General features: G+C 62.1%; 35 protein-coding genes and 1 pseudogene (2 of these 36 cut by a window edge). 12 read left to right on the top strand and 24 right to left on the bottom strand.

Features of this window, described 5'->3' with window-relative positions; all coding sequences use genetic code 11:
* The 4 genes from VGD45_RS13255 to VGD45_RS13240 all read left to right on the top strand — a co-directional run.
* Positions 1 to 749 carry the 3' portion of a proline racemase family protein gene (locus tag VGD45_RS13255; protein WP_331155790.1) on the top strand. Its footprint begins 289 nt before the window's first position, so 749 of the gene's 1,038 nt are visible here — the last part of the coding sequence; its start codon lies beyond the left edge, outside the window; its stop codon occupies positions 747 to 749.
* Between the two features lie 16 nt (positions 750 to 765).
* A complete protein-coding gene (locus VGD45_RS13250; protein ID WP_331155789.1) occupies positions 766 to 1,935 on the top strand; it encodes an alpha-hydroxy-acid oxidizing protein in 1,170 nt (389 codons plus the stop codon).
* Between the two features lie 126 nt (positions 1,936 to 2,061).
* A complete protein-coding gene (locus VGD45_RS13245) occupies positions 2,062 to 3,327 on the top strand; it encodes a putative Na+/H+ antiporter (RefSeq protein WP_331155788.1) in 1,266 nt (421 codons plus the stop codon).
* Positions 3,328 to 3,591: 264 nt separating this feature from the next.
* Positions 3,592 to 4,989, top strand: a complete 1,398-nt coding sequence (locus VGD45_RS13240; RefSeq protein WP_331155787.1) for a hypothetical protein — start codon at positions 3,592 to 3,594, stop codon at positions 4,987 to 4,989.
* 78 nt (positions 4,990 to 5,067) lie between these two features.
* Here VGD45_RS13240 and VGD45_RS13235 read toward each other — a convergent pair whose 3' ends face one another.
* From VGD45_RS13235 to pcaD, 8 genes are all read right to left on the bottom strand, one after another.
* The gene (locus tag VGD45_RS13235; RefSeq protein ID WP_331155786.1) at positions 5,068 to 7,389 is read right to left on the bottom strand and encodes a PQQ-dependent sugar dehydrogenase; all 2,322 of its coding nucleotides are present in this window, start codon (positions 7,387 to 7,389) and stop codon (positions 5,068 to 5,070) included.
* A gap of 284 nt (positions 7,390 to 7,673) precedes the next feature.
* Positions 7,674 to 8,294, bottom strand: a complete 621-nt coding sequence (locus VGD45_RS13230) for a porin family protein (RefSeq protein ID WP_331155785.1) — start codon at positions 8,292 to 8,294, stop codon at positions 7,674 to 7,676.
* Between the two features lie 195 nt (positions 8,295 to 8,489).
* A complete protein-coding gene (locus VGD45_RS13225) occupies positions 8,490 to 10,325 on the bottom strand; it encodes an amidase (RefSeq protein WP_331155784.1) in 1,836 nt (611 codons plus the stop codon).
* Positions 10,326 to 10,437: 112 nt separating this feature from the next.
* Complete coding sequence (locus VGD45_RS13220) at positions 10,438 to 11,019, bottom strand: hypothetical protein (protein WP_331155783.1); 582 nt, start codon at positions 11,017 to 11,019, stop codon at positions 10,438 to 10,440.
* A gap of 117 nt (positions 11,020 to 11,136) precedes the next feature.
* Entirely contained in the window at positions 11,137 to 11,265 is a 129-nt protein-coding gene (locus VGD45_RS13215) for a hypothetical protein (protein ID WP_331155782.1), read from the bottom strand.
* Positions 11,266 to 11,311: 46 nt separating this feature from the next.
* Positions 11,312 to 12,868 (bottom strand): S10 family peptidase, encoded by a 1,557-nt coding sequence (locus VGD45_RS13210; RefSeq protein WP_331155781.1) that lies wholly within the window; start codon positions 12,866 to 12,868, stop codon positions 11,312 to 11,314.
* 88 nt (positions 12,869 to 12,956) lie between these two features.
* Positions 12,957 to 13,418, bottom strand: coding sequence for a low affinity iron permease family protein (locus tag VGD45_RS13205; protein ID WP_331155780.1), 462 nt, complete (start codon positions 13,416 to 13,418; stop codon positions 12,957 to 12,959).
* A gap of 3 nt (positions 13,419 to 13,421) precedes the next feature.
* A complete protein-coding gene (pcaD, locus tag VGD45_RS13200) occupies positions 13,422 to 14,240 on the bottom strand; it encodes a 3-oxoadipate enol-lactonase (protein ID WP_331155779.1) in 819 nt (272 codons plus the stop codon).
* A gap of 97 nt (positions 14,241 to 14,337) precedes the next feature.
* On the opposite strand from pcaD, the gene VGD45_RS13195 reads away from it, so the two are divergent.
* The gene (locus VGD45_RS13195) at positions 14,338 to 15,297 is read left to right on the top strand and encodes a LysR family transcriptional regulator (protein WP_331155778.1); all 960 of its coding nucleotides are present in this window, start codon (positions 14,338 to 14,340) and stop codon (positions 15,295 to 15,297) included.
* Positions 15,298 to 15,358: 61 nt separating this feature from the next.
* Here the strand turns inward: VGD45_RS13195 and VGD45_RS13190 are convergent, their stop codons facing one another.
* From VGD45_RS13190 to VGD45_RS13155, 8 genes are all read right to left on the bottom strand, one after another.
* A complete protein-coding gene (locus VGD45_RS13190) occupies positions 15,359 to 15,949 on the bottom strand; it encodes a porin family protein (RefSeq protein ID WP_331155777.1) in 591 nt (196 codons plus the stop codon).
* 189 nt (positions 15,950 to 16,138) lie between these two features.
* A complete protein-coding gene (locus VGD45_RS13185; protein ID WP_331155776.1) occupies positions 16,139 to 18,286 on the bottom strand; it encodes an ABC transporter ATP-binding protein in 2,148 nt (715 codons plus the stop codon).
* The gene (locus VGD45_RS13180) at positions 18,279 to 21,014 is read right to left on the bottom strand and encodes an ATP-binding cassette domain-containing protein (RefSeq protein ID WP_331155775.1); all 2,736 of its coding nucleotides are present in this window, start codon (positions 21,012 to 21,014) and stop codon (positions 18,279 to 18,281) included. The genes VGD45_RS13185 and VGD45_RS13180 overlap by 8 nt, the downstream gene beginning before the upstream one ends.
* A complete protein-coding gene (locus VGD45_RS13175) occupies positions 21,011 to 22,186 on the bottom strand; it encodes an HlyD family secretion protein (RefSeq protein ID WP_331155774.1) in 1,176 nt (391 codons plus the stop codon). Before VGD45_RS13175 ends, VGD45_RS13180 begins: the two co-directional genes overlap by 4 nt.
* Before the next feature lie 439 nt (positions 22,187 to 22,625).
* On the bottom strand, positions 22,626 to 24,494 hold the full coding sequence (locus VGD45_RS13170) for a hypothetical protein (protein ID WP_331155773.1): 1,869 nt from the start codon (positions 24,492 to 24,494) through the stop codon (positions 22,626 to 22,628).
* Positions 24,495 to 24,542: 48 nt separating this feature from the next.
* Entirely contained in the window at positions 24,543 to 26,753 is a 2,211-nt protein-coding gene (locus tag VGD45_RS13165; protein WP_331155772.1) for a cytochrome-c peroxidase, read from the bottom strand.
* 369 nt (positions 26,754 to 27,122) lie between these two features.
* Positions 27,123 to 27,446 carry a hypothetical protein gene (locus VGD45_RS13160; protein WP_331155771.1) on the bottom strand — a complete coding sequence of 108 codons (324 nt, stop codon included), beginning with the start codon at positions 27,444 to 27,446 and terminating at the stop codon, positions 27,123 to 27,125.
* A gap of 254 nt (positions 27,447 to 27,700) precedes the next feature.
* Positions 27,701 to 29,554, bottom strand: a complete 1,854-nt coding sequence (locus VGD45_RS13155; protein WP_331155770.1) for a winged helix-turn-helix domain-containing protein — start codon at positions 29,552 to 29,554, stop codon at positions 27,701 to 27,703.
* A gap of 308 nt (positions 29,555 to 29,862) precedes the next feature.
* Between VGD45_RS13155 and VGD45_RS13150 the strand changes: the two genes are divergently transcribed.
* Positions 29,863 to 30,219: a UrcA family protein gene (locus tag VGD45_RS13150; protein ID WP_331155769.1), complete on the top strand. Its 357-nt coding sequence runs from the start codon at positions 29,863 to 29,865 to the stop codon at positions 30,217 to 30,219.
* Positions 30,220 to 30,286: 67 nt separating this feature from the next.
* On the opposite strand, the gene VGD45_RS13145 is transcribed toward VGD45_RS13150, so the two are convergent.
* On the bottom strand, positions 30,287 to 31,075 hold the full coding sequence (locus tag VGD45_RS13145; RefSeq protein ID WP_331155768.1) for an alpha/beta hydrolase: 789 nt from the start codon (positions 31,073 to 31,075) through the stop codon (positions 30,287 to 30,289).
* Positions 31,076 to 31,287: 212 nt separating this feature from the next.
* On the opposite strand from VGD45_RS13145, the pseudogene VGD45_RS13140 reads away from it, so the two are divergent.
* Both VGD45_RS13140 and VGD45_RS13135 read left to right on the top strand, forming a co-directional pair.
* Positions 31,288 to 31,763: pseudogene (locus tag VGD45_RS13140) on the top strand (carboxymuconolactone decarboxylase family protein).
* A gap of 136 nt (positions 31,764 to 31,899) precedes the next feature.
* Positions 31,900 to 35,325, top strand: a complete 3,426-nt coding sequence (locus tag VGD45_RS13135) for a hypothetical protein (RefSeq protein ID WP_331155766.1) — start codon at positions 31,900 to 31,902, stop codon at positions 35,323 to 35,325.
* A gap of 22 nt (positions 35,326 to 35,347) precedes the next feature.
* On the opposite strand, the gene VGD45_RS13130 is transcribed toward VGD45_RS13135, so the two are convergent.
* Positions 35,348 to 36,259, bottom strand: coding sequence for a polysaccharide deacetylase family protein (locus VGD45_RS13130; RefSeq protein ID WP_331155765.1), 912 nt, complete (start codon positions 36,257 to 36,259; stop codon positions 35,348 to 35,350).
* A gap of 210 nt (positions 36,260 to 36,469) precedes the next feature.
* Here VGD45_RS13130 and VGD45_RS13125 point away from each other — a divergent pair, with 210 nt between their 5' ends.
* Both VGD45_RS13125 and VGD45_RS13120 read left to right on the top strand, forming a co-directional pair.
* The gene (locus VGD45_RS13125; RefSeq protein ID WP_331155764.1) at positions 36,470 to 37,780 is read left to right on the top strand and encodes a gluconate:H+ symporter; all 1,311 of its coding nucleotides are present in this window, start codon (positions 36,470 to 36,472) and stop codon (positions 37,778 to 37,780) included.
* 70 nt (positions 37,781 to 37,850) lie between these two features.
* Positions 37,851 to 38,501 carry a GntR family transcriptional regulator gene (locus VGD45_RS13120; protein WP_331155763.1) on the top strand — a complete coding sequence of 217 codons (651 nt, stop codon included), beginning with the start codon at positions 37,851 to 37,853 and terminating at the stop codon, positions 38,499 to 38,501.
* Here the strand turns inward: VGD45_RS13120 and VGD45_RS13115 are convergent, their stop codons facing one another.
* Positions 38,502 to 41,456, bottom strand: a complete 2,955-nt coding sequence (locus VGD45_RS13115) for a TonB-dependent receptor plug domain-containing protein (RefSeq protein ID WP_331155762.1) — start codon at positions 41,454 to 41,456, stop codon at positions 38,502 to 38,504.
* Between the two features lie 338 nt (positions 41,457 to 41,794).
* Between VGD45_RS13115 and VGD45_RS13110 the strand changes: the two genes are divergently transcribed.
* A complete protein-coding gene (locus VGD45_RS13110; protein ID WP_331155761.1) occupies positions 41,795 to 44,188 on the top strand; it encodes a glycoside hydrolase family 127 protein in 2,394 nt (797 codons plus the stop codon).
* A 24-nt stretch (positions 44,189 to 44,212) separates the two neighbouring features.
* Here the strand turns inward: VGD45_RS13110 and VGD45_RS13105 are convergent, their stop codons facing one another.
* The gene (locus VGD45_RS13105; RefSeq protein ID WP_331155760.1) at positions 44,213 to 46,918 is read right to left on the bottom strand and encodes a DUF5695 domain-containing protein; all 2,706 of its coding nucleotides are present in this window, start codon (positions 46,916 to 46,918) and stop codon (positions 44,213 to 44,215) included.
* 135 nt (positions 46,919 to 47,053) lie between these two features.
* Between VGD45_RS13105 and VGD45_RS13100 the strand changes: the two genes are divergently transcribed.
* Positions 47,054 to 47,764, top strand: coding sequence for an endonuclease/exonuclease/phosphatase family protein (locus VGD45_RS13100; protein ID WP_331155759.1), 711 nt, complete (start codon positions 47,054 to 47,056; stop codon positions 47,762 to 47,764).
* 50 nt (positions 47,765 to 47,814) lie between these two features.
* Here VGD45_RS13100 and VGD45_RS13095 read toward each other — a convergent pair whose 3' ends face one another.
* The 4 genes from VGD45_RS13095 to VGD45_RS13080 form a co-directional block, all read right to left on the bottom strand.
* Positions 47,815 to 49,098 (bottom strand): hypothetical protein, encoded by a 1,284-nt coding sequence (locus tag VGD45_RS13095; protein ID WP_331155758.1) that lies wholly within the window; start codon positions 49,096 to 49,098, stop codon positions 47,815 to 47,817.
* Between the two features lie 100 nt (positions 49,099 to 49,198).
* Entirely contained in the window at positions 49,199 to 50,476 is a 1,278-nt protein-coding gene (locus VGD45_RS13090; RefSeq protein WP_331155757.1) for a hypothetical protein, read from the bottom strand.
* A 426-nt stretch (positions 50,477 to 50,902) separates the two neighbouring features.
* Positions 50,903 to 55,219 carry a hypothetical protein gene (locus tag VGD45_RS13085; protein ID WP_331155756.1) on the bottom strand — a complete coding sequence of 1,439 codons (4,317 nt, stop codon included), beginning with the start codon at positions 55,217 to 55,219 and terminating at the stop codon, positions 50,903 to 50,905.
* Between the two features lie 105 nt (positions 55,220 to 55,324).
* Positions 55,325 to 57,671, bottom strand: the 3' portion of a protein-coding gene (locus VGD45_RS13080; RefSeq protein ID WP_331155755.1) for a TonB-dependent receptor domain-containing protein. It continues 830 nt past the right edge of the window; only the last 2,347 of its 3,177 coding nucleotides appear in the window; its start codon lies beyond the right edge, outside the window — the gene reads right to left on this strand; it ends in the stop codon at positions 55,325 to 55,327.

Genomic DNA, 57,671 nt, shown 5'->3' with positions numbered 1-57,671 from the left:
ACAGCACCATGTGCGGCCACGCCATGATCGCCATCACTACGCTGGCGTTCGAAACCGGCCTGATCGAGCGCACGGGTGACCGGCGTGACCTGACCATCAACGTGCCCGCTGGGCGCATCCACTGCACAGCGACGATGTCAGGCGAGCGCGTCGAACGAGTGTCGTTTCGGAACGTCCCCTCCTTTGCCTATCTGCGCGATCAGCAAATCGATATCGCCGGTCTCGGCAACGTGCGCTTCGATATCGCGTACGGCGGCGCGTTCTATGCGATCGTTGAGGCGCAGCCACTCGGCCTCGCGTTGGAGCCGCGCGAATTCAATCGTCTCATCGATTACGGCCGACGCATCAAGCACGCAATCATGGCAGCCACGTCCATCGAGCATCCGTTCGAAGCCGATCTCAGCTTCCTGTACGGCACGATTTTCACTGGGCCTGCACTGCAAGCGGGACATCACAGTCGCAACGTTTGTATTTTCGCGGACGGCGAAGTCGATCGATCTCCCACGGGTTCCGGCGTCAGCGCGCGGGCGGCCTTGCATCACGCCAGGGGCGAACTGTCGCTCGATACTCCCATCACCATCGAAAGCATTCTCGGCAGCACGATGACGGTGCGCGCAGTCGAAGCCACACAGTTCGGCCCGCACGCAGCTATCATTCCAGAGGTGAGCGGCACGGCGCATATCACCGGCCGCAACGAGCTGTATCTCGACCCGGACGATCCGTTGGGAGACGGCTTCAACTTCCGCTGACCGGAACGAGGGGGACATGGCTCACAGGGATCATTTCGGCGACTACCAGTTGGACATCTACCGCGCCGGACTGCGCGGCGTGCTGCCAGCGCTGCCAGTGGATTTCGCCACGTTGGAAGCAAGGGCGACGGCGGCGATGCCACCTCACGTGCTTTCATACGTTCAGGGCGGTTGCGGCGACGAGTTCACGCAACGTGAGAACGCCGACGCCTTCAGGCACTGGGGCATGATTCCGCGCATGATGGTGGACTGCTCGAGTCGCGATTTGTCGATCGAGCTGTTCGGAATCAGATTCCCCTCGCCCATTTTCATGAGTCCCATCGGCGTGCTCGGCATCTGCACGCAGGATGCGCACGGCGATGTCGCTGCCGCGCAAGCCTCGGTCATGACGCAAGTTCCGTTGATGGCTTCCACGTTGTCGAACGATCCTTTGGAAACCGTCGCGACAACGCTCGCGGGAACGCCAGGGTTCTTCCAACTCTACACGCCAAAGGACAAAGACCTCGCAGCGAGTCTCGTGCAACGCGCGGAAGCTGCAGGTTACAAAGGCATCGTCGTCACGCTCGACACCTGGGTCACAGGCTGGCGCCCGCGTGATCTGAACGCGGCCAACTTTCCTCAACTGCGCGGCCACGTGCTGACGAATTATTTTTCCGACCCCGTCTTCAGGAGGCTGCTCGACAAGCCACCCGAGCAGGACCTGGCCGCCGCGGTGAGCAAATGGGGCAGCCTGTTTGGCAAAGTGCTGACGTGGGCGGATCTGCCCTGGCTGCGTTCGCTCACCAAGCTGCCGCTGATATTGAAAGGCATCTGCCATCCCGACGATGCGAAGCGCGCCATCGATGGCGGCGTCGATGCGATCTTCTGCTCCAATCACGGCGGCCGGCAGGCCAACGGCGGCATCGCCGCGATCGATATGTTGCCCGACGTCGTAGCGGCGTCTGGTTCGACGCCCGTGTTATTCGATTCGGGGATCCGCTCTGGAACGGATGTTGTCAAAGCGCTGGCGCTCGGCGCGCGCGCAGTCGGAATCGGACGCCCGTATGCCTATGGCCTCGCACTCGGCGGAGCAGCCGGCGCGGCGCACGTGTTGAAATCGATCCTGGCCGAGGCCGACCTGCTCATGGCGGTCAACGGCTATCCGACCATTCGTGACGTCCGCGCTGCCGGGGCCACGCGTCGTTGAAATCGCGATCCAGTTCTTCCAAATCTGGTCGGAACGTTCTGCTACACTTGCGCGCGGGTGTCGCCGAATCCGGTCGCGCGACAGGTTGATGCGCTGGTCGGGCCGCCACGCGGCTTGGCCGTGCCCATGAACATCGAAACCGACCCGCTCCTGCAGAAGATCGCCGCGGTACTCTTTGCCCTGGCCCTGCTTCACACTTTTTCTGTCAAACACTTCGAACGCCTGGCGGCGCGCTCGCCTCGGCATGCCGGGTTGTTTCATTTGCTCGGCGAAGTGGAAGTCGTGTTCGGCTTTTGGGCCATCCTGCTGATCGCATGCATGGCACTGGCCGCGGGCAGCGACGATGCGATCGCTTACGCCGAGTCGCGTAACTACACCGAGCCGCTGTTCGTCTTCGTGGTCATGGTGATCGCGGCCTCGCGCCCCATCCTGTACGCAGTGGAGGCGACGCTGCGAGCGACGGCGCACCTATTGCCTCTGCCGACGCCTGCAATGATCACTTGGCTGAGTCTCGCGATCGTGCCGCTGTTCGGCTCGCTCATTACCGAGCCCGCCGCGATGACCATCGCAGCCTTGATGCTGGCGCCACAGGTGTTTCAACGGAACGTGCCCGAGCGCGCCAAGTACGTGGCGTTGGGCGCGTTGTTCGTGAATGTTTCCATCGGCGGCACCCTGACCTCTTATGCCGCGCCACCGGTGTTGATGGTTGCATCCACCTGGCAGTGGGACAGCACGTTCATGCTGGTCAACTTCGGCTGGAAAGCCGCTTTGGTGGTTTTGATCAACGCGACCGTCGCAACCGTCGTACTGCGTAAGCATCTGCACTCGGTCGCGGCGGACAAAGCCGCCTCGCGCCCTACGATTCCGCTGCTGGTAGTGCTCGTGCACGCTCTGTTCCTGACCGGCGTCGTCATGTTTGCGCATCATCCCATCGTCTTTCTCGGCTTGTTCCTGATGTTCCTGGGCTTCACGCAGGCCTACGAAGCGCACCAAAGCCCGCTGATCGTCAGAGAAGCGCTGCTGGTCAGCTTCTTTCTCGCAGGCCTCGTGCTGTTGGGCGGCATGCAGCGCTGGTGGCTCCAGCCAATCGTTTCCGGCCTCGAACCGCTCGCGCTGTTTGGCGGCGCGGTGGCGCTCACCGCGATCACAGACAACGCCGCGCTGACTTATCTCGGCTCCTTGATCCCAGACATCAGCGACCAGTCGAAGTACATGCTCGTCGCTGGCGCAGTTGCGGGTGGCGGACTGACGGTCATCGCCAACGCCCCCAATCCCGCGGGCGTGGCGTTGCTCAAACATGGTTTTGCGGACGAGACCATAGGCGCGGGCGGACTTTTCCTTGGCGCCCTCGGGCCAACGCTGCTGGCGGCCGCGGCGTTCGTTCTGCTGTGATAACGACCTCCGCACATTTCTGACGTCGCCTTCGAGCGACCCGCGGAGGCTGCCCCTGTCGCCGCAAGGGTGCAGGTAAAGGAACCACCGGACTGCGCGTAGACTGCCCCCTCGTTCAGGGCTTCTCCGATGGGATCGAAGCGCCCGGACTTGTAACGTCCGCCGTTGACCCCGGCCTCCGGGAACGGCCCATGCGAGTGCATCCCGCCAACGCGGGACTCACGCAGAAGTATGAGGAAACCAAATCATGACCGAGATCCGTCGATGATTAATTTCAACCGCATTTCCGCAGCCGGCGCCGCGCGTCGTTGCCTGCTCGCCGCGGTTGCCGTCGCGTCCGGCGTTGCTCCGCTGGCCGCAGGCGCTGTTTCTGTAATTCCTGGTGCGTCCACCCATGGCATCACCACGCCGGCGGGGCGCGGTGGCGCCGTCCATCGTGTGACCAATCTCAACGACTCCGGCGCCGGCTCGCTCAGAGCTTGCGTGGACGCGAGCGGTCCGCGCACGTGCGTATTCGAAACATCGGGCACTATTCGTTTGTCTGGCGACCTCGTGCTGCGCAATCCATACATCACGATCGCGGGCCAGACTGCGCCGTCGCCAGGCATCCTGCTGCGGAATGGCGGCTTGTTCGTGCGCACGTCCAACGTGCTCGTCCAACACATTCACGTGCGTCCCGGTGACGATCCCGGCGGCGAGCCGGCAGGCAACCGCGACGGCTTGAAAATTTCGGGCGCGCCCGGCACCACCATCAGCAACATCGTCATCGATCACTGCTCCTTCAGCTGGTCGATCGACGAAATCGCGAGCGCGTGGCAGAACTGGAACAACGTCAGCCTGACGAACAACATTTTCGCCGAGCCGCTGCACGACTCCATCCATCCCGAAGGCGAGCACGGCTACGGCGTGATCTTCGGGCCGGTCGACGGCAACATCACGCTCGCCGGCAATATCATGAGCGGCGCGAAGTCGCGCAATCCGCTCACCAACGCAAGGCGGACCGTGATCGTCAACAACGTCATCTACAACTGGGTGAACAAAGCTACCGAGTTGCAGAGCCAGAGCGGCGAGGCGACCAACAACTCGATCGTCGGCAACGTGTATATCAAGGGGCCCAACTATCAGCAGGATGGCCCGATCTCGATCCGCGCCGACTCGACGCGGCTGCCCTCCGGCAGCAGAGTGTTCGTTTCCGGCAACGATGCCGAAGGTGTGACCGCCGATCCATGGTCGATCGTCGGATCGGTCTACGGTACCGTGACCGTGACGAACTTCAGGTCCACGTCGCCCGTGGCCTGGCCGGCGGGCTTCACGACACTGCCGACGGCGAACGATGTGGCGCTGAACAGCGTGCTCAAGTTCGCAGGCGCGCGGCCGGCGGATCGCGATTCGGTCGACACGCGCGTCGTACAGCAAGTGCGCAGTCGCACCGGCTCCTTCATCAACTGCGTGTCGCCGAACGGCACCGCACGTTGTAACAGGAACGCCGGCGGTTGGCCGAGCTATCCGGAAAACCGGCGCGCGCTCGAACTGCCGGCCAATCCGGACACGGTGACCGCCAGCGGTTACACCAATCTGGAACTGTGGCTGCACGGCATGGCAGCCGACGTCGAAGGCCGCTCGCGCCGCTCGCCCGAAGCGCCGGTGCTCAGCAGCCGATAACTTTCTACCTCCTGGGATAGGAATCCCGCAGCGTCTGCACGCCTCGTGCTCGAGGTGCGCAGACGCTTTTTTTTGCCGTCAGTTACAGCTCGAAAGCGAGTTGATCCATTCGCGGATCAACGCGACACCCGCCGTATCGACCCGCGCGCCGAGACCATTCGGCGGCATCGCATTGGGATCGTCCCGCAGATTCATGCGTGCCGGTATCACAGAACGATCGGCCGCACCGGGCGCGATGAGCCGCGCGTTGGCGATGCCGAGGTCGCCGAGTCCGGGCAGGGCGTCGCAGGCATTGGTATTTGCAAGCGCCGTCGAGTAACGCAGATCCATGTTGGCCGTCGTCGGGCCGCCGGGCCGATGACACTGCGCGCAGTTGGTGTGCAGGTACGAGCGTGCTCGTTCGCTGAGCGTGCCGCCCGTTCCGGTCGGATCGGGATACGGCGTCTCGGCCGCGGGATTGGCGATCGGCGGCGACAGCGTATTGATCGAATTCAGCGTGAACAGCTGATGCCCCGTGCGGCCCGTCTGTGGATATGTGATGTTGGACGCGAGTTGTTTCGTCTCCAGTCCGAGTGAGCGCCCCGCGGTCTCGGTGTGACACTGCAAACATTGCGCTTCGCTGGGATAGATCCAGGTCTGAGCGCCCACCGTCACCCGCTTACCGCCACGAACCAACGTGGCATCCGTGCCCTGCGCGTTCCATTCGTAGGTATACCCTGCCCAGACGCCGTCGGGATGCCGCATGAACAGCCGCGTCTCGATCAAGCGATCGTCGAGACGGAAGTTCTTCATCAGCACCGTGCCGTTGGGGAAATCCCAATCGCCCTCGGCGCCGACGACGATGTTTTGACCGTCCGGCAATCCGATCCAGCGCTCTTTCGCAGCGCCGTCGGACCAGAATGGCGCCGTGGGCGTGTAGGGAATGAGCCCGCTCGCCGGGGCTGTGTGATCAGTCGCACTCACGCAGCCGGTGGCGGAGAGTTGCTCGGGAACGCCCGGGCCACCTCCGGTTCCTGTGGCAACGATCCTGTGGATGTCGCCTCGCATGTTCACGACATACAACTCACCGTCGGGGTCTTCAGCGAACGACGAAGGGTTCAGGCCCGAGTCGTATCCTTCGGTCACCGTCACCGTGGGCGCGGTGTCGTTGGGAAGGCTCCAGATCCGTCCGCTCACGAAATCGGCGAAGAAATAGCGACCGATCAGGCTCGGGAATGCGCTACCCCGATAGACATAGCCCCCCGTGACCGCCTGGCCGAGCTCGTGGGTGTACTGGGCGATCGGCGGCAGCATCGTACCCACCGGCGTGCCGCAGGTCCGGCCCGTGTTCTGCGTACCCTCGAAGCAACGCCAGCCATAGTTGCCGCTGCGGACCACGCGATCCACTTCCTCGATCTCTCTTTCGCCGACATCGCCCACCCACATGTCGCCGGTCTGACGATCGAAACTCCAGCGCCAGGGATTACGAAGCCCCCAGGCCCAGACCTCGGGACAGTTCTGCGGGCCCGTACCGTTGACGTTGCAGAGCGCGGTGCTGGCGGCGAACGGATTGTCAGAGGGGATGCGATAGAGCGCCGAGCCTGTCGTACCACGGATGTCGATGCGCAGGACTTTGCCCAACAACGTTCTCAGGTCCTGGGCGTTGTTCCCCGTGTTGCCGTCGCCGGTGACGAAATACAGATAACCGTCGCGGCCGAAAATGATATTGCCGCCGTGGTGATGCACCGAACCCTTATAGATCGTCATGACGATGCGCTCGGAGGCGGGATTCAGCGTGAGTCCGCCGTCGGGCGAGGTGAATTCGGAAAGATGAGTGTCCGGTCCGCCGCCATTGCGATCCAGGCTCGTGTACACCAGGTACGCGCGCGGAGTCGTAGGGAAATCGGGGTGGAACGCCATGCCGAGCAGACCGCATTCGGCGCAGGTGGAATCGACTCGTGCGCCGATATCCAGGAACATGGACGAAGTCGCGACCGCCGGATTGTTTTCGAACACTTTCACCGTGCCGTAGCGCTCCACCACGAACCAGCGGCTTCTGTCGTTGGGCGCCTGGATCATCAGCAGAGGATTTCTGCTGACACCGGCGGCGTCCCGGAATCTCAGGTTTGGAAACACTCGTTCCGTCGCGATGCTGGCGCTGCCCGTCGCGCGCGCTGGTGCGATACAAGTCGTGTTACTCGGTCGCGCGTCCAGCCCGGAGGTCGGCGCGGGTGGATTCGGATCGGGCGGATTCGGCGGATTGGGAGTCGGCGGATTCGGAGCCGGCGGATTGGGCGGCCCTGGCGAGGTCGGCGGCGGCTCCCGCGTACCCTGCCCGTCGCCATCTCCGCTGCTACCGCAACCGGCGATCAGCAAAGCCAACGACAACACGAGACCCGCTGAGTATCGAGCCTGAGCCATGGGCGCTGCCTCGTTATGCGACCTAGTTATATTGGGGTCACCCGCGTTCAGTACTGCTACGCCTGACGAATCGAGTTCGTTCCGCAGCAGCAATTCGAATGTTTCCAGACGCTGTGGCTCGAGCAGCGCAGGTTTCGCCAGGCAGGCAGATGTTTAATAAAAGTTTGTTATAAAAATTATAAGCGCCTCGAACGCCGTCTGTTGCCCGGAAGCTACGTCGAATTTCTTGTCAACTTTGTCGACAGCCGGCGCGATGAAGTGTCGCGCCGGTCGTCGCTCGCGGCTTAGAACTGGTAGCCGATGCCGAACGTCGTCTCGAACGTGTTCAAGGAATCGTCGAAGCGATCGACGACCTTGTCCAAGTAGCGATAGCGCGCATCCAGCCGCAGCGAGACGCTGTCGGTCACGAAATACTTCGCGCCTACGCCCGCGTTCACAGTGAAGCCGTTGTCGTCATCGATTCGCACCGGACCCACGCCGCTCACCGTTCCAGCGATCGGCCGATCGAGATCGGCGCTCGCATAACCGAGGCCCGCGAGCACGTAGGGCACGAACCGTCCGCCCGGATTGAAGTGATAGACCGCATCGACATCGAACGTGGTGAGATCGAGGTCGGTATCGCGGCCAGGCAGACCCGTGACCGCGGTATTGGTCTGTCCCAATGACAATTCAAGGCCCCACGCATCGGTAAAGTTATATCCGTAGCGCAAGCCATAAGTGACGTCGTCGTCGAGCTCCGGCGTGCGCCCGCCGATTCTGCGATCGGTCACGTCGTCACCGAACGCCTCGCCGACATACGCATGAACTTCCTGGCTGCCCGCAGTCACCTGCGCCATCGCCGGCACGGCGTTCAGAGCAAGCGCGCTCAGTGCAGCCACTCCAAGAAGACTTTTCTTCGTCAACATCGTTCTACTCCTAAAGATTCTTTCACCATCGCATCGCTGCGACGTGCAGTGAGAGTGCGCTCGCAAGCCACTGCGATAAATCCGTCGGCGCAGAAGAACGTGTTGCTCTGGATTCAACAATGCCTGGGGAACTTGCTACGAGCCACGCAACTGTGGTCCTAGACAAGTTCCCATGAGTTGTGATGGGTCTCGCGCTTAGAGATAGTTCAAACGGCGCAGCCTGGGCACCAGGAACTGATCCAGTTTCGATGCATGCGTCTTCAACGCGCTCGCGCCGCTCGTCAGCTGCGTTTTCTCGCGTGCGATAGCGCCACTCTCGTCTTGTTGGAACGTGCGGAGGAAACGCGGCGCGCGATGCACATCCGCAGCCGCTTCGAATCCGGACGCTACACGTATCAGCGTTGGCTCGCTCCAAGCGGACGCCATGAACGTGATGCCGACCGGCAGCCCGAACACGTAGCCTGCGGTGACGCTCACGAGCGGATAACCTGCCACGGCCGCGAAGCCCGAGCTGCCGAAGAGGAATGCATCGCCATTAATGAGATCCGTCGGCCAGGCTGGTGAGTTGGTCGGCGCAACTATCGCATCGAGATCGTGCGCGGCCAGCACGGCGTCGATGCCCCGCTCCGCTGCGAGTTGCGGACCACGCACCAGCGCCTGTTGATATTCCGACTCGCTGAAGACGTCAGACTCCGCGAGCTCCATCAACTCCTGGCCGAAGAACTTGAGCTCGCGATCCGCATGCTCGATGTTGAACTGAATTACATCGGCCAGCGTGCTCACTGGCACGCCAGAACGCGTCGAGAGGTACGCGTTGAGATCGCGCTTGAACTCGTAGATCAGCACGATGAGCTCCGACTGATCGGCGTTGAACTCGTCGAACGACGGAAACTCCACGGGATCGATGACCACTGCGCCCGTATCGCGCATGACCTGCACTGCCTGCTCGAATACTTCGTCCGTTTCAGTCGTCGCGCCGGTGAACTGGCGCGCGATGCCGATGCGGGCTCCCTCGAGTCCGTCTGATTTCACAAACTGCGTGTAGTTGCGGGAGAAATTGCCCGCGCTGGCTGCGGTCTTCGCGTCTCTCGGGTCAACGCCAGTCAGTGCGCCGAGCACTGTGGCAGCGTCAGCGACGCTGCGGCCGTGCACGCCTACTGTGTCTTGAGTATCGGAGATCGGTACAACACCCGCCCGGCTGGTGAGCCCGACCGTTGGTTTGATGCCGGCCACGCCGCACTGTCCTGAAGGACACACCACCGAGCCATCCGTCTCTGTGCCCAACGCCACGGTCGCGAGCGCCGCCGCCACGGCAGCCGCCGAACCCGAACTGGAGCCGCATGGATTGCGATCTAACACATGCGGATTGCGACACTGCCCGCGCACGCCGCTCCACCCGCTCGAGCTCTGAAAGCCGCGGAAGTTTGCCCACTCACTGAGATTGGCCTTGCCAAGAATCACCGCGCCCGCATCTCGCAGCCTCTTCGTCACCGTTGCATCCCGCAACGCCGCCGCTCCCGCAAGCGCGAGCGAGCCCGCGGTCGTCTGCATGCGATCGGCCGTATCGATGTTGTCTTTCAGAAGAATGGGAATTCCATGCAAAGGACCTCGCGGTCCCTTCCGATGCCGCTCCTGATCCAGCTGCATGGCGATTCGCCTCGCCTCCGGATTGAGCTGCACGATACTTCGCAGATCGAGCCCTTTGTCGATCGCCGCGATCCGCCGCAAGTAAATTTCGACCAGCTCGGCCGAGCTCAAACGACCCGCCGCCATTTTCGATTGCAGCTGTGAGATCGATGCGCCGGCGATATCCCGATCCCCATCGGGATCGCCCCCGCGCTCTTGGCCTTCCGTGCTCGTTCCCGCGGCGCTGCTATTGGACCATCCCGTCAACGCCGCTCCGCCCGCCAGCGCGCCTGCCTGTAAAAACGAACGCCGGCTTACCGCGCCGGTCTGATCAGCTCCCTGATCTTGCGTAGGAGATTCCGACTCGCTCGGACGCTGGTCCGCATGCACATCGCGCTTTTGCATGTCCGTCTCCTGCTGTCGTGTTAGGAGCGGCTCTTATATCTCGCGCGGCGCTGGGAAAATATCCGGAACCGATGGACACGCCGGGCATTGCTGCCGTTTTGTCACTTCCCGCTCAGTCTTCCCCGCGGCATCCCGATTCCAAGGATGCTTCTATCTTCATGAGGCAGGTCTGATAGATCCCTCTGAGTCGTTCGTCCTGCGTAGTCCCGATTAGCCGCTTGAGCCACCACCGACCGCGCAGTGCTATCGGCTCATCGTCTCGTGCGCATAACTCGATGAGGTCCGCGCAGAAGCCACTCTCCTCCGGGGCGCCGTGCTCGAGGTAGTAGAAGTACATGGCGACGCCGAGCTTGACGGCGGCACGACATCTCTCATCGATATCCTTATTCCCAGCCTGCAACTCAACCCGGTGCGTTCCACCCGCCCCTAGCTGAAACAGCAGTTCGAGAGCCCATGGCCGAGCCGATTCGGTACAGTCTGACAACACCGAGAGAACGCATGGAACGGTGTGCTCCGCGGCCTCGTAGAGCGCACCCTGGACTATGACGGTGTTATCGATTCGCCAGTACGCGCGCGTCGCCTCTTCAGAGGTTTTCGCATCTCGAAGACGCTCAATCGCCGCGGGCACTCCTTCAGCACTTCCTGCCGCGCGTAGCGACTTCCAGTCGAACCTGAGACTCTCTGTCAACGGCATGGCAGAAGCTCCCTGCGCACTCACAAACTTCTTCCAAGATGTTCTGAACTGGTGCACTCGACTCTTCGAACCGATCCGCCACTCGGATCCGATCCGAGGCGCTGTCAGCGAGGTCCGTTACGGGCTTCCCAGTTCCGGATAGACGGAATAAACGACGCGCTCGATATCATCCGCAGGGACGCCGATCGCGGCCATCCGGGCGACGGGCTCGACATCCGTGGCGGATGGATCGTAAATAACTTCCATGGCGCAGCGATCCCCGGAAGCAGCTGCCTCCGGGGATCTTTTAGTATTAGTTCGAGTTCTCGACAATGAACGCCTTGGTCGTCTCCCCGAACTTGCCCATCGAGCCCGGGTGCACGTACATCATGTGTCCGGCTTCGTAATATTCGATGTGCACGTTACGACGCAGCTCGGGCGTGATGTTGAGATGGTCGATGGCCGACTTTACCGTGCCGTACGGGCAGGCGAGATCGAAGTAGCCCTGCTGCACCAGAACCTTCATCTTCGGATTCATGGTCATCGCGTAAGAGATATCGGGCAGCACGTTCGCGTACGGAATCTTGCGGCCGTTCGAATCCGGCTGCACGTGGCCGATGTCCCAATCTTTGTAGAGGCCGGCTGAGAGCTCGTACTTCAGCTCGGACACCACACCGAGTTCGCGGCGAGCATAGTCGTTGAATGTAGCGACGATCGCCGGAGCCACGGCGCTCGCATAAGGATCGAACGCGGTGGTTTCAGCGAGGCGGCTCGGCATGCCGGCGGCGAAGCGCGAATCGATGCGGCCGATGGTCTTGCCTTGAGCGCGCATCAACTCTTGCAGGAAATGATTTTCGTCCAGGCGCAGGTTGGCCGCATCCCAGTATTCAGCGCTCACGCCGGTGTAACGAGCGAGACCTTCGAGCGCTGCACGTCGCTCCTCGGCCGTCGCGCGTGCGCCCTTGTACAGCACGGGGTGATAAACAGTATCGATCCACTGCTCCACCTCGCGCAGGAAAGGTACGAGCTCAGGCGGCTGCGGATTGAGCGCCTTGTGATACCAAGCCGTTGCGGCATACGTAGAAAAGAAATTCGCGTCGCCCGCGTCGCTGTTCAGGCCCGCCGTGCCGGTGACGAAGTCCAGATAAGGCGACACCAGGATGATGCCGTTCAAGGCCACGTTGTGCCGGGTCAACAGATCGTAGGTCACGCCGCCGGTGCGGATACCGCCGTAGCTTTCGCCGAGAATGAACTTGGGACTGCCCCAGCGCTGGAACTCGCCGAGGTATTGCACGATGAAATCGGAGACCGACTTGATGTCGTTGTCCACGCCCCAGAACTGCTTGCCCTCGGCCTTGCCGACCGGGCGCGAGAAGCCCGTGCCGACCGGATCGATCAGCACCAGGTCGGCGCGATCGAGGAAAGTGTATTCATTGTCCACCAGTTTGAAGGGGCCGCGCGTATTGCTCGCGAGATCTTCGAGCACGGCGCGACGCGGGCCGAGGATGCCCATGTGCAACCAGGCCGAGGCCGAGCCGGGGCCGCCATTGTATGCAAACACAATGGGCCGCGTGCGCGCGTCCTGGCCCTGACGGACATAAGAGGTGAAACCGAACAGCGCGATGGGCTCGCCCTTCTCATCTTTCATGAGCAGCGTGCCGGTCTTGGCTTCATAGTCGACCGCCTTGCCGGCGATTTTGATCTGGTGGCGCTTGGTCCACACCTTGGGTTCGGGGACCGGCTTCTCCTGCTTGTCTTCCTGCTGTTTTTCCTGCTCCACCGGCAGCGTGGTCTGGGCCGCGCCGGCGACCACCGGCGCCGCTAGCGAAAAGAATGCAGCGAGTGCGGCGATGAGGCGATAATTTTTCATCAGGCGTCCACCAGTCGTGATTCAGGGGGACGCAAGTATATTGCGAGTCATCTTGGGGCACATGACAGATATGTCAGGCCCGGTTCAATCATTTCTTGCGGCTCGCCTCCTCGCGACGCGCCGGGCCGACTTCTCGCACGTCGGTATCCGATTTTCCCTCCGCCAGATCGCGCCTCGCACGCCGCGCCAGCTTCCGGTAATCGTCGCGGATCCGGTCCAGGTCTTTTTCATCCAGCTCTTCCAGATCCAGCAGCGCCAGATGCGCGCCGTCGATGGAGCGGAGCAGTTCGTCGAGCTTGATCTGCAGCGCCTCGGAGTCGCGGTTCTGGGTGTTTTGAATCAGAAACACCATGAGAAAGGTCACGATGGTCGTGCCGGTATTGATCACCAGCTGCCACGTATCGCTGAAGCCGAACAACGGCCCGCTCACAGCCCAACCGACGATGATCGCCACGGCGGCGATGAACGCACTGGGCCGCCCCGCCGCCCGTGACGCCGCCTGGGCGAATCTGGCAAATCCGGATCTCTTCTTATCTGCACGTTTGCGCATGGCTCACTCCTTCAGAAAATTCGTCACCTCCCGTATGAACTCCTCGGGCTGCTCAATGTTCGACAGGTGCACCACGGGCAGCACCACCAGACGCGCGCCAGGAATGGTCGCAGCAATCGCCTCGCCATGGCTGGCTGCCGTGACCGTGTCATGCCGCCCCGCGATCACCAACGTCGGACGACTGATGAGCGCAATCGTGCGTCGCAGATCGGCATCGCGCACCGCCGCCCATGCGCCGGCGAGCCCGTGACGATCGGTTGACAACAACATCGAGCGGAATTCCTTCACGACTGGCGCATCCGACTCCAGCCACGCCGCCGGAAACCAATTGCGAAGAAACATTTCCGCGGTGTCCTTCATATCGGGCGCTCGCTCGACCGCGCTGATCGCCGCGTCCCACTGCCGGGCCGGCCCGAGATACGAGGCGGTGTTGGCGACCACGAGCTTGTCGATGCGCTCGGGCGCGTGAATGCCCAACCACTGCCCCACAAAACCACCGAGCGACAGCCCCAGAAAGTGGGCTTTGTCGATGTGCAGTTCGTCCATCAGCTCGAGCACGTCACGCCCCAGACGATCCAGCGAATACGCGCCGGCCGGGACGCCCGATGCGCCATGCCCCCGCATGTCGTACCGAACCACGCGATAGTGACGGGCGAGCGCGTCGACTTGACCATCCCACATGTGCAGCGAAGTGCCGATCGAGTTCGACAATATGAGCACCGGCCGATCCTGTGGACCGTCGATGCGATAAGCGGTACGTACGCCATCGCCCGTGGTGAAGAAAGATTCGGCGCGTGCAGACGAGTTCGTGGCGAGATTCATCGGAAGATCTCCTGGTTGGCTATAAGCGAAATCGTAGCCACTCACCCGTTCAGTGGATATTATTAAGTTCGGACAGACTCTGTAACGATCTCTGACAATGATCCAGTTCACTCTGAACGAGCTGCAGTGCTTCGACGCCGTGGTGCAGGCGGGCGCATTTCAAGCGGCGGCGACTCGGCTGCATCGATCCCACCCAGCAGTATTCGCGGCCGTCGCGAAGCTCGAACAGCAGCTCGGCGTGCAGTTGCTCGATCGCAGTGGCTATCGAGTGCAGCCCACTGAGGCGGGCCGTTCGTTCCACCGGCGCGTACAGGCGCTGTTGCAGTTGGCGGAGGACGTCGGCACGCACGCCAAACAGCTGGCGATGGGCGAAGAAACTCAGCTGCGCGTGGTGCTCGGCGACCTATGCCCCCGCCCTGCTCTGCTAGGTCTGTTGAGCACTTTCTTCGCTCGCTTCCGTCAAACACGGCTGCACGTGCACTTCGAGGCGGTCACCGGTCCGTGGGAGCGCTTGTTCGACGATCAGGCGGATCTGATCGTCCACCGCGTCGACAAAACCGATTCGCGTCTGGAATGGATCGACCTCGGCAAAGTGACACTGACGCCAGTGGCGGCGCCGGGGTTCTTGCCCTTCCCTGTTTCCTCCACGATTTCACCCACGCAGATGCGCGATCTCACTCAATGCGTGATCCGCGACACCACGCAGCGTGGGCCGGGAGAAAGTCATTACATCGTCGCCGGCGCTCACCAGTGCACCGTGGCGGATCACAACATGAAAAAGGAGCTCATCATGCAGGGCATGGCTTGGGGCCATCTGCCGCGATTCCTGATTGAAGATGAGCTGCGCGACGGCCGCCTGCTTTCTCTCGCTGGCCGGCATTACCCCGGTATCACGGAAGACCTGGTTGTCGCACGCCGATTCGATCGGCCACATGGGCCTATCGCAACACGGCTCTGGTCGTACCTGCAGGAGCAAGCAGCCGTAGTTCGCGATCAACTCGCACCGGGTTCCACTCGCCGTACAGTGCGTGCCAAACGTAAGAGCCGACGCCGATAACTACTGCGGTCGGGTCGCCCGGGCCCTCCGTGGCCCGGTGTGAGCTGACGCTCGATCGAAATCAGAACCTGAAGACTCCGTTCGCTGTAATCATGTTGAAGTCGCCGTCTTCGATAGAGATGGCTTCGTACTCGGCACGCAGTTCGAACGAAGCGCCGACGTTGATCGAGGCGCCCACCGCATAAGAGACATCGTCCTCGCTGAGGCTGTCCGTGGCGAACGTGTCGCCGTTCACCCGGCCCTTGAAATCGACGTCGTACGAAGCGAGGCCGAGTTTGCCGTAGAGGGAGAACGCATCGTTGAGCGGCAGGCGGCCGAGCGCCGAAACGATCAGGCCGCTCAGGCCGATCTCGAGCGTGGCCCGTGCGCCAGGGACGGCGACGATGGTTTCTTCCGGCGCACCGCCATCGAAGTAAGCGGCTTCAACCGCGAAGTACTGGTTGAAGTTATAACCGCCGAACACCTTGAACGCGGTGTCGTCCGAATCGAATGTGAAATCGCCAAGGTCCTCGTCCGTTATCGTGTCCTGCTCGACCTTCGCCGTGCCGACGCCCGCGCCCACGTAGAAGCCGGGTTGAACCTCGGCAAGAACGGTCGTGCTGGCCAGCAGGCCAAGCAGAGCCAGTCCGTTCAAAGCCATTCGCTTATGCATTGAGAAACTCTCCCTTGAGTGCGCCCTCGGCGTGAGCACCCCGCTCCCGCCTTCCGAGGGCAGCGCGGAGTATGCCGTTTACAATTGCTTACAACCGCATGGCAGGGCTGTCAGGGCTTTCGAATTGAGAGGCGCATCACGAGTTGCAGAGCGCGCGGGATTCGATTAGGCGAGCTATATCGGCAGGCTCTACGGATGAGCAATCACCACTAGCGTTGGTGCGCGAGAAAGCGCGCATCGCAAGCACCGATCCAGCGTGTCTGGATCGAGCGCTGCGAAACTCTCGTCGAGAACGACTAGTTCGGCGCGCTGTAAGAGAGCGCGGGCCAGATACAGTCGGCTGCGCTCGCCGTGCGAGAGTTGCCATCCGGTTTCGCCGATCATTTGCATGACGCCCGAGGGCATTCGTTCGAGCAACTCGCCCAGGCCCAGCTCACGACAAAGCTCGGTTGCTTCGTCGAGGTCGGCCTGTTCGGGAGGCCAGCGGCGGCCCATGAGTAAGTTGAATGCGAGCGTGCCGCTCAGTACGTGATTCTCATGAAATTGCGGGGCGGCGGTGCTCAGCCGCCGCCATGTGTCGCCCCAGGTGTGGCGGTCCAGGCCATCCAGCAGTAGCAAACCCGATTCGGGTTTGCGTAAGCCGACCAGCAGTGAGGCGAGCGTCGACTTGCCGCCGCCCGAGGGGCCTTCGAGCAGAATGCGATCTTTGCGATGGATGGTGAAGTTACATCCGTCGATGACCGGCGCCGATTGGGGTCGTTGGCGGAAGACCAGATCGCGTGCCTGCACGAGCACTCTGGCTGATTCAGCGGGCGGCGGATTCGTTTCGGTAGCGAATGAAATTGTGCCGGGAGAAGGGCTCTCCTCGCTTGCAGCGGCGAATAACGGTGCAACCTCCTTCGCCGCAACTGCCGCGCGTAGCAATGATGAGAGGCCGACGGCGATTGAGCTCAGCGCGCGATGTGCGAGCAACACGCCACCGAGGGCGATTGCGAGACCGGCTGTCTCAGCACTGCCAGCGACGAACGCCGGCGCGAGGCCAGCTAAGCCAACGACGAGCCAACCGCGCGGGACACCTGCGGCGAGAGGAACATACGCGCGGTCGAAATCCTTCGAGGACGTGAGATAACGGTCGAGCTCGTGATCTTCGTCTTCGTGTCTGTGCTCGGACGCTTGTTGGACCATGCGAGTGCGATGGCCCACCATTCGCTCGATGAGGTCATGAGTCAAGCCTAACCGCGCTTGGCTCCAGCTTTGCAGCCGACAATAGTAGCGTCTCGCGAACATGGCTGTGACAATCAGCCAGCCGAGTAGCAACAAAACATGCCACGCGCCCCCGGCTCCCATCGCGAGAATCCAAGCGGCCAGACACAGCTCGACCGTCGCGATCAGCACGGCGAAACCGCCGCTCAATGCCAACGACTCCAGAGCTTCCGACTCGATCACACGGCTGAGCCACTGGCCCGCGCCACGCCGGCGCGCTTCCTCCATGCTCATCTTCAGGGCGCCAGTCAGTAGGCGCTGCTTCAGCAGGACGGCCGCAGCGATAGCTAACGTTCCCTGCAGCCAACCACCGGCCAGACGCAGCGGCACCGTGCCCAATAACAACAACACCCAGGCAAGTAGCCATCCGGCATCGAGCTGGCCGGCCAACGCGCTGCGCCCGATGAGCGACCAGCCAGCGATCTCCAAGGCAAACAGCGCACCGAAAATCGCCAGCATCGCGATCGATCGGCTCGGCAGCCGTTGGTGCTGCAGTTGTTTCCAGAAACTGGCCGTCGGTGGAATTCGCAGCAACCAGCAGCCCGGCACGCGCTGGCCGGCCATGCGTTCCTGCACCAGCAACCGTTTGATCTTTTCTCTACGCCGGGTCGCGATGTTTGTTTGATCCAGCAGCGCATCGACATCCGCGATCACCGGCCGCTCCTGCTCGGCGCAAAGCGAAGCCTTCACTCGGTCGAGCGGGAACTCGACGATGCGCTGATCGGGGCTCACAAGTAAGGTCATGCGCCCGCGCGAACGAAGCAGCAGCAGGACCGATGGCTCACCCGACTCTCGCCCATCGATCTCGCGATATCGCAGCAGCGCGGGTCCTGCTCCTTGAAGCAACGCTTCGACCTCCGCACCGCTCGCTTCGACGGGCTCGACTTCTATGCCTTGTGTCGCACCGATGTGTTGAAGCCAGCGATCGAAGTCTTCATCTTCTGGCGTTTCACGGAATGTTGGCAACGCCGAAGCAGCGACGTGCCAAGGTTTCATGCCCGCACAGCGCGCCAGCGAGGCTACCGCTTCAGGCATACGGCCCAGGGGCCATGCGAGCGCGGCGAGCTCACTCATGGCCAGCGTTGCTCCGTGCAGTCAGAAAGACGCGACTCGATTCGTGCAGTCGTCCGCCGTCCAGCCGAATCCTTCGCCACAGCGTCGCGTTCCAAATGCCTTGACGAAGCGACTCCTCCACGTCCAGCAAGTTTCGATATCGCGAGCCCACGGCGGCGGCAAGCTCTTCGGGCCGTCCATCTTCCACGATGCGTCCGTTCTCGACGACCAGCACACGAGGGAACACCCGTGTTTCCCCAACGTCGTGAGTCACGCAGATCATCGTCGAGTCCTGCCAGAAGCGGCGGATCTCGGTCAAATGGCGATGCCGCTGTTCGCGATCGAGCCCTCTGAAAGGCTCATCCAGCAACGCGAGCCGCACATTCCGCTGCCACATCGCTCGGGCGAGTCGCAATCGCTGCCCCTCGCCTCCCGATACAGATGCCCCACCTTCAGCCAACACCGTCTGCAATCCGTGCGGCTGGCCGATCAGCATTCGAACCAGATCGGCGCTCTCGAGAATTTGTGTCAATGCCGAATGGGAACCGGCGTTCGCGCTGTATCGCAGGTTGTCCAGCAGCGAGCGATTCCAGAGTTGTACAGCGGGATCGAGCCACGCGGTCTCGCCACGTAGTTGTAACAGCCGCGCAGCGGTGAGAGCCACACCATCGATGAATACAGAACCCGCAGCGGCTTGATGCCAGCCCAGCAGCAATCCCAACAGGCTCGACTTGCCCGCGCCAGAAGGCCCGACGATTGCGACGTGCTCGCCAGGCCGGATGGTCAAACAAACATTCTGCAGGATCACGTGGCCCGCCGCGACGACCTCGACGTCCTTCATTTCGATTGCGACGGCGGCGGGTCGCTCGACCGGATGGGGTCCTGGCTTGCGCGTCGTTGCGGCCTGAGGCTGTTCCGGCGCCTTGATCGGTTCAAGCAGACGCAAGGCGACGTTGCGTTGCGCCGGATACTGAGCCACCAACGTTGCCAGGCCCTCAGCCAGCGTTGGCAACTTCACCACCCAGTAAACCAGCAGCAGCAAACTGCCAGTGACTCCCACCGACTCGACGTGTCTCAGCAGCAGCCAACCCGCCAGCGAAATACAAACCAAAGACTGCAGCGCCTTCACCAGCAATGTCGGACGGAGCACACTTCGCGCTGCGCGGGCCCACTCTGCTAGCAAACCTTCGTGCTCGCGTCGTACCGAGAGCTCAGCCGAGTGAGTACGAATCGGCACGATGCCCAGCAAGGCATCCAGATAGAAGCCATGTAACGCGCCCGCATGACTGCGGGCGCGCATGTCGCGCTCACTCAACATCGGCTGAGCGGCGATCAACGATCCGATGGCGAGAATGGCGATCGCAGCCGCAAGCGGCAGACTCTGCACGTCGATGAATGCGATGCCGAGCAACGTAAACATCAGCTCCCAACCCAATCTCACCATGCGGGCAGCGAGATCGGGCAGCTGCCGTGATAAGTAGATGCTGTGCGCGCGTTCCGCCACATCGGAGATCGGCCTGCTCTGAAAATAGCGGTCGCTGAGCCGCGGCAGCTTCTCGAGCAGCAGTAAACGCAAGCGCGTTTCCAGCCGCCGACCAAGTCGCAATGACTCTTCCACGATGGGGAACTCGAAGATCCATAGCAGCGTCGTGAAGCACAGCAAGGCGGCGAACGCCACGGCCCGCTGGCTCGCGACACTCAGATCCCGCGCGACCTCGAACAAGCCGCGAAACAACAACGCTTCTATGACTAGAGCGCCGACAGCAAGACCGAGCGCCGCGAGCAACGCCGCAGGAGTGAGCACTCCATCGGCTCGTATCATGTTCCATAGCTCCCGCATCGGATGCACGGCGCGCTCGGTCAACGCGGCGCGCAGTTCAGGAGCCAGTGCCTCCTCGGTCTCGGTGGTTGATTCCAATCGGCCACGAACCCGCAGCAGCACCGCTCCGCGAAGCGTCAACTCCTCGCCATTGCTCTCCTCAACCGGCAACACCGCCCAATAAAGAAGCGGAATCGCTCGGCACGTGCCAGGAGCTTCCTCCGCAGTGCGCGCCACCAATGTTTCCAACAACTGGATCGCTTGCCCTCCGCGCCGGATTCCATCGCCAGCAACGAGCGCGCCGAGCAAACGCACGGCAGCGTCCAACGTGGCCATGGCATACCAATGATTCCGTTGCGTGGCGCGCGCAACGATCTCGTCGGCTGCTGCCGGCGACGCACCGAGCGCCCGCAACCGACCGACCATGATTCGCAAGGTTTCGCTGGAAACAGCCCATTCGTGCCAATCGACCGCCGGCACGCGCATACGGTGAGGAAACAACTCTCCGGTGAGCCGACGACAGGTGGTCCATCGCCGCCCCACGGCTGGATCCATGACCTGCAACCAACGACCGAATCGCCGCCACACGATGACGAAGTGAGTCATGCCGTTGGGCTGTTTGATCGTGACCATCGCCGGCAACGCATTCGCCTCGGGCACCCACAGGTAATCCCTGGGCAGCATGACTTGCTCGACGTCGAGACCCAGCTGGCGCGCCACCGTCTCGATCATGTCGATGGAGGTCCCGTCGATGGACGTCTGGCATGCCTCGCGCAGGCGTCCATAGCTGGCGGGAATGTGAAATCCTTCGAGCAGACATTTCAGAGCGGCAGGCCCGCAGTCCATGGCCGAAGTCTGGACGACTTCTGCGGCCCACCATCGCCGGTGGCCGTCGGACACGTGTTCCTTGAAGGAGGACCAGAGGCTCACGTGTTAGACCCGCGCCCCTGACCTGACTGCGCTAATCGCTGTCCTGCCGCTCGCAAAGCCAGCACCAGCGGAGTCGTGCGCTCGACGGCCACTTCCACCGAACCGGGCAACCCGTGTTGTAACATTCGCGGATCCTGACCTGGCTCCGGAACCAGCTCGACTCGAATGCGGCCGTTGCGAATTTCACTGGCCATCCGTTCGACCCTGAGAGCCAGCGTGCCGAACTGCGCCCACGGAAAACCATCGAGCCGCATGCGTGCGGATTGTCCTGGCGTAACCCGCCCCATGACCTGCTCGGGCACGAATTCGGCAACCACTCGCAAATTGCCGGACGGCACGACGCTGCCGAGCACCCCACCTTCGTCGACGAATGCGCCGACGTCCAACTGTGGCGCCTCTCCGATCACGCCGGCGACGGGCGCGCGGATGATATGTTTCTCGATATCCTGGCGCAGCCGCGCGATGGTCGCCGTCGCCAGCTCGCTTTCACCCTTCAACTCGGCTACTTCGCGTCGCAATCCTTCGAGAGAGGCGCTTCGTTCACTGGCCTTCCCATACGCATCCGCTTCGAGCCGTTTGATCTCGAATGACAGTGCGTCGGCGGCCGAGCGTGCCTTCACGGCTTCCGAGCGTGCGCGCAGAACTTCGATTTCAGCCACGCGTCCCGAAGCGCTCAGCTGCGACAGACGACGAGAGTTTTCATCGGCAAAGCTCGCAGTCGCGAGCGCCTCCTGATACCTCGCACGCGCGTGCTCCACCGCACTGGACGTAACCCGCTGTGCTTGCGCGGCCGCATTCTCTTCGTCTGCAAGCTGCTTCTCCAGCGCCTGTAGTTGCGGCGGAATGGATCTGAGCCGCGCCTCCTCTTCTTCGAGCCGCAGCCGTTCGCTGCTGGCGTCGAACTCCACCAGAACTTCACCCGCCTCGACGCGCTTGCCGAGCCGCACCGAGGTCGAAAGAATCTTTGCCGGCAACAGCGCCGAAATCGGGTGCGCGGCCTGCGCCACTTCGAGCCGCGCCGACATCGACAGCTCGTAAGTCGTCACATTGGCAAGCGACAGCCAGCACAGCCAGGCCACGAGCAGCGCCGCCGCCAGTCCCCAGATGAGAAGGGCGTATCGCGAGCTGTCATTCGAAAGGGAACGGCAGGTGCGTGAAAAAGAAGTGGCCATGACTGCAAGATCGCACTGACTGTGGAAAGCCGTCGCCACGACCCGCTGCCGGCGTGCGAACAGTGGCGACGGTCCCGTTCCCTCGGAATCCGTTAGGAGCAACCTTGCTCCGGATACGTTCTATTTAGCGCTTACACTCCGCAGCGTGCCCCGCCGCTGCCCGGCGGAAGGATACCTGCGCGCACTTGAGTCTTGACCTTCATGGTCGTCTCCTGTCATGGCAGTCCGTGCCCATCGCACGTGGATTGGCCAGCCCCATGCCGGCCGGTTAGAAAATCCGGATCAGGCGCCGCAACGGCCGCCGCCCGGAGGCGGAGCGATGATCGCGCCCGCACGCACCGTGGTTTTGACTTTCATGGTCTCTCTCCTGTCATCATCCGTGCCCATCGCACGTAGATCCGGCCAACCCCACGTTGGCCATATTCCGTGAGCGCCGCGGCTAGATTCGCGGCGAAATGTCGATCGCTTCGCCGGTGACGACGATGCGCAGCTGCAACTGGTCCTCGAGCTCATCCACCAGATAAGGCAAGCGGCCACCTGCGCTCGCGAGGTGCTCCGCCGTGTACACGGATTCGAGCAATCGATAATGAATAGCGAGATCCGAACCGGTGAGCGCTCGCGACGGCCGCTCGCGGCCGAGCAATCGATTGATGTGCTGCTGAATCTCGTCGCTGGCGCGGACGATCGCCTGCTCCCGGCGAAAATAGTCCATCAGCACGGCGGTCATACGTGCGATCGCGGCGTCATCGGCGCCTTCGATGCCGAGAAAACGTTCCTTCAACAACGTTTCCAGACGAGCACCGACCTCAACATCGTTCCCGACTGGAACGGCGGCAATGCGGTCCTCGAGCGTCTCCTGATGAAACGACGATCCCGCTGTATGCAGCGCATTTGCCGACCGCGCATACATCTCGGTATAGACCTGCTCGCGCTTGAGCCGCCGCTCCTCGGTGTTCTGCCGCGTGAGCGTGCGCAGGAATACGAGACTGCGCTCGAGTCTCGCCTGGAACGGCCGTACCCCATCCGCAGTGGGTCCGGTCCATTCCGCAACGATGGGCACGAGCTGCTCGTAGGTCCGAGTCATCGCCGGCCACCGCGAGAACACCACCGAGTACGCCTGCAGCCCATGCAAAACGTATTCAAAGACTTTGTCGATATCGCCCAGCGCCGCTTCGACGGGCTCCGGGAGAACCACCGATGCGGCGTCTTCGATGGCCTGCCCATCCATGATCACTCGCAGAAACTCTTCGATCATGGCCCGCGGGCCGGCGCAGACGCCGTGGTCCGAGATGAAAATGTTATTGCGCTCCGCGTACGCGTAGAGCTCGGCGCTCGTCATCGGCGCATGCAACGGCAGCGTCGGCTCGAGGTCTTCCGAGAACAACATGTGATGCATGACCATCCGGACGCCGTCGGTGACGCGGTACATCGATGAGAGCACCGGATGCAGCTGGCCGTTCTCAACCCGATCTCGAGTACGCAGCATGAGATAAGAAGGTATCGACAACACCAATGCCGACAGGCAATGCAGGTCTCCCACAGTCCATCCGTGTCGAGCGTGTGGAAACTTCTGCAGATACACTTCACGGACACGCAGCAATGCCACCATCATCTGTTTCCAATGCGCTCGCATGGACTTCAGCGCCGATACGTTCATCGGCAGCTCATGTTGGTAGCGACTGCCGGCGTGCGGACAGGCGCGCCACTCCGTCGGCACCTCCACACGCAATGCCTTTGGAAACACATTGCCCTCGCCGACCTGACGTCCTTCCGCATCCATGGCCACGTGCGGAATGCGATACAGCGGCAGCACCAGCTCGAGATATCCAAGCTCCAGAGCGCGGCCGGTCAGCTCTGGAATGAGAGTTTCAGCTTCGAGCCAGGTGCGCGGGACTGCGCATGGCGCAGGAGGCAGTGGCGAGGGTCGCGACAGCTCGCGTGATGGGGGCAAGTCCAGCTCATCTTCAGAAGTCGCATGCCGCAGCACGCCCTCCTCGACGAGCTGTTCGAGCAGCTCCTGGATGCGAGGCCATTCGTAATGCGGGCCCCACGTTGTCGCCGCGCCAGCAATGAAGCGCGGCTGCTTCGCCAGTCCTTCGCCGAACTCGAATAACTCCGGCTCGTCGAACGAAATTTCCTTGTCGCCGTAGTAAAGACGCAGCTCCGTGCCGCCGCCCTCGCCCGTCATGTATTGCACGAAGACGCGCTTGTGCTTCGGAAAGATCAGCTCGTCATCGGCCTTGAGCCAGCCCGCTCCACGCTCCTGGCCCACACTGTCCCGCACTGAACAGCTTTCGCGCGATTCCATCTGCGTGCATCTCCTTTGCGTGTGAGCGGTCCGGCTCCTGGTCCTTCGCTATTGCGCCGGCGTACATTCTCCGAGCGGCGTGAAGATCGCGTCGTTCGGATCCAGCTCCAGGAACGGCTGCAACGGCTGCCACGATCCAAGCGCCCCCACGGCTTCGATGTGACGCGTGCCGGTGGTGTCGAATCCGTCTTCGGCAAGCCGCAGTTCGGGATGATCGAACGGCGCCATCCGATGTTTGACCCGCCAGTCGGTCAGCGACGTGAGGAAAGCCACGAGTTGAGTCTCCTGCTCGGCGCTCAGACCCAGCGGCACAATGCTCTTGTCCAGATCCCGGGCGTTCAAGCGACAGAAGTTTCCGCCGCGGTTATAGAACTGCACCACCTGGCGCAGCGTGGCGACGCCGCCATTGTGAAAGTAAGGCCCGGTGAGCTCGACATTGCGCAGGCCCGGCGTCTTGAAAGCGCCATCCACCGCGACGCGCTGGAATGCCGGCTCGATGGGGTCGCTCGGCTCGCAGATGCCGTTGGCATTGGCGTCCTGACAAACGGCGCTGCCGAGATCCTCGTCCTTTGCGGGCAGACCATCATTGCCGATGATCGGGAAACGCATCGGCAACAACTCCAGCCGCTCGTACAACGCCTGGCGCGAGTAGGCCAAGGGATAGCCATTCAGATCGTTGCCGCCGCGACCGACATCATCCGTGGTCGGCGTCACGCCAATGTTGTAGAAGCCGGCGTCATACACCGCCGTTCCTTGTCCCAGCGCCATCGCGCTGATCGCAGTCTTGCCGCCTTGCGTATGTCGCACCGAAGCCTTGGTCAGCTCCGGGCCCGCGTGACAGTCGAGACACTTGCCCTCGTTGACGAACAGATTCAGCCCCGCGAGCTCCTTCTTGCCGAAGCCATAGTTGTAAATGCCCGTCTCCATCCACAGATCGAACGGCGTGATGTCGGCGACCAGCGTCGACTCGTACAGTGCGATCGCAAGGCCGAAGAACAACGGGAAGTTCGCCTCCATCTGAGTGAAGGACTGGACACTGGGCGTCGACAACGGAATCATTTGCGTCGAGTTCCAGTAGCGATCGTGGAACGCGCGCTTGACCAGCGCTTCGTACGATGTCGACAAGCCACGCGCCGGCGCGTTCGACAACGAGCCCAGCACGGAATCGAGACGATGCACCTTCTGCAAGCCGAGCGGAACGAGTCGCTTGCCTTCCGGTGAAAAGCGCAGCAGCTTCACGCCGATTTCGGCGAGGGTGCGACCGTTGCGCTGCGCCGGGTTGCCATAGGACATCTCGACGAAACTCACCGGCGCGTCCATGGCCTGCGAAGCGAGGCTGGCGTTGTCGAGTGCGATGGTCTCGCTCACCATGCCCTGTCCGGGACGGTTCACATACACCCTCGCAGCCAGATCCTGCGCGCCGAACGCACTCGCGCCATTGAAGTGCGGATTGGCGCGGCCGTCCCAGAAATTGGCCAGGTTGAATACAGCGTTGATGACCGAAGGGGCGTTGCGCGGCTCGACGCGTCGGACGTTGCGCCCGCCGACGTGCCACGTCGGATCGGTCATCAAGGCGCCAGCGTCGAAGGGCGAGCCGGGCCGCACGCCCTCGAAGAACGTAAACAGCGTGCCCATCGAAGAAATGATGTCGTTGCTGTTGTTATTGCCGGGAAGCACTCGCCCGTCCGGCGCGCGGTAGTATTCTTCGATGGATTTGACGAGCGGAAAATCCTCACGCGTCACCGTCTCGTTCGGTTGCCGCGTTTCGAAGTTCACATCCGGGAGAGGTTGACCGAAGTAGTAACCGATCACGTCGTCCACGCGCTCGTCCGGAATCGTGAGCCGATCCGGATTGAATTGATTCCTGGTGCGATTGTCGGCGCCGGCGTGATAGTGACAGCTGGCGCACGCCATGACGCCGTCGCTGCCCACTTGCATGTCCCAAAACAAGGCCTTGCCCAGCTGCACGGCCGCCTTGCGATTCTTCACGAACTCATCGAGCTGCGTCGGCAACGGCACACCTTTGTCGAGGCGCACCGCCCGACGCAGCGAATCCAGCCCGAGCGCCCGCGCCTGCTGTGGCGTCTTGATCGGTTTAGTAGCGCCAGGCGAGCTCCCGCTCGTTTGCGCCGTCACCGCCGCCGACCAGAGCAAAGCGACGCCACCCGCGCCGATCAATACGAACGACGCGTGCCGCAGAATCCGGAAAAAAATAGTCGAGGAAGACGGCGCAGAAATGACGCCAGCCGAGCGATCCATGCTGATTTCTCCACGAGTTGGTTTTTATCGAAGTGAATATTTGTTGTCTAATATCGCCGGATATTCAAACCCCAGAACAAACGTCTCGTTGCCTCGTCAAGTCGTCGAAGGCGGCACTCTACAGCGAGCCGAAAGCAGAATCCACGCCCCCGTCGTTCGTCACAATGGTACTTCAGTACCGAAAACGAACGACTACGGCAAGCGTCGAAGCGATTTGTATACAGCAGGCGAGGCGGGGAAGAAACATTTCGGGCAGAAGGCCCGGGACGGGACGGATGGCGGCTAACTCAGCGCGGCGACCTCGGCGATCCTGGTTGGAGCAACCAGTACGAGGTCGGGAGAACGATCAGGTGAGCCATGCAGGTCTGGCTAGAACTGCATGAGCTCCGCGGACACGACTTCCACCTTCGAGGCGCAGCCGAGCGCGCGGGACGCGCCCGGCGCCAGGATGAACTCTTCCTGCATCTCCTTGGCGCCGACGGCGGACCACCGCACCACCACCTTGACGCTGAGATAGGTATGTTGACTGGTCACTACCCAGGAGTGATTGAACTCGTCGCACTGCCGATCGGACATCGGCTTGACCAGATCGGTGGCCGCGGGCGTCTGAGCCGCGCAGATTCCTGGCAGCATGGCGGCGAATGCCAGCACTACGGCCGTCAACAGCCGCGTGCCCCCCTGAGTTTTTTGCATAGTGCGTCCTTTTCTGCGCGCTCGGCGCAAATGAGACAGCTCGTTATCCGAATTATTGAGTGTGCAGGATGGTCCGCGGCGGGCCCTCCTGCCTGCTACTTTCCTCACAATTATTGAAATCCGCAAGAGCTCGTTGCCCGATAACTGTGAAAGCCGTCAAAGAGCTGTCACACGAGCCGCCCGAACCACCGCCCCCCGGCTAGAGCATGCGCTCGTCGCGCTCGACTTTCCCGCGCGGCGCGGCCGGGTCGCAACTACAAACAACGTAATTGATCGCCACGAAGCACGCAGTTGTCCGGCGGCCCATACTGCCGCCAGTAGCCGAACAATCCGAGCCGTGAGAGCAGTTGCTGGAAACGCGAAGAATCGCGGAATGGGGCCATGTCCTTCAGCCACAAAGCGCCCCACCCACTGCCGATCATCCCCGAGGACGCGAGGCGCTCGACGGCGCGTTGCGCCACATCGTGTGCGATATCGATGGCGCCGAGCGTCGTGAACCAGACCATCAGCCGTTGCGCCGTGGACAGATCCAGTTCCTCCGGCTGCAGTTTCTCCTCCCACGCTTGCAGCGCCATGATCGCGCGAGCGCCGCGCGACTCATCGGACTTGGCCCGGAAGAAAGCATGGATCGCTTCGAACCCTCCGGCGGCGCGCGACGCGGGCGACAAGGTTTCGGTCAGTTCCCGTGCGGCCTCTTTGAAACGACCGTCGCAGGTGGCGATCTGCGCACGGACTTCATGAACTTCGGCGAGGCTTTTGGGATAGCCGTTCGCGACGGCGATGTCGATCCACTTGCCCGCTTCCGTGCTCTCGCCGTTGATCAACTTTTGCGCACCGAGCTGAAGCGCCAGCAGCGGCGACGCGGGCGCCAGCGCATACGCGTGTTGAATTTCCGCTAATGCCTGACGCTCGTGGCCAACCTGACGGGCGACATACACCGCATGGAATGCAAGCGAGTCGGGATTTCCACCCACGGGCGCCAACGCCCTGCGCAGCAGCGCCTCCGCTTCGATCCATCGGCCATAACATGCGTTAATCAACCCGAGCACGCCATGCGCCCTGGAAATCGACGGATCGAGTGTGAGCGCGTGACGAGCATCGCGTTCTGCATCACACAGCAGATTGGGTGTGCGACAGCCATCCGCCGCTCGATGCGCCCGCGCTTCCGAGCCCGCATACCATGCGCGCGCGAAGTTCGGGTCGCGCGTCACAGCAAGATCGAGAAGTTGAATGGCGGTTTCGAGGTTGTCTTCGGTCGGCTGAGCACGCAGCGCCATCGCTTCAAGATAAAGGTGATAAGCCTCGAGATCCTGCGTCGGCGCCTTGCGTCTCGCGCTTCCCATGGTGAAATGACCTACGACTGCGTCGACGATCGCCACGGTGAGCTCGTCCTCGACCCCGGATAGACCGTCGCCGCCGCGCTCGTAACTCTCGGACCAGAGATGATGACCGGTGCGGCCATCCACGAGTTGCGCCGTCACCCGGATGCGCTCGCCGGCGCGACGAATGCTCCCCTCCAGGACCGCGTCCACGCCGAGATCGCGAGCGATCTGACGCACATCCACATTTCTGTCTTTGTACACGAAGGTCGAGGTGCGCGAGGCCACCTCCAACCAGCGCACGCGTGCGGACGTGTTGATCAACTCCTCCGCGAGCGTCTCTCCCAGATAGGCACGGGCGGGATCGCCGGTCAGATTCGAAAAAGGAAGAATGGCGATCGAGATCCGCGCCGCCGGGATCGTTGGCGATACGCTACGCGATTCCTCCGTGGATTCATCGACTAGGCGCACTTCCGCGACGAAGCGATAACCCCGACCGGGCACGGTGACGATATAGCGATACTCGCCCGGCCGTTCGCCGAGCACCCGCCGCAGCACGGAGATGTTCTGGTTGAGACTATTTTCCTCGACCACCACGTGGGGCCAGATGGCCTTCATCAACGTGGCTTTGTTGAGCAACTCGCCGGGGTGCTGCACGAGATACAGCAGCGTGTCGAAGGCCCGGGAGGTCAGCGGCATGACTCGAGCGCTGCTCTTGAGCAACAGCAACCGCTGCGCCGCGTCGAGACGAAAGTCGCCAAACTCGTAGACCACGCGTTCGGACGCCATGACGGACCGGAATCGGAAGAGCTCGGAATCTTCGAAAAGCCTGGCGTCCGTACCCACGCGAATTCTAACGCCGCGTCACTCGTGATCAACCTGTTCTGAAGAGCGCCAGCGCTCTCTGACGGTCTTAGCCCACTTGACACGCGGCAGCGGGAGCAACCGACGCTCCCTTATATCATTTGTCGCGACCGAGAATTCACAAACCTTCATCGTGTTTACAAAGCGGTTTCACGGCGCGCGCTGCAAGTTATGGCCCGAATCCGTCGCCCATACCGCCGGCGGAAATGGGGTTTTCATCCAGGAGAAATCATATGCACGCTCTCGTCAAATCGGCTCTGGCTCTATCCGTGGGCGCGACGCTCCTCGGGCATTCGCTTCTGGCGCAGGCCGACCATCGCATCGAAACCGTCATCGCCGTTCCCAGCATCAAGGTCAGCTACAGCGATCTGGATATTTCTAAATCTTCGGGTCTCGAACTGCTCTATTCGCGCATCCAGCATGCAGCAAGATCTGTTTGCTCTTTCGACGATCAGGCGCCGATGGAACTGGCGAAAGGGCAAGCGGTGAGAACGTGTTATCGGAGCGCGGTCGATAACGCAGTCAGTCAGATCAACCGACCGATGCTCACCGCGTTACACCGTGTGAAGAGCAGGCAGGCGTTGGGTTGAACGGACGATGCAATCGCAAAACGGGCGGATGACGAACGGCGTCATCCGCCCCAGCTTCCTCGAACAATCACTCCTTCCCAGCCACCGCCCGTTCAATCAGCTCCGCGACCGGCGCGGGATGGGATGTCATCACCACGTGTGAGGCGTCCTTCACGACGACGGTATCGCGTGAACCGCCCCGCTTGGCCATGAATTCCAGAGCCGCGGCGGGAATGTTTTTATCGGCGGTGCCGTAGACGAAGTAGGACGGCAACTGCTTCCACAACGCGTGCTTGCTCGCTTCATTCAACGCTGCCTCGGCGATCGGGCGCTGACCGATGGCCATGAGACGCGCGTCGGATTCAGAAACGTCGGCCGCGAACTGTTTCCAGAACTTGTTCTGGTCGATGTACAAATCTTTTCCTCCATCAGGCGTCGGCACCGGCGGGGCAAGCGCACCGCCTAAGGTTCCGCCGGGGAACTTGCCGGCCAGCTGCGCGGCGCTCTCGCCGACTTCGGGAGCGAAGGCGGCGACATAAACCAGCGCCTTCACCTTCTGATCGCGAGCCGTCACGTTGCTGATGACCGAGCCGCCGTAGGAATGACCGACCAGCACGACTGGGCCAGGGATGGCGTCCACGATGCTAGACACATAGCGAGCATCTTCCGCCACGCCGCGCAGTGGGTTGGCGGCGGCGACGACGTTTATGCCATCGGCTTTGAGTCGCGCGGCCACGCCGTTCCAGCTAGACGAATCGGCAAAGGCGCCGTGGACGAGTACGACGGTCGGCGATTGCGCCGGTTCAGCGGCCTGGGCCTGCGCGCCTGAAATTGCGATAGCGGCAGTGAGAGCGGCCGCGAGGTTCTTGATCTTCATCGTTTGCTCCTTGAGTTGGTTTGCGATGCGCCGTTTGGCTGGGAAGCACTGTAGTGGTTCGCGCCCTTCGCAAAGTCACTGGGAGTCCTGAAGACTTGATCGGGAGTCTGGATCCACCTCAATCGCGTTCAAAGGCGCTCGTTGTTCTTCAAGAAGCGGGGCGTCGCCGCTTGCGAGGATGCCGTCTCCACTCACCCCCGGAGCGATCCAAGATGCAACGCGTGAACTATGTGCAACAGTCTCCCGAGCTGTTCAAGCAATTCGCCGAGATCGGCAAGACCCTGAAGAGCAGCTCCATCGAGCAACCGATTCGCGATCTGGTGTCCATCCGGGCTTCGCAGCTGAACGGCTGCAGCTTCTGTCTCGACATGCACGTGAAGGAAGCGAAGATTCACGGCGAGCGCGAGCTGCGCCTCTATCACATCGCGGCGTGGCGCGAGTCCACCCTGTTCGCGCCCCGCGAGCGTGCTGCCCTCGCCTGGACCGAGGTGGTGACCAAGCTCCCCGAGCAAGGCGTGCCGGATGACATTTACGAGCGCGTGCGCGGCCAGCTGTCTGAAAAGGAAATCACCGATCTCACTTTCGCCATATGACCATCAATTCGTTCAATCGCCTGGCGATTGCCTTCAAGACCGTGCCGGGCTCCGCCGACGCCGCGTTCGGCCTGGACAAGGCCGGCTTGAAATAATGACTGGCGGGGGTCAGCGGGAAGCTCTCGCTGCCCCCGTCGGGCCGCTCAGTATGTGATAGACGCCCTATTTCGGAGACCGGCCGCTCACTAGAGTGCGACTTGCCATAAGAAACACGGACAGGCAGGCACACGCATGAGCGTTCGATCGACGGGGTTGATTTCCTGGACGATGGGGTTGTGGCTGGCGGCGCTGGCCGGAGCGGCGCCGGCCGCCGGCGACGTTTCCCCTTCCATCTGGGTTCAGCAGGAACAACGACGGTTCGGTGAGTTGCTGGCGAAGCAACCGGCCGATGTGCTCGTCGTTCCCTTCCAGGTGCAGGGCCATGGCCTGGACCCGGCGGAGCGCACATTGCTAGCCACCACCGTGGCGGACCACATTTCCGCCACGACGGCGCTGACGGTCGCCGACCCGGTGCTGCTTGGCCGCGCGTTGGGAGAAGGCAGCCGCACATTAGCGACGCAAGACATTCTCGCCGTCGGCGACCAGGCGCGCGCCCGATACATTCTCATCGGCAGCGCCGGCCACGACGGCCAGGGCAAGCTGCGGATCCAGCTCAAGCTGCTGAGCAAAGACGGCACTTGGAAAGAAACGTCGCAACGCGACTGGCCGAATCTCGCGCTGAGCGACGAGACCCCGCCCTATCAGACCATCACTAAACTGTTCGCCGACATCGACTCGATGCTCGGCGCGCAATCTCGGCCCGCCGCCAGCCCAAAGATCTCGGTTGCTCCAGTCACGACACTTCCGACGCTCGCGAGCGTGATCGCCGCCAAAGGACCCGCCGCGCAGAACCTGCACGTCGCTCAGCTGCTAGCCAGTCTATATCCTCGCTTTCCGGAGGCAGGACAGGAGCGCGCGTGGGTCCAAACGTTACGTCTCGCGCACACCGTCACGAACACCGATGGCAAGCAACTGGCGATCGCCCGCGCGTTGTTCCATCTTGGCCGCAGGCCTGCCGCTCTTGCCGCACTTGGCGAGCCTCGCAACAGCGCCGAGCACGCCTTACGAGAAGCGCTTAACGGCAACCTGCCCGCGGCGACTCAGCATGCGCAGCGAATCAAAGATCCCGTGCAGCGCTTGATCGCCCAGATCGAGTTGCGTGATCTCCGCCTCGCCTATGGCGCGGCCAATGCGGAAATAGAAGTCGAATCGCTCTCGAAGTTGGTGCCGGTAAACACTGAGTGGCACGACCTCGTGTACCCACGAATCCAAGGCGAAGGCAGTGTCTGGGGCGTGGAATCCACCATTCAAGCGTATTCGCGCTTCTCCGCCCTCTTTGATCCAGGAGCCGCCCCTGTCGAGACCGTGCGACGCGTGATCGAAAAGTTCAAAAAGGATCCCGCGGCCGCGGAGCTCGAGCTAGGACAGATCGCGTTCGGCCAGTACGACACTCTGGTCCGCGCACAGAATGTTCCCGCTCGTGGCATCGAACCGCTGATGCGATGGCTGATGATGGACCTCTATCACGCACAGGTGCTCACCGATCTGCTCGGGAACATCTATGTCACATTGGATGCGCGCGTCTCGCTCGATGATGCCAATGCCGAGCTCGCCCGATACGACGGCGTACTGCGCGGACATCCCGATTTCACCGCGGCCCGGGCACGCCTGGCGTGGCGCGAATACGCGCGTTGGCGCGGGCAGCAGCGGGCCCAGTGGCAAACGCATGCGCTACGTCATTCCCTCGATGCGTTCCATCATTCGAATCGCCTGAGTCGCGCGCTCGAATATACCGAACGGCAAGCCGCTTCCACGCCTGAGATTGCCGCCATCCTGGATCCGGTGCGCACGGAATATTTCTGGGATTGGCCGATCTCCAGAACCTGGGTGCCCGCGAACGTTCGCGAAGACCGCCAGGCCATGCAGCGCTACGCCGACGCTCTCGCGAAGTACGCGGTCACCGAGTACTCGACATTCTCGTGGGTCGCGCAACGTCCAGTCCTCGCGGACCGACAGAAGATGCTGTGGCAAGCGACCGAGAATCGCTTCGATGGCGCGCCGGACCTGGTACAGGATCGCGCCGGGAATTTCCTGAGTCGATTCGATTTCAGCAGCGCGGAGCAAGTGCTGCGCCGGTACGTCGACACACGTTCGCTGAGTATCGGACCTTATCAAGGCTACGCCCAACTCCTGGTCGCGCAGGGACGCCACAAGGAGGCGTCGCAAATGTTGAGCACGTATCCCGGATTTGCGGAGGACTCGGGCGAGAATCGAGTGATGTTGTCGAACACGGCCGGTGACCTGGCCTGGTTGTGGTGGCCCATCGGCCAGTTCGAGTACGCCATGCCGATGTTTCAGCGCTCGGCGAAATACAACACCGGCTCCGCTTACTCGCTCACGTCCGCCGCCATCCTGACGTTGGATGCCGGCGATCCCAATGGCGCCGCCAATCGTTATATGCAACAGGCCCGCCGCTACTCCGACCTGAATGCGCTCGATCAATACTTTCAGCTGATCTTCGCGCTGGGGCGCCCGGAAGAAGCGTGGCGCATCTACGACGAAGTCTATCGTGACGGCAATGGCGGCCGCGTGATTGCCTCGATCGTCAGTGGCGTGCGGGTGCTGGGCTGGAGCGATCGCCGGGTGCTCGATTGGTTGCTGTTCGAGAAAAACCGGGTGCTGGCTGACGGCACCTTCTTTTACGCGCCGCCTGCCGCTGTGGCGGCAAGCATCATCGACCGCGATCCGCAGGATCTACCCGCGGTGGTGGATGCGTTCAAGGCGCCTTCTCCGTACGAGATCGATGCCCAGGCGGGCAAGATCGTCGGACGCGGCGATCCGGCCGTCGCCAATCGGGGCCAACGCCCGATCTGCGGCCCGTCGCGTTACGCGGGAACCGTGGACACCGGCTTAGGTAGTCGCACAAACATCGACTCGCACCTCGTGTATTTCGCGAAGGGCTATCAAGCTCTCCATCGCGGGCAGTCGGCCGAGGCGTTCAATGCCTTCGACGAAGCCGCGCGTTTGTTCGAAATGTATGGACACCGTTGCGAAGACGTCCGGTACCTCCTGCCCTACCTGGCGCTGACGGCGGCGACGGTCAAGAACAGCGCCGCGCTGGAGGCATACCTGAAGAACGTCGCCTATGTGGACCGCAGCTTCAACTACCAGCTGGCGCTTGGCGTTCTGGCCGCGGTCAATTCGCAGCCTGCGGAAGCGGAGCGTTACTTCGAAGCCGCCCTGAATCGCTGGACCTTCGATCGTTACGCGCCGCTGCCGCCCGACTATGTCTACGCGGATGTGCTCGAGCGGCTGTACAAACAAACGAAGGTGGAGACCTATCGCGAGCGCCTGGTGCGCTGGGCCAAGATCCGCCAGCGTGTCGCTCCCGCGGACGCGTGGCCGTATGCAAAAGAATATCGCTACACCCGCGTGGCTGCCGATCAGGAGCGCGCCTTGGGCATGGCGCTGTATCTCGACAAGCAATCGGTCACTCTAACCGGAGTGTCCGTCCAGGAAGCCGCCAGTGCGCAAACTGCCCTCGCCCCGAACAATCAGTTCCTGGCGTGGCGCAAGCAGGGGCAAGGCCAGAAAAAGGCTCAGTCGGCGCCACGCTAACGCGTGGCGACCGCGCCGATGTTTATTTCCAGACTTCCCGACGCGCGAACTCTCGCTCCAGTTCGGCTTCGTCCTCCCAGCGTCGCGTCGGGCCTTCGTATCCCTTCGCCGTAGCCATGGCGATGATGCGGCCCTGACCGAGGCGAAGCGTGTCGGGCTCCACCGCTGCGATGGGATCGGCGAACGCCTCCTCGGGAGCGATGATTTTCCAGCCCTTGCCGCGCAGCCTGGCGACCAGGTCGCCGAGATAGAGCGCGGCAAGATCGTTTTCATGCATCAACAACACGTGTCGGGGCGAGCGTCCGAGCTCGCTGCGCGCGACGCCGTCGTAGAACTCGATGCTGTCGGTGAGCAGGTCCACATAGGCTGTGCGCAGACGATCGAAGTCGATCTTCTTGTCCGCGGCGACGGCGGCTTGAAACATCCGGTCCATGTGCCAGTCGTAGGTATCGACAGTCACATAGGCCGATCGATGATCCATCTTTCGTAACTCGCTGCGCATCCGATCGCGCACGTCGACGGTCAGCCCTTCGCGCAAATACGGAAACCGGAACCAGCGACGGTAGTTGGGGAACTTCTCCAGTATCTGGGTCGCCGTGCGAATATCGGCCAGGAACGGCTCGACGCCCACCTTGTGCAGATCCGCGTGCGAATGCGAATGGTTGGCGAGCAAATGTCCTGCCTGGACATATGCCTCGATGCGTTCGGCGCCGGCGGCATCCATGCGCGCCGAATTACAGAAGAACATCACCTGCTCGACCCGAGCCTTGGCGAGCGTGTCGATCAATTTAGCGGTCCGCGTGCGACCGTCGAAGTAACTCGAGTCCGGCAGGGGCGCATCGTCGATGGTGATGGCGATGGAACGCGCTTCGTCGCCAGCCGCCGACGCCGCCATCGCGGCGAGCACGAGAAACAGAAACAACCGTTGGATCACTTGCCGGAACTCCGTGGACACCGCGCGCGTAAGTCTCGCCGCTTTTCCGCCGATTGACCATCCCTGTCATCGTGGTATTGCCACATGCGCCTTGGGTTGTCAGTATCCGGCGCTCGAACGGATCGCCCCTCACTGGAACAGGGTACCTATGACTGCCGTAGCACCGTCGACCACCTCGAGCATGGACCAGTATCGCTGGGCGCACGCGGCATGACCCTGCTGAGCATCGCCGCGGCAGTCGGCCTTCTCATTTTTCTGATCGCAGCCGGGCGTGTTCCGCCTTTCGTGGCATTCATCATCTCCTCGATCGCCGCGGCGCTGATGCTGGGCATGCCGCTGGAACAAATTCCCAAGAGCATCGAGCGCGGCATCGGCGACATGCTCGGGCCGCTGTCCATCATCATTTGTCTCGGCGCGATGTTCGGCAAGCTGATCGCGGACAGCGGCGCGGCCGAGCGCATTTCTCAGTCGCTGATCGGGCTGTTCGGCGAGCGGCGGATCCCGATGGCCATGGCGCTGACCGGTTTCATCGTCGGCATCCCGCTATTCTATAACGTCGGCTTCGTGCTCATGGTGCCGCTGATTTTCTCGGTGGTTTACCGCTCGAAACTGCCGGCGCTGTACGCGGGCGTTCCCATGCTCGCGGGCCTGTCGATCTCGCATGGATTTTTGCCGCCTCATCCTTCCCCCGCGGCGCTGGTGAATCAGTTCGGCGCCGACATGGGCGTGACGCTGATCTACGGTTTGCTGGTGGGCGTGCCCACGCTGCTGGTCGCAGGGCCGCTATTCGCTCTGTCACTGCGCAAGGTCGTCGTGACCCTCCCCGACTTTTTCAAGCCGACAGAAATGAACGAGGCCAATCTGCCGGGCATCTTCAACAGTTTCGCGTGCGCGCTGTTGCCGGTCGCGCTCATCGCCAGCGCGACGGCTCTTTCGTATGCAGACCTCAGCGAGCAGACGCGCACGGTCGTGAGATTCATCGGCGATCCGATGATCGGATTGTTGCTGTCGCTGGCCATCGGCACCTGGACGCTGGGCCTCGCACGCAATCTGCCATTGCGCAAGTTGATGACCGGTTATGGCGAAGCGGTGCGCGACATCGCCGCTATCCTGCTGATCATCGCCGGCGCCGGCGCTCTGAAGCAGATCTTCGTGGACAGCGGCGCGAACACCGATCTGGGCGCATTGCTGGCGAACCTGCCCATCCATCCGCTGGTGTTGGGCTGGCTGGTCGCGCTGGTGATCCGCATCGCGCTGGGTTCCGCGACGGTGGCTGGCCTCACCGCCGCCGGCATCGTGGGCCCGCTCGTTCAGACCACCGGAGTGGATCCGAACTGGATGGTGCTTGCGATCGGCGCGGGCAGCCTCATGTGCTCGCACATCAACGACTCCGGCTTCTGGATGTGCAAGGAATACTTCAACCTGAGCCTGAAGGACACGTTCCGCTCCTGGTCGTTGATGGAGACCATCGTCGGCACGGTCGGACTGATCCTGATCCTGTTGTTCAGCGCCTGGCTGTAAGCCGGGGTATGATCGTCTACGGTATTCCATCCGAGCCTCATTTATTCGAGCCAAGCGGCTCCCCATCGCCATGAGCATCGTCGTCCGTACGCTGTCCGATCGCGTGTTCGAAGTCGTCCGGGAACAGATCCTCAACGGTAAGTTGCCCAACGGCGAGCCCATCCGGCAGGACGCCCTGGCCACCGAGCTGGGCATCAGCAAAATCCCGTTGCGCGAGGCGCTGGCGCGCCTCGAACAAGAAGGCCTGCTGATCAATCACCCCAATCGCGGCTACTTCGTGCAGGCGATGTCGCGCGAGCAGGTGGATGAGATCTATGCGCTGCGCCTTTCCATCGAGCCACCCGCCGCGGCCTACGCTTCGCAGGTCGCGACCGACGATGACCGGGCCCACGCGACGCAAGCGTTCACCGCCCTCGACACCGCCGCTCACAGCAACCTCGCGGATGTCGCCGTCCGTAATCGCGAGTTTCACATCGCACTGGTGGAGCCGGGCCGCAAAGTCCTCACCACGCAGCTGGTCGAACGCCTGGCCGTCCTGGCCGAACGTTATGTGATCGCGCATCTCGCACCGGCCGGCCGCGATGCTCGGGCTCACATCGAGCATCGGGCGCTGTTCAACGCCTGGCTGGAACGCGACAAGCGCAAGGTGGAAAAGCTGCTCAAGGAACATATCCAGGGCACGCTCAAGGACCTGCGTGCCCAGCTCAAAAACGGCGACTGATCAGAACTCCACCGTCATGCCGAAGTACACCAGGCGCCCCATCGGATCGTAAACGCCCGGATAGGTGTTGCCGTTGCCGAAGGAGCTGAGCAGGCCGGCCGCGATCATCGGCGGATCCCGATCGAACACGTTGTTGATGCCGGCGCGGAACTCCACCGAATCCACGAACCGCCAGGTCGCGGCGAGATCCATGTAGCTGTAGCCCGCGATGCGACGGTTGACGGATACCGGATCGCCCTGCAGGAACTCGTTGCTGGAGTTCGACGACAACAAGGCCGAGCCGAAGTAGCGCCAGTTGGCCGACACGGTGGTCGAACGCTGCGGTGAGGTCCAGGTCAGGCGCACATTGTGCCGCCACTTCGGCGTGGGCTGACCGCAGGTAGGACCGAACAAGCCCACGCAGTTGTAACTGCCGAGGCCCGGCAACTGCTCGATGCGGCGGCTGTTCAACGAGGTGCCGACGAAGGCGACATTGAACGAGCCCAGGTCGGGCGCGCCCGGCAGCAGGCTGCCCAGGTCGAAGTCATACGTGGAAGTGAAATCGATGCCGGAGGTCTGCAAGTAGCCGGTGTTCTGATTGGTGGCTTCGATATAACCGTTCGTGCCGAACAACACGCCCGACGCCGGATCGCGATGGAACAGATCGCAGAAGAATTGCGACCCGGTCTGGATACATTGATTGATGACGGTCGGCGCGTCCACCGCACCGATATAACCATCCACGAAGATGTCGAAGTAGTCCGCCGAGAACGCGAAGCCAGGCAGGAAGGTCGGCGTGAACACGAAACCGCCCGTTATCGTATCGGCGATCTCCGGCTGCAGGGCCAGGTTACCGCCACCGAGCGTTACGCAAGTATCCGCCGGGCATTCCGGGATCAAGCCGTACTGCGCCTGAGTGACGCCGCTGCGCATGCAATCCTCGAGGCTCGCCGAGGGATCTGCTCCGGAGCAGGGATCCTGAGCGGAGACATTGCCGAGCGCCTGCGCGGCGAACAGCTCTGAGATATTCGGAGCGCGCACGGCGCGGTTATAACTTCCGCGCAGCTTGAAGGAAGGCGCCGGGGCATAACGCAGCTCGAACTTGTAAGTGTCGGCCGTGAAGCTGGTGCCGCCGGCGATCGAGTAATCGGAATAGCGGTAGCCGAGAGCGATGGCCAACTCATCGACGCCCGGCTTGTCCGAGACCAGCGGCACATCGGCTTCGATGAAGAGCTCTCTGACATCGAAGTCGCCCGCGTTTTCCTGGGTGCCCTTCAACTGCGCGAGCGCGTCGGCCTCGAACGTCAGCTCTTCGGTTCGGTACTCCGCGCCGGTGGCGATAGCGATACCGCCAGCGGCAAACGGGCTGCGCAGGCCATACTGCTCCAGATCGCCGTTCACATACACGTTGGCGACGCGCTGGGTCTGTACGCCGTGAGTAAACGTCGGCGACAACATGTAGCCATAAGCCTCATCGCTGATGCCGAACGCCGTGAACACATTCGCGGGCACGCAGCTCGGATCCGTACCATCCACCACCGAGCGACAAGTGGGAACACCGTCGACGTTCACGACCTGCAACGCGCGAGCGCCCTTCACGAGGTCGAGATCGTTCTTGTAGCTCTCGTCGTAGACGACCGTGGAATACAGGAAGCTTGCGTCGTAGCTCCAGCCCGAGGCGATCTCGCCCCTGGAACCGACATTCAACCGGTAGTCGGTGTGACGCAAATCGTCACGGCGTGCACCGCCGGCGCCAGCAAAGCGATAACCGATGAAGGTATTGACGTTGGTCGGCGTGCCCGCGGCCGCGCCACACAGGATCGAGGCCTGCTGCGCCGACATCAACGGGTTGTCGCAGTTGATCGGATAGACATTCCCTTGGAAATAAGCGCTGGGCGCGGCCTGCGAGAATGTATGGTCGTCCATGAACATGAGGCTGCCATACAAATTCATGTGCTCGTTGTAGTCGTAGTGCGCGAAGCCTCCGGCAGTGATGCGCTTGTCCGAGCGCTGGATGTAGTTGGTCGGCGCGTAGTTGTAGAGGAACGAGCTGTCGTACGGCACCCAGGTGGCCGCGCCGTCCTTGGTGTTGTTGAACGTGCGGCCGTTGTTCGGACCGCCCAACATCACGAAGCTGCCCCACTGGTTGTTGCTCGATCCGCCGCACACCAGCGCGTCGTTCGCCTCACCGCCGAGATTCAGGCCGCAGGCCGAATAATCGCGCGCGTCCTGAGTCACGGGATCGAGCTTGCGGTAGCCGAAATACAGGGTCGCATTGCCCTTGCCGTCCGCGCTGTTCAGGCCCATCGCGACGTTGAAATCGGCACGGCCGCCGTCCCACACCGACGAATCCGCCAACTCATAGTTCGCGTTCTCGACGACCTCGCGCGCATATTTGTTGTCGTTGCGATGCCAGGCCGAGCCGTATTGCGCGGAAATCCGCACTCCATCGAGATTCTTGTTCAGGATGAAGTTGACGACGCCAGCCACCGCATCGGAGCCGTAGACCGCCGAAGCGCCCCCCGTCACGACGTCGACGCGCTCCACCAGCGCGCTGGGAATGAAATTCACGTCCGCGGTCTCGACCGGCAACATGCGCTGGCCGTCGATGAGCACCAGCACGCGTGACGAGCCGAGATTGCGGAGGTTCACGCGCGCCGTGCCGTCAGAACCGTTCGAGCCGTTCTCGTTCGAGTCCGCGGTGAACTGCGGCATGCGATTCAGCACCGACTCGACGGTCGAGGTGCCTTGATATTTGAATTCTTCGGCCGGTAGCGCCGCAATCGGGCTGGCCGTTTCGTAGTTCGCGCGCTTGATGCGCGAGCCGGTGATGACGACTTCTTCGAGCGGGACGGCCTGATCCTGAGCCTGCTGCGCCAGAGCACTCGGCGCCCACACTCCGACTGCGCATGCAGTCATCAATACCAGTTGCAAACGACCTGCCAGCGTTGGCGGTCCCGAGTTCTTGTTGCCCATATGAGCCCCCAAAAATGTCGTTCTGAAAGCCAGTCGAAGCCTGGGCGCATTTAAGACATGTCTGAGTTAATAAATCAAATACGTTATACGATATAACCTAGAAATATTTACAACTCTTTGTTTTTCCACTGGGAGACAAGTGTCAGCCGTGTGACAAACGACGCGAAATGGAGACAACGTCGCGGTGGCGTCACGTTGGGGGTGTGGGCGCTCGGGTCCGAGCCCCAGGTATATCGTATACAGTTCGCGTCCGACCAGTGTAATCTGCGGGTCCTGGGTTTAGTTTTGCGCTACTGATTTGTCTGATTTGTCGCTGTGAGCGATGGAAAGGAGCACCGATGACTCGATCCTCCCTGTTCACCGATCGCCGCGCGCTGCTCAAAGGTGCGGCGGCCGGTGCGATCGTCGCCGGGCTGCCGTGGTCTGGCAGCTGGGCAGACAAGGGCGTGCTGCCGACGAGCGCCAGGCCGCTGCCACTCGGCGATGTGCGCCTGTTGCCATCGCCATTCGCGGATGCCGTCGAAGCGAATCGCAAATATCTGCTGCAGCTGGAACCGGATCGGTTGCTGCATAACTTCCGCAAATTCGCCGGCCTCACGCCCAAAGGCGAAGCCTATGGCGGGTGGGAAGCCGACACGATCGCCGGCCACAGCCTGGGCCACTACCTCTCCGCGTTGGCGCTGATCCATGCGCAAACCGGCGAGCCGGAAGCGAAACGGCGCGCGGAATATATCGTCGCGGAGCTGGCGGAGGTTCAGGCCAAACAGGGCGATGGCTACGTCGCCGGATTCACGCGTAAGCGCAAGGACGGCACGATCATCGACGGCAAGGAAATCTTCCCCGAGATCGTGCGGGGCGAGATCCGCTCGGCCGGCTTCGATCTGAACGGCTGCTGGGTGCCGCTCTATAACTGGCACAAGTTGTTCGCCGGTTTGTTCGACGTGGACACCTACTGCGGCGGCAATGCGCGCGCCATCGGCGTCGCCGTCGGCCTGGGTGGTTACATCGAGAAAGTCGTGGCTGCACTGAATGAGGAGCAGCTGCAGACCGTGCTCGACTGCGAGCACGGCGGCATCAATGAGAGCTTTGCGGAGCTCTATGCCCGCACCAAAGATGGTCGCTGGCTGCAGCTTGCGGAACGGATTTATCACAAGCGCGTGCTCGATCCGCTGGCCGCTCAGCGCGATGAGCTGGCGCAACGCCACGCCAATACCCAGATTCCAAAGTTGATCGGCCTGGCGCGCCTGCACGAGATCACCGGCAAGCAGGAGCAAGCCGTGGCGCCCCGCTTCTTCTGGAAGACGGTGACGACCGATCACAGTTACGTGATCGGCGGCAATTCCGATCGCGAGTATTTCTCCGAGCCGCGCACGGTCGCCGGGCACATCACCGAACAGACCTGCGAGGCTTGCAACACCTACAACATGTTGAAGCTGACGCGTCACTTGTTTTCGTGGCAGCCCTCGGGAGCGCTGTTCGACTACTACGAGCGAGCGCACCTCAATCACATCCTCGCGCATCAGGATCCGGCGACGGGCATGTTCACTTACATGACGCCGCTGATGTCGGGCGCCAGGCGCGAGTTCTCCTCGCCCACCGACAGCTTCTGGTGTTGCGTCGGCTCGGGCATGGAAAGCCATTCCAAGCACGGCGATTCGATCTGGTGGCAAGCCGACGACATGCTGCTGGTCAACCTGTTCATTCCGTCTCGCGCCACATGGCAAGCGCGCGGCGCGCAGTTCGAGATGACCACGCGGTATCCGTATGAAGGCACGGTCGACGTGAAGGTGGCCGCCTTGAAGAAAGCGCAGAAATTTGCCGTCGCGCTACGCGTTCCCGGCTGGGCTAAAGACGCTCAACTCACCGTCAACGGCAAGCCGGTCGAAACGACCAAAGACGCGGGTTATCTCATCGTTCGCCGGCGCTGGCGCGAAGGCGATGCGCTCGCGTTCACTCTGCCTCTGGAACTGCGGCTCGAAGCGACGCCGGGCGATGAAAATACCATCGCCGTATTGCATGGCCCGATGGTGCTCGCGGCCGACCTCGGTCCCGCGGACAAACCGTTCGAGGCCGCGGCGCCTGCGCTCGTCGGCGCCGATCTGCTTGCGGACTTCAAAGCGGTCGAGCCGCAACAAGCGATTTATCGAGCCGGAACGATTGCGCGGCCCACCGCCCTCACCTTCTCACCGTTCTATAAGAACTACCATCGACGCAGCGCTGTTTACTTCCGCCGCTTCACGGACGCGGAATGGGCCAATGAAGAGCGTGCATTCATCGCCGAACAGGCGCGTCAAAAAGAGCTTGCTGCCCGCTCGGTCGACGTGATGCATCTGGGCGAGATGCAGCCGGAACGCGATCACGAGCTCACGTCCGAGATCTCCTATCCCGTGACCTACCGTGGCCGCAACGGCCGTGACGCGCGCACCGGTGGCTTCTTCGCGTTTCGCATGAAGGTTCGGCCGGGCCCGCTGATCCTGCAGGCCACCTACTGGGCCGACGAGCGCGCGCGGAAATTCCACATTCTGGTCGAGGGTCAACGCATCGCTACGCAGTCCTTGCGTCCGGACAAACCGGTGTTCTTCGACGTCGACTATGAGATTCCGGAGGCGCTCACCCGTGGCAAACAAAGCGTGCTGGTGCGGTTCGAGCCCGAACCCGGCAACACCGCGGGCCCGGTGTTCGGCTGCCGCATCTACACCAAGAATGCGAATGTGACGGCGGCGCTGATCTGATCGATGCTCCGGCGCGCTGAGAAATTAACGCGCCGGACTCAGTTGGACCGATACTTCGTTCTTGCCCAGCGGAATCACATAGCGGCCGCGCTGTTCGCTGGCCGCTGCGCTGATTCCATAAGAAGCGCCTGGCTTCGTGCTTTCAACTCGAAGATGCCCTCGCGGCGTGAACGCATCGGCGGCATCTAAATGAACATTCACGCCGCCACTGCTCCGGTCGTACTCGACACGCGCGAACTTGCCCGCTTCCAACGTGAGCCATAGACCCGGCTCGGCAAGAAACACTCGTGAGCGAAAGCCATCGCGCGGCATGAAACGAACGATCGAGCCCTGCTCCTGAACCGCGCCACCGAAGCCCACGTTGCCGAACACCGGATGACGTGCGAGATAGCTGCCGATACCGTACGCGTAACCGTAAAAGGCGGTGCCATAGTCGCCGTTGTAGCCGTCGAACCTCATCAGGTCCGGATTGGAGTGAAACGCCGCGGAGCCAAAGCCTTCCTGATCGATATTTGTCAGCGTCCCCATAAGCCCGCCGTATGCGACACGGAGCAAATGAAGGTCACTCGGATCTCGCCGAAACGAATCGAGCAGCGGCAGCGCGTTGTTCGCCGAGCCATAGTGATGGATCTGTCTCTCGAGCTGAGCGGTCTTACCGGCGTACATGAAATCCCAGTAGCGCCGGGCATTGCCGTTATAGCCCCAGCTGGGAACGGTCGGGTCATACCCCAGAATGACTTCCCGGGTCAGCTCGGCCTTGGCGGCGTTTCCGAAGTAACGCATCCACGCATACACCTCGGGCTGTCCGGTCGAGTCCCACGGCATTTCGCTGCCGAATGGATATTCCTCCGCGGCCCAAGCATCGGCCCGCTTGCGCATGGCCCGTTCGAGTTGCCCCGCTTCGGCCTTCATGCCTTCATCCTGAAGATCGCGCAGGATCTCGACGAACACCTCGCCTTCCATCTGGCCAAACTTCGCATACTCGGGCGCGAGCCGCGGCATCGCCAACGCCGTTCGATAAGCGCGATCGAGATACCAACGCCAATCGTGCGCCTTCACCAGACCTTCGTGATAACGCGCCAGCCGGTACAACACCCAGTGCGCGGCCGCGACGTGAACGTAATTGAACGAGCGGACGACGGAGTCCGCCTGTGACTTCCGCCACGCCGACCAGACAGTCCAATTCACGGCTGGGTCGTAGCTTGCTCCCTGCAGAGCTTTTGGTTCGTAGTAGAACAAGCTCTTGCGTACGCCGAACTTCTCGGGATCTTGATTGACTTGCAAGCGTCCGTCCAAAGTCTGCGTGACGAATCGCTCGAACTTCTCGACCTCGGCGGCGCTCGGTGCGCCGAGTTGTTTCATGATCAGCGCAAGCCACGCGCCAGCGCCGCCTTCGTCGCTCAGCCCCGCCATCCACACGCGCTGGTCCTGGAGTACGACGGAGTTGCGCTCGCGATCGAAGGTCATGATCGACGGCCCACGCTTGAACGGATCGCTAGGATCGTCGTACCAGTGCCTGGTCGCAAGAAACCGTCCCAGATCCTCGAGCACGACGGCACTGGGTTTGGTCACGAAGTAATGAACAGCCTGCCGCGTCCCGTCCTGATACGTAACGGTCAGACGAGAGCGTCCCCACTGCCGCCCCGTTACCCGATATCTCGACCAGCCTTGCACACCTTCGGCGGCAGTGATGTCGAGTGCACCGGCCGGATGCGAAGCAATCGAACGAACCGACTGACGCGAGGAAATCCAAAGATCGCCGGCCAGGTCGGTCGGCAGCACGTAACCCGGGATTCCCACGGCCACCGGACGAGCGTTCGCGGCGAGCGTGCTCTCGATATCTCGAATCGATTTCGAAATCAGAAACTGCACACCGAAGCGGCGGGTCTCGCCCCGACGAAGCGTGACCGCCGTCGGCTCATTCCATTGCTCGGCGCCACGCCACTCCCGCTCCGCAAATCCCCGGCTTGCGGCCATCCAGGTATAGAAGCCCTCGAACGTCTGACCGCGTGGAGTCGCGTCATTCAGCAGCAGCGCCTTACCCTGCTCATCTTTCTTGTCGGCGATGGGGCGATAGGCTTCGAACGGCGTTCCCTGTTCGCCGGTGACAATCAGCGCCGGACCTTGGCCATTGAGGCGGGTGACTTGCAGATATCCTGCATCCAGCCCGATGTAGGGATCCGCGAAGCTCGCCTCCGTATGCGCCTCGGCAAGCGATCGCTTGGCAAGCACATTGTCGAACACCATCGCGAGCCCGACACCGCCGAGCTCGATGTCTCGCTGACCTTCGTTGGTGAGCTCGAAGCGCAATGACAACTGGCCGCCCTCGTCGATCCGCCAACGCCGGACGACCCGCAAGCCGAGCTCCGTCGGCAGAGACAACGGGAGCTCAGCCGCCGCCAGCGTCGTTCCATCGCGTGGTAATTGCTTCGTAGCTTGGCGTCGATACGCCGTCGAATAGTCGCGCCACTCGGCTTCCCCGGCAGCGCGCAGGCGCAGGTCCAGATCTCCCAAATGGTAGTAGCCGTCGCCAGTGCGGGTGAAACGGGCTTTCGACGGCGCAAAGTCGAAGCCATCGCCTTGCTTGGGCTTCAGCGACAAGAGTGTCTGCGACGACGAGTCGAGCACGATGTCGAAGTCGCGAGTCTGCAACTCGAGCGTGTCTGCCGTGCTCCCGAACGAAGGCTGGACGAACAACCACGCTCCGGCCATCGCAAGGATCCAGCGCATGTCGATCGCTCCGTTGCAGCATTTAGTATACTAAATACTATGCAGTGCGAAGCGGCCTGGCAAGCGCGCCGCAGGTCTGGTCCATTTCCGCTACCCTGCGATGTGCCCCGGACCCGCCCTCACGGATGGAGTGAAATGGCCATCAAGCTGCTCACGTTGAACATCGAGAACAGTCGCCATCTGGCACGCGTTTGCGAGGTCATCGCGGAACATCTGCCGGATATCGTGTGCCTGCAGGAAGTCATCGAAACGGACTGTGAGCGCCTGGCGTCGAGCGGCTACGATGTCAAATATGCGCTGTCGGGTCGCGTGCTCACGGAATCGGGGGCGGCGCGAAATTGGGGCGTGGCGACGTTGTCGCGAGTGCCAGTGAAGCGACAGCTCGTCAGCTACTACGCTGACGACCCGCGCATTCGAGTGCTTCGCGTGCCGAACGACGCTTGTCGAGTACTGATCGTGACCGAGCTCGAGCACGAAGGACGGCCCTATCGAATCGCCACGACTCATTTCACGTGGTCGCCGGACGGACGTATCAACGATCAGCAGACTGCCGATTTCGCTCGCCTCGATCGAGTGCTGTCCGAATATCCGCACTATGTGTTGTGCGGCGATTTCAACGCGCCGCGCGGCGGCGAGATGTTCGGCAAGTTCACCGGCCGGCTAGGTCTTACAGATCACTTGCCCGCGAGCGTGACCTCCACGCTCGATCCGAAACTGCATCGCGTCGGGACCTTGAACCTGGCGGTCGATACGATCTTCTCGACCGCGCACTATCGAGTGACGCGGACCCGAGTGCTGGAAGGAATCAGCGACCACAAGGCGATTCTCGGGCTGGTCGAGCGCTAGATGAGCGGCCGTCCCTGGCCACTCGCTGACAACGGAAGATTCAACAACGATCAGTTGCAGGTGCCCGAATAGCCGGCCCAGAAAGTCGGTTCGGAGAAGCCGAACGCGAACGACGATGCTGGCAGCAGGCCAGCGTTGTCCGTGCAGGCGTACTGCACCGAATTGAAGTCACTGGGCGTGACCGCCGACTGGTTGCTGGGATACGCCGGGTTGCCGAAGCAGACGCCGGTGTACTCGCTACCGATGACGACGTCGGTGAAGGTGGCGTCGGTGCCCTCCATCAAGCGCAGCGGTACGCCCACCGACGGCGTTGTATCGGCATAAGCGACCGTCACGCCGAACACGCTGCCGTTGGAGACCGGTGTGGCCGCGTAGTTCGAAGGGTTGTTCGACAGTTCGAAGGCATTGCTCGATCCGTCCTTTTGCAGAGCGTAGACAAAGGACAGATCGCCGCGGAAGCCCTGATCCCAATCGACCGAGTCATCGCCAGCGCACGTCAGCCACACACGCTCGACGTTCACATCGCCGCCCTGCAGCCGGAGAGCGTCGCCCTTGCTCTTGTGAACTTGAACGTCGGCGATATAAGTTTCGCGGCTCACGCCATACAGCGCCAGGCCACTCAGAGGGTCGCCCTGATAGGACTGCTTCGCGCCGGCCTCGGCGATCACCACATATTCCAGCGAGCCGCTGGAAAGATTGTCCCAGCTGCCGGTGCTCACTTCATCGACATAACCGCCGTAATAGTACGGCTGCTGATATCCGCCGCCGGCCACGGCCGCCTCGGACTGGCCGTACAGATGCTTGCGTACATCCGGCATGACACATTCGGCGCCGACGCTGCTGTTGCAGGCATTGCTGCCATCCCAGCTCGACAGGATCACGCCGCCCCACTCGCCCGTGCCAGTGAGATTGCTGTCCAGCGACGAGAACACGACGGGTTCGACATCGGTGCCCGAGGCGCGCAGCTGAGCGCCGCGAGTGATCACCAGCGCCGATTGAGGCGCGCCCGCCACTTGGGCGCCGGCCAGGATTTCGAGCACGGTCGGCACAGCAGTGGCCGGCGTCTTGCCCGCTTTGTGACCGTCGCCGACCGTCACCAGCGAAGGCAGCGCCCACAGAATCTTGGTGCCGGACACAGTCGCCGGCAGCGTCACGGTTCCCGCAACCTTGATGTTCGCCGGCAGGTCGCAGCGACGATACGAGTCGCCATTCCAGCTCACGGAGCCACGGTTGAATCCGTTGCCATTGCACTTCGCATCCAGTCCCAGGTCCACGGCCCAGGCGCTGGAGGCAGTCAGGCTGACCGCCGCTGCGGCCAATAATTCGAGTCTCATCATTTTCTCCTGAATGTTTGTAGCTCTCGAGAACCGCCCGGCCACGAGGCCGGGCGGTGCGGAGATCCGCCGATTGTTATGAAGGGTCGGTTAGCAACGATCAGTTGCAAGTGCCCGGATAGGCCGTCCAGAACGTGCTGTTGGTGAATCCGGCTTGCGGCGTCGAAGCCGGGAGGTGGCCCCGGTTGTTGACGCAGGAATACTCGATGTTGTTATAGGAGTTGGCGCTCGCGACGCCCGCGGACGAGCAGTTCGCGGTGTACGCGCTGCCGATCTCGATGTTGGTGAAGACACCACCGCTGCCTTCCTTGAGATCGAACGGCGTGTCGACATTCGGGCTCGCGTCGGTGAACGCCAGAGTCACGTTCGAAACGCTCGCGTTGGCCACCGGCGAGGCGGTGAAGTTGGTCGGGTTGTTGGCCAGCTCGAACGCGTGATCGGCGCCGTCCTGCTGCAGAATGTAGACGTTGTTGAGCAGGCCGTTGTAGCCGAAGTCCCAGTCCACGCTGTCGTCGGTCGCGCAGGTCACCCACAGGTTGTCGATGTCCACGTCGCCACCGAAGAACTCGATGCCGTCGTCGAAGTTGTTGTGGATGTGCACGTTGGAGAGGTTGGTCTCGCTGCTGACGCCGTAGAGCGTCAAGCCGTTGATCTCGTCGCCGGTGTTGGAGTTCGGATCCGGGTCGCCGTCGATATCGACGTTGACGGCATGGCCGCCTTCGGCGATCGCGACGAAGCGCACGGTGCCGCTGGAAATATTGTCCCAGCTGGCGGTCGTGCTCTCGTTGACATAGCCGCCGTAGAAGAACTGGCCCTGGCTGATGCCTTCCATGGTGCACTCGCCGCCCGTGTTGCAGTTGTTGGTGTTATCCCAGCTCGACAGGATCACGCCGCCCCATTCGCCCCGGCCGGTGTAGTTGCTGTCCAGCGACGAGAACACGATCGGGTTGGTGGCGGTGCCGAGCGCATTGAGGCGCGCGCCACGCGTGATCACCAGCGCCGAGTTCGCAATGCCGCCGGCGAGACGGGCGCCCGCGTTGATCTGCAACACCGTGGCAGCGGCCGTGCTCGGCGTGCGGCCGGCCTGATGACCGTTGCCCACCGTCACGACGGTCGGCATGACCCAGAGGATGGCGCGGGTGACGCTGTTATAGGTGTGGGAAGCCGGCAGTGTCACCGTCGTGTCGCTGGGCGACGGATTGACGATATCCGCCGGCAGATTGCACTGGTGACGGGTGCCTTCGGGGGTAGAAACCGTGCCGACATAGTCGCCGTTGAAGGCGCATTCCGGGTCCAATCCCAGATTGAAGGCCCAGGTGCTGGAAGAAACAGAGCCGAGCGCAACGGCCACAGCCGCCGCTAACAGATTCAATTTCATACAAACACTCCTTGATAGTCCATCCATTGACGATCGGATCCGGATCTCGCAGCCCGATGTCCGGGATCCGATTGGCGTGCCTACAGATGAGGCAGATTCAGAGTGCGCGCGCAGCATGACGCTGCGATAACAGGAACGTTAAACCTTGAGAAATACCGATATCCGTTGACCGCGCAACACGCACGCGCGCAAACACTCCCGCGGCGTCGGCACGCGAGAGTGCGGATAGGGAATGAGCATGAGCGCCCTTCTCTTGTTAGACGTTCGAGGGCGCGATCCGATCCAATTCAAACCAGTGAGCGTGAAAACATTCCGAGATGTTTTCTATCCGCGATGTTTGCTAATTGTTGCGAACTGTTTCAAACGAAAACGCCGCCCGGTCTTGCGACGGGGCGGCGTCGGGTGACATCTGCATCGTCGCGCGCTTTACCAGGGCCGTATCCAGTAGTCGACCGCGCCCAGGTAGTCGCTCACTTGTAGGAACTCGGTATCGGCCGTCGGCGATGCAGAGAAATCGGGCGCCACGTGACCGTACTCATCGACCGCCTGTTGCACTGGGTAGTAACGGTTGTACTCGTGATTCACGGCCATCGCGTCCGGACCGAAGTCATCCACATAGTTGCGCTCCGAAGCCATCGCGAACACCGCCATCGAGCCGGCGTAGGTGTTGTTCACACCCGGCATCGCACCGAGCTCGACCGCGCTGTTGTCGCTAAGCGTCTGGCAGGTCGTGGCGAGATGATTCACGACCAGCTCGCCGGCCGTCAGCCGTTCCGCGGCGCCGTCATCCAGCTTGAAACAGTAGTCGCTGATTCTGCTATCGCCCTCGGTCGCCCCGATCACGCTGTGATACAGATACAGGCCGCTGCCCCGGGTCAGCTCGATCAGGCTGGAATCGACCGCCCCGGTCATCTGGCCGCCAGCGTCAGTCTCGTAGCTGCGCAACGAGAGATTGGCGATGGTCGGCATCGAGCGCGGCAGATCGTTTTCATGACCTGTATCGCCGTTCGCACCGCGCAGCAGCGGGATGAAGTAATCGCGACCGTTCGCCTGCAGCACGCTTTGCGCACCGTCGGCAACTTGCGCTGAAGCGCCGTAGATGTATTGCATGCTGCCCTGATAGCCATGGTTCCAGCCGATCAGCGTTCCCGGCTTGCGGCTGCCCTCGATCCCGGTGAGATCGATCAGCACTTCGCGCAGATTGACGACGCCGCCGTCCAGCTCGATGACCGCCGCCTCACCGACCTGTTCGTCCGTGAACTGACTGGGCCAATAGTTCAACCCCTCGATCTGGCCGGCCACGCTGTTGAGCTGCAGCTCGCCGCCGATCATGTAAAGGTTGTTGATTTCCAGGTTGGCGTAGTTGTCGTCATAGCCGCCGTGATAGCCGAGCTCGCCACTGATGTTACAAACCCGGCTGTTAGGCTCCGCCGTCGCAGCTTCCTCGCACCGATTGTTCCGTGCGAACCCATCTACGGTGATGCCGCGCCAGGAAGAGGCGAACTGGCGGTAATGCTCGCCGTTGAAGAAATCGTACATGTTGGTTCCGAGCGGCGCATACGGCGCGTAGCCGCCGAACACGTTGCCGGCATTGACATCGATCGAGCCGTCGCTGGAATACGTGATATCGATGTATGGCAACGCCACGCCGTCGATTTCCCCGAATATGCTGACGGGACCGGCGGTTGGGAACTCGAGACAGGCGATCCCAATCAACTGGTATTCGCAGTACTGGTCCTCGAGCATGACTTCGCCGTTCACCTGCAGGCGACCGCCGCGCGTGACGTGCAGTCCGCCCTCCTCGGTGGCCATCACCCAGGTGCCGGGCTGCAGAGTCAGCTCGACGGGATTGGATTTGAGCGCCGTGGCTTCTTCAACGGTGGCGAGCTCCGCGCCATTGCCGACAGTCACCATGCTGTCGAGCAACCAGATGGTCGGCACCGGAACACGCGTCCAAGTGACATCGCCGACGATGCCATAGCGAGTGCCGGATTCCGTGACCTCGGCGAAGCCGTCAGCATTGATCAAAGCGTCCGTGCCGGTGTAGCGAGTCAGCTCCAGATCCGCGGACACGGTGCTCGGCAGTCTGCAAACTTTGTAATTGAGCTCGACGAACAAGCCGCTGCCGTAGCCCAGGAACGGCTGCCCGGAAGAGAACCGGTATCGATAGTCGTCCAGCAACGTGCCTTTGCCATCGCATTCGGGCGACAACAGCACACCCAGACCGCTCCAGCCGAGATACCAGCCGTCATTGGCGCCACCGACGGCGCCCCAATAGCCCGCGCCCGGTGCGGGCAGCGCTGGATTCGAAGCAACGAAATGTTCGTCGAGCTGCGGATCCATTTGATGGACGCTGCTCGAGCTCGCGACCAGATGGCCGTAATCCGAGCCGCCGTCTTCGGCTTCAAGGACCAGCGCGGCTGCACAGCTCAGCACCACATGGGTCATCGCGATTTCCTGCGGCGTGCTGGACTGAAGCGCGGCGGTCGCGGCATCGTCGATGTCGAGACAGAATTCGAAGTCGACGGCGATACTGTTCTGAAGGAGCAGCCCCGAACCTTGTTCGAGCCGAATGGCCGTGCCGCTGCCCTCCCCGATCAGGGTGACATTCGCCAGCGTCGGTCGCGAGCGCGGGCTGGCGTCGTGGTTGACGCTGTCGTTACGACCATGCAACGCCTGGCCGCCGTTGCCGTTACGGGTTGTAAACAAACCGTATCGGATCGTGCCGCGATAACCTTGTTCCCAGAGCAGCTGATCGCCCGCGCTGTTGCTCAGGACCACGTGCTCCAGATCCGCGCGGCCACCGTGCAAAGCGAGCGCGGTACTGGCGGAGTTGACGACCTCCAGGTAATCGATGCTGGCTCCCGATCCAACCTCATAGAGTTGTAACGCCGGCTGCCCATCGCCGGCTTGCATCAGACGCAGATACTCGATGCTCAGCTGACGAGCTGCAGCGTATGCACAGACACCGGCGGTCGAGCCGTTCTGACATTCGGCGCGATCGACACCGAGGATGCGCACGCCGCCCCAACGTGTGGCGGCGTTGCCGGGCAGCGCAGTGATCTCTACTGGATCGTTGGCATTGCCATCGACGAACCACTGGGTGTTCGGCTGCACCGTCAGGCTCGCGCCGGCGCGACCATACACGACCGTGCCCGCCGGCACGAAGAGATAGCCAGGCGATGTCAGCGACGCCAACTGCTCGGCCGCGCCGAGTTGAGCGAAATCGGCTCCCAAGCTCACGGCGCCGTTGAGCACCCAGGCGAAGGAGCCGCCGTTGAAGCTGCTGTACAGACGCCCACTCGCCTCGATCGTGCCGCTGAGCTGGCAGATTCGATAGGTCGTGCGCCCCACCACTACGGTCTGGTCCTCCGGCAACAGCGTGCCGACGCCCATGCAATCCGGATAGGTCAGGCGCAGGTCGTGGCCTGCGTGATCCTGGATGTTTCCTACGATGTTCCTGCCCCCTGGACTATTCGCCCAGGCGGTATAAGACAGCTCGGTGTTGCCGACTCGCAGGTCTGCGGTCAGCGCTGGGTCGGATTCGTAGTAGGAACTATCGCTGTTCGCAAGCGCCGCTGCGGTCACGGTCGCGGCGTAGTCCGTGCCGTCATCTGCGGCCACGGTCGGCGTCAGGCAGCCGAAGGCCACGCCAGTCAGCGTTGCGCCAGCGCCGGCGTCGAGTTGCAGACAACCGCGGAAGTTCTGCACCAGCACGTTGGTGAGATCCACTCGACCGCCTCGCACGCTGATCGCCGTGCCACCGGTGAAATCGCGGTCGATCAGCGTGACGCCATTCAAATCGACATCGCCGCCGTCGCCTCGAAATGCAGCGTGCTCCGACTGATTCTTATAAAAGATGCCCGTCAAACCGCCGCTGAAGCCGTGATGCCAGTGGACGGCGGAGCCTCGCGTGTTCTGAGCTATCAGCCGCAGGTTTGCAACGTAACCGCCGTTGATCTCGAAGCCCGAGCCGGCGCTATCGAAAACGTTGATGAGCCGCGGATTGCTCTGACTTTGTGGCGCGTTGAACAGGATGGCGGCGCCCAGCGGCGCCGCTCCGGCGACAGCGCCGCCGGCTTCGCTGACCGAACCCTCGAAACCCAGCCTGGTCGAGCCGGCATTATTGGGCGGAAGAATGGTGCCGCCGATGACGTGCGTCCGGGCGTCGGCAACGGACAGACCGCCATAGTAACCGTGAGGTCCCGAGATATTACAGAAGGCGCTCGCGCTGGTGCTCGCCGGACAATCGGGATGCGAGCCGATGCCATTGACGACCATGCCGGCCCATTCGCCGCCGCCCTCGAGATTCTCATCCGAAGAAACAACGTCACCTTCGAAATAGCCGTTACGATGCACGACGATCGTCGATCCGGCAGTGGCGCGCAAAACGCCGGCACCGACGCCCAACCGCGCGAAGCCGCCCTTGACGAATTCATCGAGCGTGGCGTACGTCTTGCTCTCGCCAATTTCCAGCTTGCCGTCCAGCACCCAGGCCAGCGGCTTATACTGGTGGCTCCATTTCAAATCGACCCGCGAGCCGCCGCGGATATGCCCGGCGCTGATGCGGCAAGCCTGGGTCGCGACGCCATCGATCATGATGGGATCGGTCGGCGCGCCGAGCACCGTGCCGTCGACCAGCTCGCACTGCTGGAGCCCGAGGTCGTTCGGAGCGCGCTGCGCTGGCTCCGAGCCGTCGCTGCCGCACGCGCTCAGCAACGCCGCCAGCAACATTACAAACATCGTCCGTCCCGCGGCGAGGACGGAAAAACCGTGACCGCACAACATGCGAAATATTCCCTTTACGTAAAGCGGTGATCGAATGCGTTCGACAGCGTTGGCGGTCAATCAGAACGTGTAGCTCACTTTGAGCTTGGCGCGCCGGCCCGGGTCGTACTTCAAGTAGGGCAGACCGTAGCCCTCGTACTCGAGGTTGCGCTCCGACCCCAGGACGTTTTCCATGCTCAGCAGCACACTCCAGCTGGCGCCGAAGTTTTTCTGATAAATCAGCTTCAGGTCCTCGTAAGGCTGCTCGTAGACATTGGTTCTGATGGCCGCGGCGCTTTCCGCCGCAGTGACGACGGCGAGTTCCTCGCCCCGGCGGCTGTAGACCACCGTGAACTGTTGCTGAGTGGCGATATGGTCGTAGCCGAGCTGCAGGTTGACGAGATAGTCCGGCTGACCCTGCAGCGGGCGATTCGGATCGTATTCCAGCGTATCGGCGGGCAGATTGACCTCGGAATTGATGTCGGTGTAGCTCGCCTGCACGAACAGCTCGTGATTGTCGCCGAACGCAAAGGTCTGACGCAGATCGAGCTCCCAGCCGTCGACGGTGGCGGACGCCACGTTGTCGAAGGTGTAGTAGAGATATTCTTCACCTTCGCCGAGGAAGGTGTTTTCGATCGCGTTGGTGAGGTCCTTGGTGTAGTACGCCAGCGTGACCGATCGATCCTCGCCCGGATACCACTCCAATCTCACGTCGTAATTTTCGATCTCGGCCGGTTCCAGGTTCGGATTGCCGCGGTACTGTTCCAGGGTGTCGTAGTCGGTGAAGGTGCGCGGCACGATTTCGAATGCTTCCGGCCAGCTGACGGTATCGCCGTAGCCGAGGCGCAGCTGCCATTGCTCGTTGAACCGATAGGTCAACGCCACCGAGTACAGATCGAATTTTTCATCCAGCAGATTCACCAGCGGCTCGGGCGTGTATTCGTACATGTCGGCGCCGATGGCAAACGTCTCGCGGCGCGCGCCGAAGCTGGCGCGGATCTTCTCGCGAAAATCCACGTCCGCGAGCAGGTAATACGCGTCCGTGTTCTGCTCGACACGATAGCTGTCGCCCCGCCAGCCGATATCTTCACCCGGCGGAATCCCGGGCGTTTCCATCACGATACAGGTCTGCGAGCCGTCGCCGGCGCAGATGTTTTCCTCGCTGAACAGACCGCCCGGCTGCCGGCTTTCGAGCTCCTGCTGGCTCAAGGCGCCTGAATAATCCTGCGACTGCCAGTTGTAGTACCAGGAATATTCATAGCCGTCGCGCTCGCGATCGAGCAGGTACAGTCCCGCGCTCAACTGCGCGGACAGCGACGAGTTCTCGATCAACGGCAGGCTCAGATCGGCGCGGTAGCCGGTGCTGTCCTCCTCCATGACCTCCCATTCGAAGCGGTTGTTGTTGTCGCCGCCGCGCAATTGCGCCGAAGAGAACTGATCGTTGGCCGCCCAGGTGTAGCGCTTGGAGTCCGGCCGGTCGAACTTGCCCTTGGCCTGCATCGCCAACCAGTCGAGAGTCAGGCCGTTGAGGCCCTCGAAGCGATGTTTGCCCCACAGCTGGCTGCTCCACAACTGTTCTTCGATCCAGTCGATGCCATGCGTGAACGCGTAGTCGTCGCCGGGGTTGAAGACGACCTCGCCGCTGTTCTCGTCCAGCGTCAGCTCGGAATCGTAGGTGCGTTCGGCGGAGTTGAGCGTGTGGCGCAGTAACAGATTGTTCAGGCCCACTTCGTGCGCTTCGCTCGGCTGCCAGACGAAGTTCAACATGCCGCTCACGTCGACGATGTTGTTGCTGTCCCAGGTGTCGTTGTAGCTCGACAGCTCCGAGCCCCTGAACACCTGCTGCCCGTTCTCGATCTCGACGATGCGGCTGAACCGATAGTTCTCGATGTCGCGATTGGTCCACCTGTTCGAATAGCGCAGCGCGCCGATGAATCCCGCCGATTGCTCGCCGAAGTACCAGCGGTAACCGCCGGAGAGATCGAGCGTGCCGTTGAGGTTCGATTCGCCGACGTTGATGTCGGGATGACGGATCGAGTTGGCCGCGGCGATCTGCTGCTCATCGCTGATGGCGTCTGCCGCCGAGCCGTCGTTTTGATAGTAAATGTCTTTGATCGCAGCCAGCGCGTCCGGCAGATCCCGCGTGCCGTCGTCGTAGCCGAGCGCGTCGTTGTCGCCGCCTTCGACGCGCAGGACGTCGTCGTCGACATCGTCCCAGACATCGAGCGAGGTCGAGAGCTTCAGGAACGGCTCGTCCGGCACAGCCTTGGTGCGCATGTCGATATGGCCGGCCGTGGCGGTGGCGGGCACGTCGGGGCTCGCCGTCTTCTGCAGCGCCAGCGCCTCCATGATCGAGGTCGGGAAGATGTCCATCGCCAGATCGCGGCGTCCCGGATCCGTGTTCGGCAGAATCGCGTCGTTGAAATAC

The sequence above is a fragment of the Steroidobacter sp. genome (assembly GCF_036402275.1).
GTDB lineage: Bacteria > Pseudomonadota > Gammaproteobacteria > Steroidobacterales > Steroidobacteraceae > Steroidobacter.
This window is presented reverse-complemented; position numbering and strand designations above follow the sequence as displayed.

What these genes read in the sequence shown, in the direction of transcription:
- VGD45_RS13250 (WP_331155789.1), top strand. Translation starts at nt 766, where the DNA reads ATGGCTCACAGGGATCATTTCGGCGACTACCAGTTGGACATCTACCGC.
- VGD45_RS13245 (WP_331155788.1), top strand. Translation starts at nt 2,062, where the DNA reads ATGAACATCGAAACCGACCCGCTCCTGCAGAAGATCGCCGCGGTACTC.
- VGD45_RS13240 (WP_331155787.1), top strand. Translation starts at nt 3,592, where the DNA reads ATGATTAATTTCAACCGCATTTCCGCAGCCGGCGCCGCGCGTCGTTGC.
- VGD45_RS13235 (WP_331155786.1), bottom strand. Translation starts at nt 7,389, where the DNA reads ATGGCTCAGGCTCGATACTCAGCGGGTCTCGTGTTGTCGTTGGCTTTG.
- VGD45_RS13230 (WP_331155785.1), bottom strand. Translation starts at nt 8,294, where the DNA reads ATGTTGACGAAGAAAAGTCTTCTTGGAGTGGCTGCACTGAGCGCGCTT.
- VGD45_RS13225 (WP_331155784.1), bottom strand. Translation starts at nt 10,325, where the DNA reads ATGCAAAAGCGCGATGTGCATGCGGACCAGCGTCCGAGCGAGTCGGAA.
- VGD45_RS13220 (WP_331155783.1), bottom strand. Translation starts at nt 11,019, where the DNA reads ATGCCGTTGACAGAGAGTCTCAGGTTCGACTGGAAGTCGCTACGCGCG.
- VGD45_RS13215 (WP_331155782.1), bottom strand. Translation starts at nt 11,265, where the DNA reads ATGGAAGTTATTTACGATCCATCCGCCACGGATGTCGAGCCCGTCGCC.
- VGD45_RS13210 (WP_331155781.1), bottom strand. Translation starts at nt 12,868, where the DNA reads ATGAAAAATTATCGCCTCATCGCCGCACTCGCTGCATTCTTTTCGCTA.
- VGD45_RS13205 (WP_331155780.1), bottom strand. Translation starts at nt 13,418, where the DNA reads ATGCGCAAACGTGCAGATAAGAAGAGATCCGGATTTGCCAGATTCGCC.
- pcaD (WP_331155779.1), bottom strand. Translation starts at nt 14,240, where the DNA reads ATGAATCTCGCCACGAACTCGTCTGCACGCGCCGAATCTTTCTTCACC.
- VGD45_RS13195 (WP_331155778.1), top strand. Translation starts at nt 14,338, where the DNA reads ATGATCCAGTTCACTCTGAACGAGCTGCAGTGCTTCGACGCCGTGGTG.
- VGD45_RS13190 (WP_331155777.1), bottom strand. Translation starts at nt 15,949, where the DNA reads ATGCATAAGCGAATGGCTTTGAACGGACTGGCTCTGCTTGGCCTGCTG.
- VGD45_RS13185 (WP_331155776.1), bottom strand. Translation starts at nt 18,286, where the DNA reads ATGAGTGAGCTCGCCGCGCTCGCATGGCCCCTGGGCCGTATGCCTGAA.
- VGD45_RS13175 (WP_331155774.1), bottom strand. Translation starts at nt 22,186, where the DNA reads ATGGCCACTTCTTTTTCACGCACCTGCCGTTCCCTTTCGAATGACAGC.
- VGD45_RS13170 (WP_331155773.1), bottom strand. Translation starts at nt 24,494, where the DNA reads ATGGAATCGCGCGAAAGCTGTTCAGTGCGGGACAGTGTGGGCCAGGAG.
- VGD45_RS13165 (WP_331155772.1), bottom strand. Translation starts at nt 26,753, where the DNA reads ATGGATCGCTCGGCTGGCGTCATTTCTGCGCCGTCTTCCTCGACTATT.
- VGD45_RS13160 (WP_331155771.1), bottom strand. Translation starts at nt 27,446, where the DNA reads ATGCAAAAAACTCAGGGGGGCACGCGGCTGTTGACGGCCGTAGTGCTG.
- VGD45_RS13155 (WP_331155770.1), bottom strand. Translation starts at nt 29,554, where the DNA reads ATGGCGTCCGAACGCGTGGTCTACGAGTTTGGCGACTTTCGTCTCGAC.
- VGD45_RS13150 (WP_331155769.1), top strand. Translation starts at nt 29,863, where the DNA reads ATGCACGCTCTCGTCAAATCGGCTCTGGCTCTATCCGTGGGCGCGACG.
- VGD45_RS13145 (WP_331155768.1), bottom strand. Translation starts at nt 31,075, where the DNA reads ATGAAGATCAAGAACCTCGCGGCCGCTCTCACTGCCGCTATCGCAATT.
- VGD45_RS13135 (WP_331155766.1), top strand. Translation starts at nt 31,900, where the DNA reads ATGAGCGTTCGATCGACGGGGTTGATTTCCTGGACGATGGGGTTGTGG.
- VGD45_RS13125 (WP_331155764.1), top strand. Translation starts at nt 36,470, where the DNA reads ATGACCCTGCTGAGCATCGCCGCGGCAGTCGGCCTTCTCATTTTTCTG.
- VGD45_RS13120 (WP_331155763.1), top strand. Translation starts at nt 37,851, where the DNA reads ATGAGCATCGTCGTCCGTACGCTGTCCGATCGCGTGTTCGAAGTCGTC.
- VGD45_RS13115 (WP_331155762.1), bottom strand. Translation starts at nt 41,456, where the DNA reads ATGGGCAACAAGAACTCGGGACCGCCAACGCTGGCAGGTCGTTTGCAA.
- VGD45_RS13110 (WP_331155761.1), top strand. Translation starts at nt 41,795, where the DNA reads ATGACTCGATCCTCCCTGTTCACCGATCGCCGCGCGCTGCTCAAAGGT.
- VGD45_RS13105 (WP_331155760.1), bottom strand. Translation starts at nt 46,918, where the DNA reads ATGCGCTGGATCCTTGCGATGGCCGGAGCGTGGTTGTTCGTCCAGCCT.
- VGD45_RS13100 (WP_331155759.1), top strand. Translation starts at nt 47,054, where the DNA reads ATGGCCATCAAGCTGCTCACGTTGAACATCGAGAACAGTCGCCATCTG.
- VGD45_RS13095 (WP_331155758.1), bottom strand. Translation starts at nt 49,098, where the DNA reads ATGAGACTCGAATTATTGGCCGCAGCGGCGGTCAGCCTGACTGCCTCC.
- VGD45_RS13090 (WP_331155757.1), bottom strand. Translation starts at nt 50,476, where the DNA reads ATGAAATTGAATCTGTTAGCGGCGGCTGTGGCCGTTGCGCTCGGCTCT.
- VGD45_RS13085 (WP_331155756.1), bottom strand. Translation starts at nt 55,219, where the DNA reads ATGTTTGTAATGTTGCTGGCGGCGTTGCTGAGCGCGTGCGGCAGCGAC.